The following is a 45,941-nucleotide window of genomic DNA, read 5'->3' on the forward strand; positions in this document are numbered from 1 at the left end:
CACGCCGGTCACCCTCGGCCAGGAGTTCGGCGGCTACGCCCGCCAGATCCGCCTCGGCATCGAGCGCGTGCAGTCCGCCCTCCCCCGCGTCGCCGAGGTCCCCCTGGGCGGCACAGCGGTCGGCACCGGCATCAACACCCCGCTCGGCTTCCCGCAGAAGGTCATCGCGCTGCTCGCGGCCGAGACCGAGCTGCCGATCACCGAGGCCAAGGACCACTTCGAGGCCCAGGCCAACCGCGACGGCCTCGTCGAGGCGTCGGGTGCCCTGCGCACCATCGCGGTCTCGCTGACGAAGATCAACAACGACCTGCGCTGGATGGGCTCGGGCCCGAACACGGGTCTCGGCGAGCTGCACATCCCCGACCTGCAGCCCGGCTCGTCGATCATGCCGGGCAAGGTCAACCCCGTCATCCCCGAGGCCGTGCTGATGGTGTGCGCCCGCGTGATCGGCAACGACGCGACGGTCGCCTGGGCCGGAGCCTCCGGTTCATTCGAGCTGAACGTGGCGATCCCCGTCATGGGCACCGCGCTGCTCGAGTCGATCCGCCTGCTCTCCAACGCCGTGCGCGTGCTCGCCGACAAGACCGTCGACGGCCTGCAGGCCAACGTCGAGCGCGCCGCAGCCTTCGCCGGCATGAGCCCCTCCATCGTGACGCCGCTGAACAAGCTCATCGGCTACGAGGCCGCCGCGAAGATCGCCAAGCACGCCGTCGCCAAGGGCATCACCGTCCGCGACGCCGTGATCGACCTCGGCTACGTGGAGCGCGGCGAGCTCACCCTTGAGCAGCTCGACGCCAAGCTCGACCTGCTGTCGATGACGCACGCCGGCTGATCCCGGATCCGCTGAACGCACGGATGCCGCGTCCCCTCCGGGGGCGCGGCATCCGTCGTTCGGGGGCAGGGCGGTGGGGCGGTGGCTCGGCGGTGGGGTGGTGGGGCCGGTGTGGTGCGGTGGCCTCGCGGGCGGTGGCGGTGCGGTGGCGCGGTGCGACGTCTGCACGACGTTGCGACGTCTGCACGATCCAAGCCGTGGATCCGTCGCGCATCCGTCGCAGGGTCGTGCAGGCGTTGCGAGGTGTTCGTCCTCCACAACCCCGCACCACGCCAAAGTGTGCACCGGTTGCGCGGGCGCCCCGCCGGATCCCATCCTGCACCATCAGAGTGGACCGCATGTTGGATCCGGCCACCACTCTCACCCGGCTCGGCGGCGTCGCCCGAGGAGAGCACCTCCACGCGCTCGGCCTCACCCGCAGCGCTCTCGCGCGTGCCGTCTCGTCGGGGCGGATCCGACGCGTCCGGCCCGGCGTTTTCGCCGCCCCGGGCGCATGCCCGAAGACGGTGGCCGCCGCGGCGCACGGGGGCGCCCTCACCTGCGGAGCGGCGCTGCGACTGAGCAAGGTCTGGGTACTCGAAAAGGACGCCCCACCGCACGTGTGGGTGGGACGCGACGGCCGGGTTCATGCGCACCCCGCCTGCGATTGCACGAGCCACTTCTTCGACGGCGCGACGCGGTTCGGAGTGGTCGAGGTCGAAACGGCGCTGATCCACCTGCACGGTTGCGCGGGCGCCGAGGCGTTTTTCGCCTCGTTCGAGTCCGCCTGGCGCAGGGGGCTTCTCTCCCGCGCCGCGAGAGCGCGGATCCGCGATGCTCTCCCGCAGAGCGCGCGTTGGCTGGTCGACATCGCGCGCGCAGATGCCGACAGCGGCCTCGAGTCGCTGCTGCGGTTGAGACTGCACGTCCTCGGGATCCGCCTGGACTGCCAGGTACGAATGCCGGGCGTCGGGAAGGTGGACTTCGTCGTCGCAGGCCGGCTGATCATCGAGGTCGACGGCCGGGAGAACCACGACGGGGAGTCCCTCCGCCACAAGGATCTGCGGCGGGACGCCGCGGCATCGGCGCTCGGCTACGAGACGCTGCGCTTCGACTACGCCCAGGTCCTCTACGACTGGCCGTCCGTGCAGGCGGCGATTCTGGCCGCCCTCCGCCGCATCCACGCGTGACCCTGCGGCGTCAGGGCGCCGTCAGCTCCTTGCTCGGTATCGCGACGCCCCCGGATCGTGCGACGCCTGCACGATTCTGCGACGCCTGCACGACCCGAACCGCGGATCCGTCCTGCATCCGTCGCGAGATCCTGCAGGCGTCGCAGGCCGACGCGGCAGGCGTCGCAAGCCGACGAGGCCGACGCCGACCGCACTCCGGACGCGGTCGGCGTCGGCCACAGGTCAGCTGAGCTCCCCGCCCTCCAGGAGCTCGGTCACGAGGGCGGCGATCGCGGAGCGCTCGGAGCGCTGCAGGGTCACGTGGCCGAAGAGGCTGTGGCCCTTCAGCGTCTCGATCACGCTCGCGATGCCGTCGTGGCGGCCCACCCGCAGGTTGTCGCGCTGACCCACGTCATGGGTGAGCACGACCCGGGAGTTCTGCCCCATCCGGCTCAGCACCGTGAGCAGCACGTTGCGCTCCAGGGATTGCGCCTCGTCGACGATCACGAAGGCGTCGTGCAGCGACCGTCCGCGGATGTGCGTGAGCGGCAGCACTTCGAGCATGCCGCGCTCGACGACCTCTTCGACGACGTTGCCCGAGACCACGGACCCGAGCGTGTCGAAGACCGCCTGGCCCCAGGGGCTCATCTTCTCGTCCTTGTCGCCGGGCAGGTAACCGAGCTCCTGCCCGCCGACGGCGAACAGCGGCCGGAACACGATGATCTTCTTCTGCTGCTGCCGTTCGAGCACCGCCTCCAGGCCCGCGCACAGGGCGAGGGCGGACTTGCCGGTGCCGGCGCGTCCGCCGAGCGAGACGATGCCGACGTCGGGATCGGAGAGCAGGTCGATCGCGATGCGCTGCTCGGCCGAGCGCCCGTGCAGGCCGAACACCTCGCGGTCCCCGCGGACCAGCGCGTACTCGCCGTCGGCCGTGACCCGCCCGAGCGCGGATCCCCGCTCGGAGTGGATGATGAGGCCCGTGTTCACCGGGAGCCCGATCGCCTCCTCGCTCGTGCCGACCTCGCTCTCGTACAGGTCGCTCATCTCGTCGCCGGAGAGCGAGATCGAGCTGATCCCCGTCCAGCCCGAGTCCACCGCCTGCTCGGCGAGATACTCCTCGGCGTTGATGCCGAGGGAGGCGGCCTTGACCCGCATCGGCAGATCTTTGGAGACGACGGTGACGTCCTGGCCGTCCTGGGCGAGGTGCATCGCGACGGCGAGGATGCGGCTGTCGTTGTCACCGAGGCGGATGCCGCTGGGCAGCACCGTCTGATCGGTGTTGTTCAGCTCGACCCGCAGCGTGCCGCCGTCGCCGATCGGGACCGGGAAGTCGAGCCGCCCGTGCTCGACGCGCAGCTCGTCGAGGTGGCGGAGGGCCCGCCGGGCGAAGTACCCGAGCTCCGGGTCGTGGCGCTTGCCCTCCAGCTCGCCGATGACCACGACCGGCAGGACGATGGAGTGCTCGGCGAAGCGGAAGAACGCCTGCGGATCCGACAGCAGGACGGACGTGTCGAGCACGTACGTCTTCAGATCCTGATCGGGCGTTGCACCCCCCTCGCGCGCTGCCGCTTCGGCGGCGTTCACGGCGCTGGTACGGGTGCTGCTGTTCAGTGCGGTACGTGCGGCCACGACCCTCTCCCGACCCGGGGATTCCCGGAACTAGGCGAATCGGCCAGGGCCACGAGTCGCGATCCTTGAGGCCGACTCGATCGGACGCCGTGTCCGATGCCATGAACGTACGACCCCCCACCGACATCGCGCAGGAAGGACACGCCCTCTGATCGGTTAAGAGCGGGTTATGAGCGGGTGAACTGCCGGGCGTCGTCGAGGGCGGCGTCGAACAGCCCGAGCGTCTCCGCCGTCGTGCCGGCGTGCGGCGCCACCCGCACGGTCCCCGATCGCACCGTCACCTGGCAGCCGGCCGCGGCGAGCACGTCGCCGACCCGCTGCGGATCCGCCGGAGCGAGCACCACGATCCCGGCGCGTTCCGCGGGCTCCCGTGGGGACGCCACGTCGATCCCGTGCCTGTCGGCGATGCCGAGCAGGACGTCGACGTTGCCGGACAGACGGTCCTCGACGGCGCGGACTCCGACGGCCCCGATCTCGGCGACCCCGGCCGCGAGGCGTGAGGCTGCGAGGGGATCCGGTGCGCTGACCGCATACGCCTGCGCCGACAGCGCCGGATCCGGCAGCACGTCGGCAGGAAGCCCCTCCACGGCGGTCGCGATCCGACCGCTCAGCACAGGCCGGATCCGCTCACGGGCGCGATCCGTGAACCGGGCGAACCCGGTGCCGCGCCCGGAGCGAAGCCACTTGTAGCCGTGGCCCACCACGACGTCCGCGACCGCCCAGTCCTCGTCGACGACGCCGAAGGACTGCACCGCGTCCACGATGAGCAGCCGGTCCTTTCCGAGCGCCTCACGGAGCGCCGCCAGATCGGCGCGGTACCCCGAGCGGAAGTCGACATGGCTCACGACGAGCGCCGTCACGTCCGGGTCCAGCGCGTCGATGACGGCGTCGGCGGTGACCCGGGTGCCGGCCGGGGCGATCCAGCGCGGGGCGAGCCGGCCACCCGATGCGGCCGCGGCCCGCTCGAGCGTGATCGTGACGCTCGGGAACTCAGCCGCCGAGGCGATCACGACGCCGTCGAGCCCGGTGAGCGCCTGCTGCAGGGCATGCGTGGAAGAGGGATGAACGGTGACCTCGTCCGGAGCGGAACCGAGCAGCGCCGCCACCGCCGTCTGCGCCTCGGTCGTCCGACCCGCCGTCGCGGCGATGCCCTCGGGTCGCCCCGTGGCGAGCAGTTCGGCGTCGGCGACCAGTGCGGCGCGCGCAGCCGGCGAGATCGGACCGAACGCCGCCCAGTTCAGGTATCCCAGGTCCTCGTCGAACGATGCGATGTAGTCGTCGATGGCACGCATCCGGTCAGTCTGACACGCGGTGCGTGCGCCTCCGCCGCGCGTCGCCGATCAGCGGCCGAACCGGCGGTCGCGGTCGGCGTAGTCGCGGATCGCGCGCAGGAAATCGACCTGCCGCAGATCCGGTCCGAGCGCCTCCACGAAGTAGAACTCGCTGTGCGCGCTCTGCCAGAGCAGGAAGTCGCTGAGCCGCTGCTCGCCGCTCGTGCGGATCACCAGATCCGGATCCGGCTGCCCGCCGGTGTACAGGTGCTCCCCGATCATCTCGGGCGTGAGGTGCGCGGCGAGGTCCTCCAGGGTGCCGCCCGACGCGTCGTGCTGGGCGATGATCGACCGCACCGCGTCGACGATCTCGTTGCGCCCGCCGTAGCCCACCGCGAGGTTCACATGCAGCCCGGTGTGGTCGCGGGTGCGATCCTCCGCCTCGGCGAGGACGCGCGCGAGCTCCGCCGGCAGGATGTCCGCGCGGCCGACATGCTTGACCCGCCAGTTGCCCTCGTGGGACAGGCCGTCCGCGAGTTCGCCGATGATCTCGATGAGGTCCGCGAGCTCCGCCGAGTCCCGTTTGAGCAGGTTGTCCGCTGAGAGCAGGTAGAGCGACACCACGCGGATGCCGAGCTCATCGCACCAGCCCAGGAACTCGCGCATCTTCGCGGCCCCCGCCCTGTGGCCGTGCGCGGGCGTCGCGTAACCGAGCTGGCGCGCCCAGCGGCGGTTGCCGTCGATCATCATCGCGATGTGGTGCGGCATGGTCGCCGGGTCCATCCGCCGCCTCAGACGTCGGGAGTAGAGCCGGTAGAGGGGGCCACTCCCTGGCTGATCGGACCGTGCGCTCACTCCCCTACGCTACCGCGCGGATGGATCCGGCCGTCACGTCGGCCACGGGATATGTACGGTTTGCGGAATGCGGAGACGCCTAGAGTTCAAGCATGCGCCGAGCGAGCCGATCCGCTGCCCCCGATGTGCCCGGACTGCCCCTCATGGAGGTGGCCGCCGTCGACGCGCAGCTCGAGATCAAGCCGACCTGGCGGGGCTGGATCCACGCCGGCACCTTCCCGGTGGCGATCGCGGCCGGCATCGTGCTCATCGTGCTCGCCCAGGGGACGGTCGCGAAGTGGGCGGCGGCGGTGTTCATGATCACCTCGCTCCTGCTGTTCGGCAACTCCGCGCTGTACCACCGCTTCAACTGGAAGCCGCGGACGAAGTCGATCCTGAAGCGGATCGATCACGCCAACATCCTGCTGCTCATCGCCGGAACCTACACGCCGCTCGCGACGCTCGCCCTCACACCGGAGAAGGGCACGCTGCTGCTGATCCTGGTGTGGTCGGGGGCCCTCCTCGGGATCCTGTTCCGGGTGTTCTGGATCAACGCCCCGCGCTGGCTGTACGTCGCGCTCTATCTGCTGCTCGGCTGGGCGGCCATGATGTACATCGTCGACCTCGTGCAGGCGAACGTCGCCATGATGGTGCTGGTGTGCGTGGGCGGACTGCTGTACACCGGCGGGGCCGTCGTCTACGCGCTGAAGAAGCCGAACCCGTGGCCGGGGAGATTCGGCTTCCACGAGATCTTCCACGTCTGCACCGTGCTGGCGTTCCTCTGCCACTGGACCGCGTGCCTGCTCATCTCGCTGGCGCCGCTGCACCCGTCCCTGGGCCTGCCCGGCTGAACCCGGCCCGGCTGAACGGGTGGGCTCGGTCTGCCCCGCGGCGTCAGGACCTGCGCGCGTCCGGTTCGTCCTCGCCCGTGTCGGCGCCCTGGGCCGCCTCCTCGGCGTCGAGCTCGGCGCGCACCTCCTCGCGGTAGCGCACCCGGCGGATCCGTCGCTGCATGTCCCAGATCAGCAGAGCCGCGAACACGACGATCACGGCGACGATCACGAATCCCACGGGCCCCGGCGTGACCAGGTTCGGGTCGACCGTCGGGGTCGGAGTGGGGGTCGCCGTCACGGCGGCAAGGATCGCCTCGATCATCTCTCAGCCTTTCTGGGCACGGCCCGTTCGGGCCCCAAGGCTCCCTCGGGATAACCTGGAACCACCAGCCTAACGATCGGATGCACCCCGCCGTGACGACCCCCGCCCAGCTCGAAGAGCGATACGGCCGCGGACCCCGCCGGCGTCTGCCGATGATCCTCGCGATCGCGGCCGCCGCGATCGTCGTCGGTGTCTTCGGGTGGTGGACATGGCAGGGCTCCGCAGACACCGTGGATGTGACGGGAACGGGCTTCCAGCTCGTCGACGATCACAGCGTGACGGTGTCCTTCCAGATCACCGCGCCCACAAACCGGCCCGTGCACTGCATCGTGGAGGCGCAGGATGAGGAGTTCGGAATCGTGGGCTGGCGCCTCGTCACCTACCCCGGATCCGAGAAGCACTCCCGTGCCTTCACCGAGCATGTGCCGATCGTGTCGGCCGCGACGACCGGTTTGGTGAACTCCTGCTGGGTGTCCTAGGCTCATCGTGTTGAGCGACGCCCCGGCAGGTGCCGGGGCGTCTTGGCATATCCGGGACCTGCTGATCCCGGATCCGATTCGCAAGGAGTTCACCGTGTCGAACGACGCACAGGTCCCCTTCCTCACGCAGGAGGCCTACGACCGTCTTGTCGCGGAGCTGGAGAACCTCTCCACGGTCGGCCGCGAGGAGATCGCCAAGCGCATCGAGGTCGCGCGCGAGGAGGGCGACCTCAAGGAGAACGGCGGCTACCACGCCGCCAAGGACGAGCAGGGCAAGATCGAGGCGCGCATCCGCACGCTCGAGACGCTGCTGAAGACGGCCAAGGTGAGCGAGGCCCCGGCCAGCCGGGGCATCGTCGAGCCGGGCACCGTCGTGACTGCGACCGTCGCGGGCGGCGAGGAGGTCTTCCTCCTCGGCAGCCGCGAGATCGCCGGCGGCACCGACCTCGACGTCTACAGCGAGGCGAGCCCCCTCGGATCCGCGATCCAGGGCCTCAAGGTCGGCCAGAAGACCTCGTACGAGGCCCCCAACGGCCGCTCGATCGAGGTCGAGATCCTGAAGGTCGAGACCTTCGCGGGCTGACCGCATCCGCACACGACGAACCCGCCGCGCCATCGAGGGCCGGCGGGTTCGTCGTGTGCGGCGTGCGTCTCGCACCGACTGCGTCGGTGCTCGCTCAACGCCCCGGGGGATCTAGTCCTGCACCACGATCGGCTCGAAGCCGGCCGCGCGCAGCGTGTCGAGGGTGAGCTCGGAGTGCTCCGGGCCGCGGGTCTCCACGCTGAGCTCGAGGATGACGTCGTTGATCTGCAGGCCGTGGCCGTGCCGCGTGTGCATCGCCTCGATGACGTTGGCCCCGGCGTGCGCGATGAGCTCGGACACCCGGGCGAGCTGGCCCGGGCGATCGGGCAGCGGAATACGCAGCGTGAGGTAGCGGCCCGAGGCCGCGAGGCCGTGCGAGACGACGCGCTGCAGGAGCAGCGGATCGATGTTGCCGCCGGAGAGCACGGCGAGCGTGGTGCCGCTCTCGTGCACCTTTCCCGCCAGGATCGCCGCGACCCCGACCGCGCCGGCCGGCTCCACCACGACCTTGGCCTGCTCCAGCAGCAGCAGCAGGGCACGCGCGATGTCGTCGTCGCTGACCGTGACGACCTCGTCGACGAGCTCGGCGATCATCGCGAAGGGCACGTCTCCGGGGCGCGCCACGAGGATGCCGTCGGCGATCGTCGGCTGCGTGGTGATCTCGACGGGGTGGCCGGCCGCGAGCGACGGCCCCATCGCGGCGGCGTTCTCGGCCTGCACCCCGATCACCCGCACCGTGCGTCCCTGCTCAGCCGCACGCGCCTTCACCGCGGCCGCGACACCGGCGATCAGGCCGCCGCCGCCGATGCCGACGAGGATCGTGTCGACGTCGGGCACGTCCTCGACGAGCTCGAGGCCGAGGGTGGCCTGGCCCGTGACGATGTCGCGGTGGTCGAACGGCGGGATCAGCACCGCACCGGTGCGCTCGGCGAACTCGGCTGCGAGGCGCAGCGACGTCGCGACCGTCTCTCCCTCGAGCACGACCTCCGCACCGTATCCGCGCGTGGCGAGCAGCTTCGGCACCGGCACGCCCATGGGCATGAAGATCGTCGCGGGGATGCCCAGCGCCTGTGCCGCGAGGGCCACACCCTGCGCGTGGTTGCCTGCGGAGGCCGCGACCACACCGCGGCTGCGCTCCTCGGCCGTGAGCGTGGACAGCCGGTGCACCGCACCGCGGATCTTGAACGACCCCGTGCGCTGCAGGTTCTCCATCTTGAGCAGCACCGGCGAACCCAGCACCTTCGTGAGCGCGACCGAGGGCAGCGTCGGGGTGCGCACGATCACGCCGTCCAGGCCGTCCGCCGCCTGCTGGATCTCCGCCAACGTGGGGATGGGGGCGACGGTGGGGGTCGTGTCGTTCGTCATCGCTTGCTCCTTCTCCGCGCCCGGGGCACGGTCTGCCAGATGTAGTCGCCGTCCGGGGCGGCGCCGGTGCGCCACGCACCGGAGTTGATGGTCACGGCGGCCACGTTCACGAACGCGGCGAGCGGCACCGCGAACAGCGCCCCGGGGATCCCTGCGATCAGGGCGCCGCCGGCCACGACGAGCACCACCGCGAGCGGGTGCACCTTGACCGCGGATCCCATCAGGATCGGCTGGAGGATGTGCCCCTCGATCTGCTGCACCGCGAGCACGACGACGAGCATCCACAGCGCGATCCACGGTCCGTTGTAGACCAGCGCGAGGAAGACCGCCAGGGTTCCGGTGACGACCGCTCCGACGATGGGGATGAAGGATCCGAGGAACACCAGCACGGCGACGGGGACGGCCAGCGGCACGCCCAGCAGGAAGGCGCCGAGCCCGATGCCGACCGCGTCGATGAAGGCGACCAGCATCTGCGTGCGCGCGTAGTTGATCACCGTGGCCCAGCCGTTGCGGGCCGCCGCGTCGACGGCGGTGCGCGACGCCTTCGGGAAGAGCTTCAGGGTCCATCGCCAGATGCCGCCGCCGTCGGCGAGCAGGCAGAGCAGGATGAACAGGGTGAGTACGGCGCCGGTCGCGACGTGGCCGAAGGTCGTGCCGACCGCGATCGCCCCGCTCTTGAGCAGCTCCCCCTGTTCGCCGAGGAACTTCACCGACTGGTCGAGCAGATCCTGGATCTGCTTGCTCGTCAGGTGCAGCGGGCCGTCGAGGAGGAACTGCTGGAACTGCGCCCAGGCGGCGACGGAACGCGCCTGGACCCCGTCCCATTGCTGGGTGATCTGCCAGATCGCGAGCCACAGCAGTCCGCCCACGATCGCCAGCGTGCCGACGAGAGCCACCACGATCGCGAGCCAGCGCGGCCACCGCGCCCGCAGCATGGTGCTGAAAACGGGCCAGAGCAGCGCCGTGAGCAGGATCGCGACCATGAGCGGGATGACCAGGATCTTGAACAGCATGACCAGCCAGATCACGACGCCGAGCGCGGCGGCGATCACCAGCAGCCGCCAGGCGTAGGAGGTGGCGATGCGCAGGCCGATGGGCAGCGATCGCTGCACGTCGTCGCGCACATCCACGTGGCCTGTCACCGTGCGCTGGCGGATGAGATCGCGCAGCCGGGGCGTGCTGTCCTCGCTCATCGGCCCAGTCTACGGGCGCGGCACCGGACGCCTCATCCGTGCGACGGCGACGACGGGCTCCGCCGATGTCGACGGCTGTCGATACGCTGACCGACGTGACCGACTCCCCCGCCGAGCCCCGCCGACCCTCCGGACACTCCGGACACTCCGTGGTCGACACCTTGAGCGCCGGCGAGGCCCGGCGGATCGCACTGGCCGCGCAGGGGTTCTCTCGCCGACGGCCTGCCGATCCTGGCGTGCGCCATCTGCACACGGCCATGGCGCGCATGGGCGTCCTGCAGATCGACTCGGTGAACGTGTTCGCGCGCTCGCACTACCTGCCGCTGTTCTCACGCCTGGGCGTCTACGACCCCGCCCTGCTGGAGCGTGCGTTCCTGGCCCGGCCGACCGCCGCGCGCTCCGGCCGGTACACCGAGTACCTGGCTCACGAGGCGACCTTCCTTCCCGTCGAGGACTGGCCCCTGTGGGGCTTCCGCCGCGACGCCTTCCGCGCAAAGCGAGGCGAGTTCTGGGGGCGGACCTCGTCGGCGCGGACGCTGGGCTGGGTCCGGTCCGAGCTGCGTGAGCGCGGTCCCTCACGTCCCGCCGACATCCGCGGCGATGCCCCGGGCGGCAAGGCCGGATGGTGGGAGTGGGACGACGTCAAGCACGCTCTGGAGTATCTGTGGCGGGTCGGAGAGGTGGCGATCGCCGGGCGCGACGGCTTCGAGCGCCGATACGCCCTCGCCGAAGACGTGGTGCCGGTCGATCTGCTCGGGCGCGATCTGGACCGCGCCACGGCCATCGGCGAGCTCGTGCGCCGGGCGGCCAGGGCGCACGGGGTCGCCACGGCAGCCGACATCGCCGACTACTACCGGATCAAGGACCGCACCGCCGTGCTCGGTGCGATCGACGTCCTCGTGGAGCGAGGCGAGCTGGAGCCCGTGCGGGTGCGCGGGTGGGAGCGCGGGGGGCGGGCGGTTCCGGCCTGGCGGCATGTGGACGCCGTCCTGCCGCGCCGGATCGACGCCACCGCGATCCTCACGCCGTTCGACCCGGTGGTGTGGTTCCGGGACCGGGCGCTGCGGGCGTTCGCGCTGGACTACCGGATCGAGATCTACACGCCGGCCGCCAAGCGCCGCTACGGCTACTACTCGCTGCCCGTGCTGGTCGGCGATCGGATCGCCGCCCGAGTGGATCTCAAGGCGGATCGCGCCGCGGGCACGCTGCGCGTGCAGTCGGCGTGGTGGGAGCCGCAGGCGCGCCCGGCGACCGACCTCGAGCCGATCGCCGCCGAGCTGCGCACCGCCGCTGCATGGCAGGGTCTCGAGCACGTCTCGGTGTCGGGCTGGGGCGACGCGTCAGCGGCCCTCGCCGATGTGCTGGACGGGCACCCGGAGCGGGTCCGGCGGCACGATGTGGGACGGACGGATCAGGTTCCGCCCGGGAGCTGATCGCCCCCGGGGTCTCCGACTCGGGGTTTCGGCTCGGTCGCCTTCGGCGTCCTCGCTCAACCTTGATACGCGAAGGGCTCAACGCCGCTTCGCGGCATTGAACCCGTCCGTGTCAGAACTGGACGCGCGGGGGCTCCGCGATGGCGGCGCCGTCGGCCACCTCGAAGAACTCGCGCTCGGTGAAGCCCAGGTTGCGGGCGAACAGGTTGTTCGGGAACACCTTGATCTTGGTGTTCAGCTCGCGCACGCCGCCGTTGTAGAACCGGCGCGAGGCCTGGATCTTGTCCTCGGTGTCGACGAGCGCCGCCTGCAGCTGCAGGAAGTTCTGGCTGGCCTGCAGCTGCGGATACGCCTCGGCGACGGCGAACAGGCTCTTCAGAGCCTGCTGCAGGTGTCCTTCGGCTGCTCCCGCCTCACCGGGGCTGGAGGCGGACAGCGTCTCGGCGCGGGCGCGGGTGACGTTCTCGAACACGGCCTTCTCGTGCGCGGCGTAGCCCTTCACCGTGTCGATGAGGTTGGGGATCAGGTCCGCTCGGCGCTTGAGCTGCACGGTGATGTCGCTCCACGCCTCGTCGACGCGGACCCCCAGCTGCACGAGCGAGTTGTACGTGGCCCACAGATAGATGCCGACGGCGACGATCAGGACGACGATCACACCGACGACGACGAGTACTGGAACAAGAACATCCACGGACGACGACCCCCTTGCTGACGCGGTTTCGGCCCATCCTATCCCGGCATCCTCCGTGTTCGCCGGGCTGCCAGGGAACGGTCAGGCGCCGAGAACGCGCTCCAGATAGCCGTTGCCGAATCGGCGCTCCGGATCCATCCTGTCGCGCAGCGCGAGGAAGTCGTCGAAGCGCGGATAGCGCTCCCGCAACTCGTCGGCGCCCAGCGTGTGCAGCTTGCCCCAGTGCGGCCTTCCGCCATGTGCGAGGCAGATCCGCTCCACCGCGTCGAAGTATTCACGAGGGTCGTGGCGCCAGTACCGGTGCACGGCGAGGTATGCGGAATCGCGCTCGTGCGCGGTGGACAGCCAGCGGTCGTCGGCCGCCGCGAACCGCACCTCGATCGGGAACTCGATGCGCCAGCCGCGCTTCGCGATGAGCGCCTGCACCGCGTGGAAGACGGGAACGATCTGATCCTGCGGCAGCGCGTACTCCATCTCCCGGAAGCGCACCGTCCGGCTCTGGGTGAGCACGCGATGGGAGAGATCGGTGTACTCGCGGTCGCCCGTGAGCTTCACCGCGAGCCGGCTGAACGACGGCGTGATCGTGGGCACCGCGACGCCGGCCGCGCACACGGCTCGGTACACGCCGTTCGAGAGCAGCGTCTCGTCGATCCACTTGCCGACCTTCGGCAGCGGCCGCCGCACCGCCGACTCCGGAAGCCGCTCCGTCGTCTTCGTGAGCGCCACGTCGGTGTGCGGGAACCAGTAGAACTCGTAGTGATCCGCCGCGGCCACGCGTTCGTGCACGCCCTCCAGCACCTCGTCCAGCGGGGCCGGTGCGTCGACCGCGTGCATCACGAACGCCGGCACGCACTGCAGGGTCACCTCGACGAGGATCCCGAGCGCGCCGAGCCCCAGCGCGACGGCGGGGAGCAGCTCCGCGTTGCGCTCCTCGTCGACCCGGAGGAACTCGCCCGCCGCTGTGATCAGAGTCGCGCCGACGACCTGGGCGGCGATGCCGCGGAAGGCGGCTCCGGTGCCGTGCGTGCCCGTGGAGATCGCCCCGGAGATCGACTGCCGGTCGATGTCCCCGAGGTTCTCCATCGCCAGCCCGTACGGGGCGAGCAGCGCCGGGATCCGGTGCAGCCGCGTCCCCGCCAGCAGCGTGACGCGCCCGCGGGCCTCGTCCGCCGAGACCAGGCCCTGCAGGTCGTCGAGTTCGAGCAGCACATCGGGGGCCACCGCCACACCCGTGAAGCTGTGGCCGGCACCGACCGCCTTGATGCGCAGCCCCTGGGCTGCGGCGGCGAGAACGGCGCGCTGCACGCCCTCCGGTGAGCGAGGACGCTCGACGCGGATCGGTCGGATCGAGGCCGACCGACCCCAGTTCTGCCAGGTTCCGCCCATGCGTGTCACAGGAACGCCTTTCCCTCACCGCGATAGGTGGACAGCTCATCGACGACGCGCCCGCCGTCGACGAGGTGATAGCTCAGGATCCGCTCGGCCGGCTCGCCGCTCTTGGCATGCCGCAGCCAGACGCGGTCCCCCACACGGAGCGTGCGTGCAGCCTCACCGCGCAGCGGCGTCTGCACCTCTCCCGCGGCCTCCCGCGGCGCCGTCTGCAGGCCCTGCGGCCAGACCGGCAGAGGCTGACGCGAGGCGACCGGCGGCCCGGATGCGATCCACCCGCCGCCGAGGATCGTCGCGATGTCGGCAGCGGGGCGGCGCACGACGTCGAACGCGAAGGCGCTGGCGGGCGCCGGCGCGAAACCGCGGTAGCCGTCGAACAGGTGCCCCGCGAGGAGCCCGCTTCCGGCCGTGATCTCGGTGAGCGCCGGGTCGGATCCGGTGTACTCCAGGGATCCCGTGCCTCCGCCGGTGACGAACTCGAGGGGCACGAGCGCTCGTACGGCCTCCACGATGCGTGCGCGCCGTGCGCGCAGCTCCTGGCGAGACTGGGTCTGCACGGCACGGATCAGCGTGTCGCCGCTGCCGGTGTCGTCGCCCTGGCCGGCGATCTGCGCCTCGTACATCTGCAGCCCGACGAGGCGGAAGCCATCGCGCTCGGCGGCCCGGCGTGCGAATCGAGCAACCTCCTCCGGCGTGTGCAGCGGCGAGCGGAACACGCCGATGTGGCCGAGCGCGGGGGCCCGCCAGGAGGCGTCGGCGTCGATCGCGATGCGCACACGCGGCCGCCGTGCGGGAGCCGCGACCGCGTCGATGAGATCAAGCTGGGACTCGTCGTCGACCATGAGCGTGATCCGCGCGGCGGCCCGCTCGTCTGCGAGCAGCCGCTCGAGCCCCGGACGGTCGGCGGTCGGGTAGGCCAGCACGATGTCGTCGTGATCCTCGGCGAGCCAGAGCGCCTCGGCCAGTGTGAAGGCGAGGAGGCCCTGATACCCCGGCACCCGCAGTGCGGCATCGATGACCTCGCGCACGCGCACCGACTTCGTGGCGATCCGGATCGGCAGCCCGCCAGCGCGCACCACCATGTCCATCGTGTTGTAGCGCAGCGCGTCGAGATCGATCACGGCGACCGGCGCGGGCAGGTGCGCCGTGGCCTCGGTCAGGCGCGGCCACCAGCGGGCCGGGTCCTCCCAGGCGTGCGCAGCGGGGCGGGCGGACGCGGACGCGTGGCCCTGATCGGCGATGAGCTCGAGCACTCCCCCACCCTATTGGCTCCGAGTCAACATCGCTCGCGGGGCGGCGCTCGCTAGGCTCGACCTGCAGCCCCCGTAGCCCAACGGCAGAGGCAGGCGACTTAAAATCGCTTCAGTCTGGGTTCGAATCCCAGCGGGGGCACGTCGGAGTTCGACGCATGTCGGGCACGCGTCCGGCGCCGCCTGTTCCGCTCTGCCCGACGCAGGCCGACGAACCTTCACCCCCCTCGTTTCGGCCCGTAGAGCGCGCGCTCGGCGGATGCGCGATGCCGCGGAGCGCCAAGAGCTCCGTTTCGTACAGTCAGCTTCGTACAGTCAACGTGGGCACTGTCGACGGAGGCCGCCTCCCCCGTGAGGGGGATCCTGCGCGGTTCGCTGCTGCACTTGACGAGGGCACTCGACAGACCGTCAGACGCGCGGCATACAGGTGATCAGTGCCGGAATCCCGGACCTGCCGTGCGATCGGGCAGCGGCGCGGTGAGCGCATCGAGGTACGCCACCTCCTCGCGGATCGTCGCGAGGAGCGCCTCGGCAAGGTCCATCGTCACGCCGTTTCGGACCACGATGCGCTGCACGGTGATCTGCTCCCGGTCGGCCGGCAGCGGGTACGCCGGGACCAGCCAGCCGCGCATGCGCAGCCGATCGGACAGATCGTGCAGCGTCCAGTTCTCGGTGTGGCCGTCGACAAGCCGCCAGGCGAACACCGGGATCGTGGATCCGTCGCTGATGAGCGCGAACTCGTCCATCGCTCCGATCCCGTCCGCGAGATATCGCGCGACCGCGCGCGAGGTGCCCTGCACCTCCGCATAGCCTTCGCGCCCGAGCCGCAGGAACATGTAGAACTGCAGCAGCACCTGCGCCCCGGGTCGGGAGAAGTTCAGCGCGAGCGTCGGCATGTCGCCGCCGAGATAGCTGACGCGGAAGATCATCGACTCCGGGAGCGCCTCGGCATCGCGCCACACGACCCAGCCGAGCCCCGGGTAGACCAGTCCGTACTTGTGCCCCGAAGTGTTGATGGAGGCGACCCGCGGCACCCGGAAGTCCCACTCCAGGTCGGGGTCGAGGAACGGCGCGACCATGCCGCCGGAGGCCCCGTCGACGTGGATCGGGACGTCGTGCCCCGCCGTCTCCGCGATCCGGTCGAGCGCCGTGGCGATCTCCGTGACCGGCTCGTAGGCGCCCGTGTAGGTGACGCCCATGATCGCGACGACGCCGATCGTGTTCTCGTCCACGTACTGGTCCAGCAGGGCGCCGTCCAGTGCGGGATGCTCGTCACTCACGGGCACGTAGCGGGGCTCGACCTCGAAGTAGTTGCAGAACTTCTCCCAGCACACCTGCACGGCGCTCGACATCACCAGATTGGGCCGCGCGGCATCCTGCCCGGCCGCGCGCCGGCGCTCCTGCCAGCGCCTCTTCAGGGCGATGCCGGCGAGCATGCAGGCCTCGCTCGATCCGATGGTCGAGGTGGCGGGAGCGGCCGCAGGATCGGGAGCGTGCCAGAGCTCGGCGATCATGCCCTGGCAGTACGTCTCGATCGCCGCGGTCTGCGGATACTCGTCCTTGTCGATCATGTTCTTGTCGACGGCGTCGGCGTAGAGGCGCTGCGCCTCCTCGTCCATCCAGGTCGTGACGAAGGTGGCGAGGTTCAGGCGGGCATTGCCGTCGAGCATGGTCTCGTCGCTGACGACGTGATACGCGAGAAGGGAGTCCATCCCCTGATCCGGGATCCGGTGCTTGTCGACGAGCAGCTTGGCCCCCGGCCGATGGTGCAGCGGGTTGACGTGGATGCGTTCCTGCGACATGGGCGGTGCTCCTCGGTGCGCTGTTCCTCCGGCCGTTTCGGGCGCCACCCTAGCATCGCCCGGAATGCCTGCTCCGGGAACCCGCGGGGCGAACGTCGCGCCGTCAGAGCGATGCCGCGAGGTCGTTCGCCCAGCTCTTCAGCAGAGTGGAGTAGGAGGACGCGACGTAGCGGCTGACGGCGTCGGAGGCGAAGGTCGCGAGGGCGGCCTTCGCGGCGGCCACGTTTCCCGCGGCAAGGGCGTTCTGCGCCGTCGTGAGATCGCCGAGGAGCTTCGACGACACGGACGACGAGGTGATGTACCCGCTCGACGTCCCGTACGAGACCGCGGTCCGCAGCCCCGCGATCGTCGCCCGCACCGTGATCGTGAACGTCGAGGTCGAGACATTGCCGACGGCGTCCGTCGCGGTCACGATCACCGTGTGCGGGCCGGCCGCGAGGCTCTCGCCGATGAGCGCGACCCCGTTCCCCCACGCCGTGCCATCGATGGTGACGCGCACCGACGCGACCCCGGATCCGGTGTCCGTCGCGCTGCTGGTCAGGGCGATCCGCTGCGAGACGTCGTACGCGGTGCCGTTCGACGGCGCCGTGATCGCCCAACTGCTCGTCGGCGGTGTGCGGTCGACCACGAACGAGCGCGTCACCGTGACCGCGTTGCCCGCGCGGTCCGTCACCTGGACGGAGACCGTGTGCGCGCCCTCCGTGGACAGCGCCGCGAGCGTCGCCGACGCGGCGTATCCGACCGGAGCGCTGAACGGTGCGCCGTCGACCGAGAACGCCACCTGCCAGAGCCCGGCCGGCGCCGCGGTGAACGACAGCTGGAGCGAGAGCGATCCGGCACCGACAAAGGTGGTGCCGTTGACCACGGCACCCGCGACCGTGACGGTCCCCGACGGGGGAGAGTTGTCGACGACCAGCGTCGCCGGTGCGGATGCCGTGGCCGACGTGTTTCCCGCGGCGTCGACGCTCACCGCAGTCACGGTGTACGTTCCCGTCGCGAGGGTCTGCCCGGTGTACGCGACGCCGTTCACGTACACCACGGTGGAGACGGCGTCCGCCGCCTGCACCACGACGAAGCGCGGGTTCGCCACGTTCGTCACGGAGTCCGAGTTCGACGGGCCGCTGTCATCGAGGGCGTTGAGGGTCACCTTCGGCGCGGCCGGCGGACTCACCTTCTTCAGCAGGGTCTGCGTGAAGACCGTCGGGTTGCCGGCCGGATCCGTCTCGGTGATCGTGAGCGTGATCGACCCGTCGCGCAGCGCGGAGAGCGATCCGCTCCAGAGGTTGGTCTTCCCGCTGCCGTTGAAAGTCGCCGATCCGGAGACCGAGGCCGCACCGTCGCTGAACACGTAGCGGACCAGGGCGCCGGTCTCGCCGTACACCGTCACGGAGATCCCGCCGACGTTGGAGGACGTGATCGTGGAGGCGACAGGACCGACGGCGAGCGACGGAGGCGCCGAATCGAGGACCGTCGAGGTCACGGTCGCCGTGCTCGCGCCGATGCCGTTCGTCAGGGTCGTCGTGATCGTGAGCACGCCGTCGACCAGCTGCGACACGTCGACCGGGATGACCAGGACGCCGGTCGTGTCGATGATGTCCATCCCGTTCGCGACGCGCCCCGCACTGTCCGTGATGATGACGTTCGCGATCGAACCGGCTTGGCCCCTGACCGTGACGAGGTAGACGCTCCTCGTCGCGAGGTTCGCCCAGGACGGCGAGGCGACCACCGGGGCCGTCGGCGCGACGCTGCTCTTGCCGAGCGGAGCGGTGAGCGTCACGGGAGGCTGTGCCCCCGCCGTGATCACAGCGCGCACCGTGATGATGCCGTCGGCGAAGGCCGACAGGTCGAGCACGACGGCGAAGGATCCCCCCGCTGAGATCACGCCGGACCCCGACACGACGCGGCTTCCCTGGGTGAACGAGTACGTCACGCCGGCCCCCGGAGCGCCGCTCACGACGAAGGGCACCGCAGCCGCCGTTGCCGGGGTGATGCCGGAGGGCAGATTCACGCCGGCGCCGGACGGGAGCGACAGGCGCGCACCCGCGAACGTCCCCGCCGCGTTCACGACGCCGGACGACGTGCCCATGCCGGACGAGTTGAACGGACGCACGTTCGCGGTCTTCTGCACATCGTTGGCGACGCCGCCGAGGTTCTCCGGCATCTGGTTGAACGGATCGCCGGTCTGCTGGTGCCAGGCGGCATCGTGCTGCAGCACCAGTCCCAGCTCCCCGAACGGCTCGCCGTTGCGGGACGCCACGCCCTGGTAGCGGTCGTCGTACGGGGCGTACCGGGTCATCAGCGTCTGGTCGGCGCCGTCGCTCTTCGACAGGGCGTACAGGAACTCGGGCAGGAACGGCTGCAGGGTGCGGCTGACGGCAGGCATGCCGAACTGGGAGAACGGCACGTAGTAACTGTTGTGGTTACCGACCCAGTCGATGAGGCGGTCTCCCCCGGTTCCGGCGAAGAAGATGTCCTGGCCCGCGCCGCCGTAGGCCAGAGACTCCCAGGCCGGCGTGCCCCACACGAAGCCGCCCGTCGCCCGGCTGAACGAGCCGTCGGCATTGCGGACGAGGTTCGGCACCGGACCGTCGTTGAGGCCGCCGTCGACGTGAGTGTCGGCACGGAGGTCGATGAGATCGTTGCCCCAGCCGCCGTACACCCGCACGCGGCCCATGCCGGAGACGATGTAGTCGTTGCCGAGGTCGCCGAAGATCGCCTTGTCGCCCGTGGTCGGCATCTGCGGTTCGCCGGTGCCGGGGTACCAGGTGAGGTCGAGCGGCAGGCCCGCATCGGTCGGATCGAAGGTCAGGAAGAACGGCAGGCAGGTCGGGCTCAACGCCATCGTCTTGCAGAGCAGCGGGTTCGGCGCGCCGAGGACGAAGTTGTTCGAGACCACCGAGTTCAGCCAGACCTCGCGGCGCGGATCGGTCGGATCGAAGTAGCTCGACTTGCCCGACATGCCCGCGCGGGCCGCGTTGCCGTTGCCGTCATCGCCGAGCGGGTGCCAGCCGGCCGGGTTGCCCGGGTTGAACGGGTGGTACCAGTCGGTCTCGTACGGCGTGTGGTTGATCGCGGTGCCCGACATGTCGAAGTTGTCGGCGTAGCCGAGCTCCGGCGCATCGGCGCCCGAGACCGCGGACTGTCCGGGGCCGGCGTGGATGACCCCGTTGCCCCAGCCGCCGTAGATGATGTTGTGCCCGAAGCGCGGCTGGTAGTGGTCGCAGATCGCGTTCTGCTTGCACCCCGTGGAGAAGCTCGGGCTGCCGTTCGCGGCCGGATCCCAGTTGTACGGCCACAGCACCGCGGTGTAGGTGAGGGCGCCGGCGACGTTGATCACGGCCTGCTGCACGTTTCCGGGCGTCGTGATGAGCTCGGAGAGGTTCGCGGCGGGGATCGGCGCGATCCCGTAGAGCGGCTCGCCGTAGCTCGAGCTGTTGCGGCTCGTGAAGCAGCGTCCGCCGCCGCCGATGATGCAGCTGTCGCCGCGACCGGCGGAGACCCAGTTGTCCGCGTAGCCGAGGATGATCGTGTCGTTCTGGCCGCCGCCGTAGATCACGTCGTTCGCGGGTCCGCCGTAGATGAACGCGTCGCCGGACTCGGCGTGGATCTCGCTGCCGCGCATGAGGCTCACGCCGTCGACGGTGATCGGGGTGCCGCCGATGTCGCCCCAGCCGTTGCTCGCCTTGGTTCCGGTGACCTGCGGGCCGGGCTGGTTCGCGAGGTCCGGGCCGCCGGGGGTGGCGTCGAGCAGGTTCACGGCCCGGGCGATGATGCGCTCGGTCGCGGTCAGGTACCCGTTCACGTCGTAGTTGAAGTTCAGGTAGCCGACCGACATCGCGACGCCGGCGGCTGCAGCCCCGGCGGGACCGTACGTGTGGTTGACCCCGACGAGCCGGATGATCTGGCCGTTGTTGGCGAGGATGACGTTGGCGTCGTGGGCGTGCCCGTTCGGGTTCGTGATGCAGTGGTTCGTGGCGTCTAGCGCTCCGTCGCCGCAGTCCTCACGGCCGGCGTCGAGGCCGGATCCGCCGAAGATCAGGTTGGATCCGCTCGCGCGCTCGCTGGGCAGCGTGAGGCTGAACAGGTTGCTGTTGCCGCCGATGATGTCGTTCTGCCCGCGGTTCGCGAAGATCGTGTTGTCACCGCGGCCGCCCTCGACGTAGCTCTGTCCGTCGGTCGCCGCGACCGTCGCGGTGACCGTGCACGGCAGCGACACGCACGAGGCGGGCGCCGGAGCGCCGGTGACGGTCAGGGTGCCCTGGTTGACGGCCGTCACCACGCCGACCATCGCGCCGTTCACGATGAGCGTCTGCCCGACCGCGATGCCCGCGTCGGCCCACCACAGGCCGTCGGTGCGAGCGATCGTGTGAGCGCCGAACACGAGGCTTCCGTTCAGCCGGTACTGCAGCGACGCGTCGTCGTCGACGGACGGGTTGATCAGCAGCGCGTTGTTCGCATCACGGCAGGCGCCGACGCGGTTGCCGAGGAAGGATCCGCGGAAGGCGCACGTGGCCGCCCCGCCGAAGACGCTGCCGATCGACGGCGAGCCGTTCGATGCCGTCGGGTAGCCGGTGGGCGAGTCGGGCGCCGTGATGTCGATCGAGCCGTGCGCCTGGATGATGTTGTCGTTCGACTCGCCGAAGATCATCGCGGATCCGGATCCGCCCGCGATGTAGTCGGCGCCCTTGTTCGCGGAGTCCTGCAGCTGCGTGGGCCGGTTCGTGTCGCCGAGCGGGACGGAGAGCAGGATCCCGCCGGTGCCGGAGAGGAAGTCGCCCCACCACGCGTGTCCGGTCGGGTCGTTCTGCGCGAGCCCGTCGGTGAGGCTCTGCGTGAGCGAGCCGGGCGTGGTGCTGTAGATCTGGGTCCCGGCGAGGTCCTGGAAGCGCGGGTTGCGGTAGTCGAACAGGTGCGCGGCGCGGTTCAGCGCGACGCTGCCACCGATGATGAGGTTGCGTCCCGGGCCGCCCTGGATGTCGTTCGCGCCGTCGCCGCCGACGATCACGTTGTCGCCGCCGGACGCGTAGATCCGGTTGTCGCCGTGGTTCTGCGTCGCATCGGAGTATGCGGCGAGGATGTCGTGCGTGGTCTGGATCTTCTCCACCCTGGCGTCGCCCCACGGCGTGGTGCCGCTCGCCGGGCAGTAGACGTTGAGCGCGCTCGCACCGGTCGGCCGGCAGTAGCCCTGCGGCGGGCCGACGGTGAAGGAGGCGCTCCCGACCGAGACGCTGCCGATCGCGTTGCGCGAGAGCGTCGCGGTCTTCAGGTCGGCGCTCACCGCCGTGATGATCGTGCCGGCGGACAGCAGCGTGCCCGCGGTGTCGGCGATCGCCAGACCCACGTCGGTGAGGCGGAAGCACGCGGCCGCGCAGCTCACGGTCGCGACGCCGTTGAGGGCGGTGCCGGACGGCGCGTGCGAGGTGAGCGCGCCGATGACCGTGCGGGTGCCGCCCAGCGGTCCGGCCGTGATCACGCCGACCGTCGCCTCCTGGGTGTCCTGCACGACGACGCCCATCGCGCCGAAGATGATGTTGTCGTAGTCGCCGTAGCGGTCGGTCGCGGTCGCGCCGGGCACGTCGCCGTAGATCAGGTTGTCCCCCGCGACGAGCGGATCGGCGTTCTCGTAGACGCTGTTGTTCACGGTGGGGAACGAGACGGCGCGGGTGATCACGTTGGTGTTGACGCCGTTCGCGCCCAGGATGATGTTGTCACCGCGGCCGCCGTAGATCGTGTTGTTCCCGGACCCGCCGGCGATGAAGTCGCCCGCCTGGCTGCCGTAGATCGTGTCGTCGCCGGATCCGCCGTAGATGGTGAGCCCGACCGAGGGCACCTGGCCGTTGGGCACGCCCGCGAACAGCGCGCTCGCGTCGATCACGTTGTTGCCCGCGTGGCGGAACGGGTTCGCGACCGGGAAGACGAACTGCGGCGTCCCGACGCCGACCTGGTTCGGGAACGGCTTGGATCCGAACACCCGGCTGGTCTGCGTGTGCGGGTCGCCGGAGTACCAGATGCCGTCCTGCGAGGTCGCACCGTAGACGACGAGCGGCGAAGGCGCGTAGCCCACCACGGCGACGCTGACGGTCGCGTTCGTGAACGCGGGGCCGCTGAGCGTGAGGACCGTGGCGGTGACGCCGATGATGGTCCAGGCCGGGAGCCCGCCGACCTGCAGCACCATGCCGTACATGAAGCCGTCGGCGATCCAGGATCCGCTGCCGCGGGTGAGCGTCGGCGAGGATCCGGACAGCCCTGTCGTGAACGTGCCGGTGACGCTCGGCGGGGTCGCGCCCGGGCCGGGGCCCGCGCCGCCGGTGACCGTGAAGACGTTGCCGCCGTAGCGGACCGCGTTGTCGCTCGCCGCGCCCTGGGCGACCGTGACCACGCAGGTGCTGCCGCTCGCGCAGGGCGGGACGGCCACCGCGGTGAGCACGAGGATGTCCTGGGTCGGTCCGGTGAAGCCGGCGACCGCTCCGACCACGACGCCGTTCACCGTGACGAGCTGCCCGATCGAGAAGCCCGCCTCGACCCAGCTCCGCATGTCGGTGCGGATCAGGGTGTTGCCGACGAAGTGGACGTTCGTGGTGACGCGGACGACGGGGTCGAAGACCGCCACCGTGCCGTGCACGTCCGTCCCGGTCGCCGGGCCGTGGCCGACGAAGGTGATGGCGGCGCCGTTGATCGCCGTGATGACGCCGATCGGCACGCCGTTCCACATCAGCTCCTGGCCGACCGCGAACTGGTCCGCCGCCCAGGCGGTGCCGTCGTCGCGGGTGATCGTGGTCGCCGTGATGTCGAAGGTCCCGGTGATGCTGAGCGCTGCTGCGCCGCCGCCGTGCAGGGCCGTGAGGCCGCCGTGCGCGAAGGTCGTGCCGGGAGTGCCGTCGGGGTTGGTGTACGGGCCGCCGACGAGCGTGCCGGTCACGGTGAGGGTGTCGTTGCCCTGACCCTCGAGGATGTTCAGCGACTGGATCGTGGACAGGCTCGCGTTCGTCTGGATCTGCCCGGTGACGGGGTCGACCGTGACCGAACCGAAGCTGATGCCGCTCGGGAACACCGGCGGCTCGCCGAACGTCGGCTTGGCCGGGTTGCCGGGCGCGTAGCCCTTGTGGTGCGTGAAGTCGAGCCCCGGGCCCATGCCGAAGCCGGTGAGGGTCGTCGAGCTGAGCACGCCCGTCTGGTTCTGCTGCGCGCCGTCGTCGAAGATGTTCAGGACGTTGACCTGCTGCGCCTCGGGCGGCTGGATCCCGATGCCGAACGGAAGCGCGTTGCCCTCCTGCGGCAGCATCACGGGCAGCTGCAGCGCGGCGTGGTTGCCTGCGGTGGGACCGCCCTCGACCGACAGCGGGCCGCGGATCGCGGAGAGCAGGTGCGGCGTCTTCGGGAAGCTGAGCAGCGACGCGTTGCCCGGCGGGACGTTGTACTTCGGGTCGGCGACGACGCCCATCGCGACCGTCTGGTACCAGTTCGACGGGGTGAACGTCACCTGCGCCGCCCACTGGGTGAGGGTGAGCGTCATCGTGCCGGAGGCGCCCAGCACCGCGGCGAGCGCGGCCTTGTCGGTCACGGTCAGGATGTCGACCCTGGTGGACGTGCTGCCGGTCAGCGCCTGGATCTTCAGCATCGTCGCGGAGGCGCCGATCTTGAAGATCTGGCCCTCGAGGAAGCCGTCGTCGAGCCAGCTCGAGCCGTCGGCGCGACGGAGCGTGCCGGCCGCGGAGCCGTAGACCACGGATCCGGTGAACAGCCCGGCGTTCACCACCCGGCCGATCGTGACGGTGTGCGGCCCTGCCGCCGGCGTGGCGCTCAACGTCATCGTGGTCGCGGTGACCGCGGTGATCGTCGCGGTCAGCGGCGCCCCGGCGCCGGAGAGCCGGATCTGCTGGCCCTGCGCGAATCCGTCGGCGAGGAAGCTGCCGAGCTCGGTGGCGGCGAGCGTCACGACGAGGCCGGCGATCGTGACGTTGCCGCTGAAGAACGTGACGGTCTTCTGGGCGCCGATCCCACCGTTCGTGACCCGCACGCCATCGGCGACGATGTCGGTCTGGCCGTCGGTCACGAGAGCGACCGTGACATCGGTGCTGGGCGGCGCGGCGAGACGGATGCTGATGCTCGACCCGGGCCCTGGCACGGTGCACAGCGCGTCACCGCACTTGGTGACGACCATCCCCGCGGGCGCCTGCACGATGCCGGCCGGGGTCAGGTCGTTCATGACCAGCACGTCCCACGGGGTCAGGCTGTTGTCGACGCCCGCGTACTCGGGCCCGCTGCTGGTGACAGTCGCCGTGAGGTAGGAGTTGTGCGGATCCGCGATGCTGTAGTGCGCGGTGGCGTCCTCGCGCACGATGACCGGCGTGGACCAGTCCCCCGTCGAGAAGGTGATCGTGTACACGCCTGCGGTCGTGCCGAACGCCGCGGTCACCACGTGGAACCGCGGATCGGTGCTGGACAGCGAGACGCGGGCATCGTTCGCGGCCGTGATCGTGACGGTCACCGGAGCGCTCGGCTGGGCGGCGAGCACGACGGAGGCGTATCCGGAGATCGCGTAGGTCGCGGTGCCGCTGCCACCGAGGACCAGGTTGCTCGCGTTGCGGTCCGGAATGGCGAAGACCAGGCCGGTGACGGTGGCGACAGCGGCGACCGAGAGCTGCGCCCAGGTGCCGTCCGCGGCGACCGCGACGATCGTGGCGCCCGCGGGGATCGCGCTGCCGGTGTCGGCCTCGACGATGCCGCGGCCGACGTCGCCTCCGTTGAAGCCCGCGCTCGCCGAGTACAGGATGTTCGACCCGTTCGTGGTCGCCCCGTCGCGGTACTGCTGGACGGCGGCGAGCCGGCTCGGCAGGGCGAAGTGGATGCCGCTCGCGTTCGCGACCGCGGCGGACAGGACGACCGTGTGCGCGTCGACGACGGAGAGGATCACGGTGTTCGCCGGGATCGCGGCGCTGCCGTCGATCGAGGCGATCGGCTGCCCGACGTCGCTGAGGGTGAAGTTCGCGGTGGCCGAGGTGAACGTCGTGCCGCCGTTGCCGACGCCGTCGGTGAAGCGCGAGGCGATCGAGATCCCGGTCGGGTTGGTGTTGCCGAGGTTGGTGACGAGGATCGCCGGGGTACCCGGATCGATCTTCGTGACCTCGACGTTGCGCACGGCCGCGTTCGCGTAGAACGGATCCGCACTGAGCACGCTGTGGCTGATCTCGTAGGTGCGCAGGCCATCGTCGAGGGCGTCGTTCATCGCGCCCGCCCAGACGAGCTGCGGGATCTGCCAGTTGCCGGGTGTGAAGACCAGCACCAGCGCCCGCTGCGGCAGGTCGGTCGTGAGCGCGTCCATGAGCACGTGCCGGTAGAAGTCGCTGTCGGCGGTGGTCGTGCCGGGGTTCGGGACGGATCCGAGCGGGGTCGTGGCGAGCAGGATCGAGTCGCCCTGCGGGGTGCCCTCGCGGTTGAGGCGGATGTCGGGCTCCGCGGTGACCGCGATGTAGACCGTCGAGGTCGGCGCCTGCGCGAGCCGCACGCTGTACGAGTCGATCGTGCCGATGGGCGGTCTGATGGCCTGGCCGTTCTGCGTCTCCTTGACGACCGTGCCGCCCGCGTGCTCCGTGATGATCACGGCGCCCTGCGAGCCCTGTGCGACGCTGAGTGCGACGCCGGGGATCACGACATCCTGGTATAGCTGGTCCTGCGTGATCACGGCGAGGTTGATCGTGCCGCTCGTGCCGTTGATGTCGCGCGAGTACACGTTGCCGCTGACGTCGCCCGCGACGTTGATCTGGTTGCTGCCGAGTCCGCCGATCACCCGCACCGCGACGCCCGGAGGCGTGGAGAGCACATCGATCACGTCGTCGCCCTCCAGGGCGTCGACCTCGATCACCTGGATGTTCTTGAAGGTCACCGAGACCCCGGCCCCGAAGATCCCGTGGTCGGTCACCACGATGTGGTCGGCGAACTCGGTGCCCAGGATGATCAGCTTGTTGAAGCCCGTGCCGCCGTCGACGGACACCGGGGCGTTCATGTTGTACTCGACCTGGTTGTTGCCGGCGCCGGTGCGCACATCGGTCTGCGCGGCGGTGGAGTACCCGTTGGTCGTGATCGGGATCGGGATGCACGCGGGGGCCTCGATCGTCGTGCAGCCGCCGGGCAGGATGATGTTGCCCGCCGCATCGGTCTGCGCGAGCGCGAAACCGCGGACGATGAAGAGGTTGTTGCCACCGTCGCCCTCGAGGTGCAGCACCGCGTGGTTCGAGTAGACGGTGAACGTGTTGTTGCCGGTGCCGCCCTGAGCGACGAGCGGCGCGCTCGTGCCGCGGGAGAGCCAGCCGCGCGTGGTGGCGACGGTCGCGACGTCGAAGACGTTCTCGGCGGCGAGGTTGCCCGAGGCTCCGTAGGACGGCGGGGGCGAGGCGACCGCGCCGGCGCTGCGGCGCTCGCCGTACATCTGGCCGATCTGGAACTGGTTGTCGCCCGATCCGCCGTCGAGGTAGGTGGCGGCGGCGTTGTCGTCGACGGCGAAGTAGTCGTTCCCGCCGAGCGCGTAGACGTGCAGGCCCCCGTTGATCGCGGAGTCGTAGTTGATCCGCTCGACGCCGTAGACGCCCGTGGTGCCGGTGGTCGTGGTGCCGCCGAGGTTCGCCTGCGTGGCCGCGAGGGTCGAGTGCAGCAGGGCGACGAAACCGGATCCGGCCGAGTACGGGTCTGCGGAGACCGGGTGGGCACCCGTGCCCTGGTAGAGCGCCGGCCGTGCCGCGGTCTCTCCGAGGATGCCTGCCGGGGTGCCGCGCAACAGGAAGATGTCGTTGGTGGCGTACTCGTGCTGGGTGGACGGATCGATGCCTGTCGAGTCCGGGGATCCGGCCGTGTACGTGTCGTAGCCGTAGATGTTGAGCGTGTCGGTGCCGTCGGAGGGGGCGTGCGAGCCGAGCACGTTGAGCTCGTAGTTGTTGCTGGTGAACTGGCTGCCGCTCGTGAAGATCGAGTAGACGTTGCTGCCGTTCTGGCCGTCGAGGGTCAGGGTCGCACCGCGGCTCACCTGCTGGCCGAGGGCGACCATGGACTGCAGCCGGTTGACGACGAACGTGTCGACGCACATGTCCGGGGGGCCGTTGCAGAGCGGGGCGTACAGGCCGGACTGCGTGGGTGTGCTGTCGCCGTAGGCCCGGGTCTGGCCGACCAGGATCGTGCGGTCGAAGATGAACGTGTCGGCCTCGGAGTTGCCGAACACCCGGGTCAGGCCGCCGGTGCCGTTCGCGATCTCGCCCGGCAGGCCGCCCGCCGCCGCCTGGCCGCTGCGCAGCACGATCACCGTGCCATCGCCGATCGTCGGGTCGGGCGCGGTCGTGTCGAGCGCCGGCATCGAGCACGCGCCCGAGGCGGCGTTGTGGCAGTCGCCGTAGATCTCGATGTTGCCGGTGGCGTTGCCCTGCTGGTTCGGGTCGCTCACGACGCCGGCGACCGTGCTCGCGAAGGCGAGGATCATGCTGCTCGGATCCGTGACGATGTCGTCGGCCGAGCGGAGCACGATGTTGCCGCCGTCGGTTTCGATGAGGCCCTGCAGCACGGTCTGCGGCGCGTTCTCGACGACGAGGGTCGACCCGGAGTGCAGCAGCAGGATGTCGTTGCCCTCGACGCCGGTCTCGGTCGTGGTGAGGCGCACGCTGTTCAGGCCCGCGACGTGCCCCGCGTTCTCCCCCGCGTGGGCGAGCAGCACGTTCATGGGGCCGGCGACCTCGGTGAGGAAGATGCTGCCGTCGGCCTGGGCTGCGACGTCGCAGGTGGCGGTGACGACGCGCTGCGCATCGGTGGCGTTCTGATAGTTCGCGCCCTGGTACAGCAGCGTGTCGTGGCTCGTGCAGCCGCTTCCTCTGGCGGAGTCCAGCTTGAGGTCGTTCGTGCCGTTCGCGGCGCCGATGCTGCCGTACCGGGCGAGCAGGTCGATCGTGTCGCCGATCACGTTCGCGCTGGTACCGCCGGTTCCGAGGTTGTGGCCGTCGGTGATCGAGCCCTGGAAGTTCGTCAGCGAGATGTTCGCGCACGTGGTGGCGCTCGAGCCGTAGCAGGTGGTGACGGTGTCGACGTGCAGGTCGCCCGTGGTCTGCGAGACCCGGATCACGCCCGGGGCCTGCGCGTTGAGGACGCCGAACCTGTCGACGGAGGACTGGATCTCGAGGAAGTTGCTGTCGAGGCCGATCGTGCCGTTCTGGGCGGTCAGAGTGACGTTCACGCCCACGACCTGCGGCGTCGTCGCGGCCGGCGTGTGCCCGGACGCCGGAGGGTTCGGCGACGGCTGCGGCGCGTCGTAGATGGATCCCGGCGCGGTCAGCGTGACGTCGTCGTCGGTGGACCGGATGAGGCCCGCACGCAGGTCGCCGTACTGCTCGGTGAGCGTGATGAAGCCGTTCGTGTCGGCGTTGACCGTGCCGTAGGTGGCCGCGGTCACTCCCGAGGCGGGCTGCTGGATGAGCACGAGGCCGATGATGTTGATCCGGGTCGCCGAGGGCGAGTCGTTCGCGGCGAAGACGTCGATCTGGCCGTTGTCGCCGTGGGATCCGGCGTCGAGCAGGCTGAAGTCGTAGGTGCTCGCGGTCGCGCTGCCGCCGGTGGCGAAGGCTCCCGGCTCGAGCGTCGGGTGCGGGCTCGTGCAGCCGTCCGAGTAGTAGCAGTGCGCGCTGTCGGGGTGGTAGAAGCTCACGTACTGACCGCTCGGTCCGGGCGTCGCGGTCACCTGGATTCCGGGCACGGTGCCGACCGAGGTCTGGTACTGGGTGGCCTGCAGGCGGACGAAGATGCTGTCCCCTGCCACGAGGTGATCGATCGGGATGACGTACGCGGGCGTCTGCGGGTTCGCGATCGCGGGGTCGCGCAGCAGCGTCTGCAGGTCGAGGTACTGGCTCGTGCCGGAGTTCGCCGTGAGGTCCTCGTCGTGCCCCGCCCACTGCACGAGGTCGATGTTGAGGTACGTACCGGTGGCGGCGATCGAGGTGCCGGCGGCGAGGTGCAAGATGTTCGTCCGGATCAGATCGGTGTGCGGGCCGCTGAACGCGGAGCTGGATCCGCCGCGCACCGTCGACGAGGAGATCGATCCGGTACTGGACACGTCCGTCTCGCCGATCGGATTGAGGATCGTGCCGTTGATGAGCAGATCGGGCGAAGACGTCGGGGCGTCGTTCGTGATCGTCACGAGCGTCGGGTCGACGTGGCGCACGATCGCGAACATCGCGGTGACGGTGGGAGCGGCGAGCGTCACCGTCGGCGTGCCGACGTTCAGCACGGTGATGTCGTCGATCACGAGCCGCTGGGTGGAGTGGTTGAGGATCGTCACCGCTCCCCAGTTGTCGCGGTAGTAGAACGTGCCCCAGTAGTGGCTCGACACGTTCGCGCCGCCGTTGAGGGTGTTCTGGATGGTGCCGCCGCCCGAGCTCATCAGCACGTCGCCGGTGTCGTGGTCGACGAGGTCGTTCACCTCGATCACGGGCGCGCCGCTGAAGTCCGTTCCCGGCGCGGGGTTGCTCACCCCGTTGACCGTGATGTTCACGGCGGTCACCACGTGGCCGTCCGGGCCGATGACCAGCAGCGGGCTCGGGCCCTCATGGATGATGACGTCGGCGTTCCAGTCGACATGTCGGGTGCCGGTGTTGTCGACCGGATCGCCTGGTCTCGTCTCCGCCTGCACGTACAGCGCGAGGTGCGTCTGGCCGGCGGGGTGCGCCAGGTGCCACGGCGATGGGTCGGCCGGGTCGAGGCTCTGATCGTTCATGTTCACGCCGTACTGGATCCGCGTACCCGCCTCGACCGTGACCCCTGCGTGGGCCGCCGCCGTCTCGGAGAACTCGAGGTTGTCGTAGCCGTCGCTGTACGACGGGCCGATGCACCAGCATTCGGGGTCGTCGTCGTGCGAGCGCGCGTTCCCGCTGTGGAAGGCACGCAGATCCACGCCGCCGTCGCCCTCGACCCAGGTGGGCGTGCCGGTCTGGCCGTCGATGAGCGCGGTGTCGCGGCTCTTCAGCTCGGAGACGGCCTTCGCGGTGGCGAACCCGGCGAACGCGATGAAGATCGACTTCGAGTGGCTCGTGATGTTCGACCCGGTGGTGGTGGCCAGCACGTTCACGGATCCGCCGACGACGTGCGCCCCGGCGCCGATCACGGACGCGGTGTTGTCGGTGAGGTGCACCTCGGCGTGCGAGATGGATCCGCCGGCCAGTCCCCCGCTCTCCGTGTCGCCATCGGCGTTCGCCACGAAGGTGGCGGTGGAGAACACCCGCACCATGCCGCCGGCGGTGATGCCCACTCCGCTCGCGTTCACCTGCGTCCCCGCGGCGTTCCCGGTGATGCCGTCGGGGCCGGTGCCGATGAAGGCCGAGGTGTTGCCGGTGCCGTCGACGTGCGAGGAGACGCCGGCGCCGGAGATGAGTCCGCCCGATCCGTTGCTCGTGTTCGCCGTCGCGTTCGTGTGCGTCGTGGCGCTGATGCCCACGTTGCCGCCCGCGGTGATCGACGCGGCCGCGTCGTAGGCGCGCACGGTCGGGTTGACGGTGGTCTGCGCGGTCTGCGAGGTGAAGGAACCCAGGCCCCCGCCGCCGCCGTTAGCCGAGGCGTTGGTGACCCCGGTGCCCGGAGGAGGCGAGGCCGCGCGCAGCGACGACCCGTCGGCGGTGAGCAGCTTCTGGGATCCGGTGAGCGAACCGGTGAGCCGCAGCACGAGCTGCTGCGTTCCGGTGCCCGCACTTAGCGCGGTCCCGGCCAGGAACAGCGTCTGGTCGCCGAACACGTGCGGCGTGCTGAGCGACTGCCCGGTGAGGGTGATCTGACCGGACCCGTTGCGGCTGCCGACCGTGTAGGTGCTGCCGTCGGTGAGGCCGATTCCCGCGGGGGCGAACGCCTGCGCGTCCCGCGACTCGGGCGGGGCGGAGATGTGGATCGGGGTGACGACGGAGGCGGCCGGGCAGGCGGCGTCGCCGGCGTGGCCGACCGCGTCGCAGTAGGTCGCGGCGAGCCGGATCGCGTACGCGCTCTGGCGGATCACGTAGTAGGTGGCGCCGACCGTGAGTTCGGGGATCTTGTGCGAGGCGTCGCTGATCCGGTAGATCACGGCCTGGCCGTCGTGCAGGTTGTGGTCGGAGAGGGTGACGGCATGCGTGATCGGATCCACGTTCACCGTGGGCAGATAGACGTTGTAGGCCGATCCGCTGTCGCCGGTGACGTGCCCGCTGCCGTCGACCGTCACATCGACGGCGTGGTTGCAGTACGCGCACGCGGGGTGGCCGTTGATGGCCGGGATGCCCGCCCCGTGCGTGAACGTGCTCGCCGGGGCCGAGCGATAGGTCACCTGCTGGCCGGCCGTGAACGGCGTGCCGCCGATGAGGTTGCCGCTCACGTCGCCCGTCTGGAACACGCTGGCGGCCCGCAGCGCATCCGCCTGGGAGGTGTAGAGCGCGATCGTGTAGACGTCGATCACGCGCACGTAGTAGACGCCGCCGTCGGTCAGGCCGATCGACGAGGCGTGCGCCGGGTCGTAGCGGTAGATGAGGGCGTCGCCGTTCTCGAAGTGGTGCGGCCCGCTGAAGCGCAGCAGCCCGCGGGACGTGTCGACGCCCGACGTTCCCGGCACCAGGCTCAGCGCGTCGATCGACGCCGCGGTCCAGGTGACGCCGAAGCCCAGGTGATCGGGGTCGGGATCGCCGTTCACGACCGGCACGACGACCGAGTACACGTGCCCGTTGCGCAGGCCCCCGATCGGGCTCGAGGAGCTGTACTGCACCTGGTCGCCGGTGGACAGGCCGTGCTGCGGGAACAGCACCGTGTCGTCGGGCACGGCACCGCCGTCGACGTTGAGGCCCACGATGTCGTCGGTGAGCAGGGCCCCCTGCGGGTCTGCCAGCGACTGCGCGTCGAGGGTCACGGTGCCGCCGGCGACGATCGTGGTGTTCGCGCCGAAGTGCGCATCCACCGTCGGGGACGTGGTGGCGTCCGCGCCCGGCAGACCCACGTTGGCGATGCCGCCGCCGACCACCTTGGCGGTGCCGACGGCCTGCGCGCGATGCGAGATCGCGGTCACGGTGACGCCGTTGGTCGCTCCCGTGCCGAGCACCACGTGCACGCCGGTGCCCAGGTAGGCCTTGACGGTGGGGTTCGCGGTGGCCGAGCCGACCGCCGCGCCGATCGTGAGACCGATCGAGCCGGCTCCCGCCTTGGCGCCGGCGCCTGCGACGGCCGCGTCGTCGGCGGTGACCGCGAGGGATCCGGGCCTGCCCGACACGGTGCCGACGGTCGCGCCGTCGTCGACGAAGGCCGAGACCGTGCCGCCGACGGTGGCGACCGCCTTCATGTCGGTGCCGGATCCGAGGATGCCGCCCGCGCCGCCGGTGACGTTGGTGAGCGCGATCGCCCCGCGACCGGCGTGCACCGTGATGGCCGTGCCGGGGCTGTGGATGTTCGCCGATCCGCCCAGCGCCGCCGCGTCGGTGCCGTCGATGGCGCCGGTCGCGGAGACGGCCGAGACGCCGACGGCGAGCGAGACGGAGACGATGTCGAGGGTGGTCGTGGTCGCATCCGTGGCGTCGGTCTTGACGGTGAGCTGGCTGCCGGTGACGAGCTCGCCGCCGAAGGCCGCGCTGCTGCCGCCGTGGTCGGCCGCGGTGGATCCGATGATCCCGACGCTGATCACCAGCGAGGCGTTGACGCTGCTCGTGGTGGAGACGACGGTGTTCTTCTTGACGGCGCTGATCGTGGCCGCCCCCGACAGCGTGACCGTGCTGTGCGCGCCGACGGCTGCGGTGACGAGGGCCGAGGACTGGATCGTCGCGTGCGCGTCGTTGGCGCCGCCGGCCCCGAGTCCGCCGATGCTCAGCATGTCGGTGACCGAGGACGCGTTGTTGGTGCCGTTCGCGGTGACCGAGAGCGAGGCCGCATCGACGCCGACGTCGACCGAGGCGGTGGTCGCGGCGGCGATGTCCGCGGTCGGCACGCTGACGCTGATACCGACGAGACCGCCTCCCGAGCCCATCTGCGTCTTGGTGTAGGCCGTGTTGTGGGACTCGGCGTCGAACGTCACGGGGCCCGCGCTCGTGATCGTGCGGGACGCACCGGCGTAGACGGCGACGGCCTCGACCTTCGCGGCCGCGCGGATCTCGGCGTCGGCGAGGCTCACAGAGATGCCCGCGAGGCCGCCGACGCTCACCACGAGCAGCTGCGCCTCGGCGCGGTTGGCGCCGATCGCGCTGACCGCGACGCTCGCGGAGCTCGTCACGCTGCCGGAGAGCTCTGCGTGCACGGCGCCGCCCATGAGGGCCTGGGCCGCGAACACGGCGCCCGCGCCCACGAATCCGGCGCTCAGGTTCCTGCCGATCGCGATCGCCTCATTGCGCGCGTTCGGTCCGTGGATGTCGGCGGTCACGTTGACCGTGCCACCGGAGGTGATCGAGGCGTCCGAGCTCACGGTGGCCGCGATGTCGGCACCGTCCGCGATGGTCGCCTTCGCGACGCCGACGTTGAGCGACAGACCGGCGATGCCGAGGATGTCGACCTCCGCGTTCGCGTGGTTCTCGCCGCTCGCGTGAACCGTGACGCTCGCGGATCCGCCCACCCGGCCGGTGAGCTTCGCCGTGGTGTGCCCCGAGATCGTGGCGATCGGGATCATGGCGGTGATCGCCGCGGCGCCGATCGCGACGCCCGGCGTCGTGGCGCTCACGACGTTGCTCGCGTTCGTCTCGACGTCCACACCGCCGCTGGTGGTGACGTCGCCACCCAGTTCGGACTCGGTGTGGCGACCGCTCGACGCGATGAGCAGAGTGAAGCCCACCGCGGCGGCGCCGGTCGAGATGTTCACCGCGACCGGCGTCATGTCGGTGCGCGTTCCCATGGCGCTCACCGTGACGCCGGCGCCGCCGATCGTGACGGATCCGTGCGCCGCGGCGGCGGCCCGGGTGGTGCCCGTGTAGTTGAGGATCGCGACGATGCCGCTGATGCCGGCGAGGATGCCGCCCTGCGCGGAGACCGCGAGGATCTTCGGGGTCACGTGATCCGTGGCGGTGACGGTGATGCCGCCGATGGCGCCACCGGATCCGATCCCGACGTTCCCGATCGTCGCCGTGGTGTCGCCCGAGAGGTTCAGCACCACGACCGCGACGCCCACCGCGCCGGCGGCGAGCGTGATGCCCACCGCGTAGGCGGTGATGGTGCGGGTCGCGAGGGTCGTGACGTCGATGGTCGTGCCGGCCTGCGGGATGCTCGCGCCGCCGTCGATGTGCGCGGCCTGCGCGCTGGTGTCGTTCAGCACGACGATCTGGCCCGTCACCGAGATGCCGGCGACAGATCCGGTGACGGCGATATCGGTGACGTTCTCGGTGAGGTTCGCGTGCACGCCCACGGTGCCTGCGGCGGAGAGGCTCGCGGTGTTCGCGACGCCGGCGTCGGTGTGCAGGCCGATCGTGAGCACCGAGATGCCGGCGCCGAGGGCGCCGAGTCCCACGCTGGCGGCACCCGCGAGCACGACGACGTCGAGGCGGTCATCGGCCGTGATCTGCACGTCGGACTGCAGGGAGTGGACGGTGCCGTAGATCGTGGCGGAGGTGCCGGCGGGAGGCGCCGGGTGCCCGACGGTCGGGTGGAACGTGTCGGCCGTGACGGATCCGCCCGGCGATGCCGCGACGAGGCCCTGGTTGGCGCGGTCGCCGCCCGAGTAGACGTAGCTCGCGTAGGGGGCGTTGATCGGGGTCCACTTCGCGCCGTCGGCGGCGATCGACGCGCCGGAGGTGAAGGCGATGTTCGCCTGGTAGTAGTGGCCGGACCCGTCGGTGACGATCACGCCGTTCTTGTACGCGTGGCCCGCCTGGTAGAGCGCGACCTTCTGCGCGGCCGTGCCGCTGAGCGCGCTGCCCCATCCGTCCCCCGAGCCGGAGGCCGTGCCATCGGCCTGATCCTGCGCGGACATCGCCCCGCTGTCGCCCGTGGCGGCGCTCTTCGGGTCGGACAGCTCCCAGTAGGCGCTGTCGCCGGTGTTGTGCGCGTTCGTGGGGTCGCTGTTCTTGCGGGCGACGTAGGTGTGCCCGGAGGCGGTGACCACGTCGCCGGTCGTGTAGCTGTTCGCCGCGGAGTACGCGCCGCGCTGCGGCCCGCTGGCGTCGGAGTTGTACTGGTCCGTGGGGGTCGTGCCGATAGACCAGACCGACACCGCGCCGGCGAGGCCGACGAAGCCGCCGCCGACGCTCACCGCATAGCTGGCGACGTGCTTGATGGCGAGCGCGTTCACGGCCACCGCGCCGTTGGCCCAGACGTCTGCGGTGCCGATGTAGCTGGTCACGCTGACGTTCGCGACACCGATGTCGATGCCGCCCGCGGCGCCCACGAACCCGCCGGCCACTCCGCCCGCGAAGGTGAGCGAGTCGAGCCGGTCGGTCGCGTTGACCGTCACCGACTGGTTCGCCGCGACGCCGCCGAGGATCGTGCCGGATCCCTTGTTCACGGTCGTGCCGTCGTCGATCCAGGCGCCCGTGGCGACCGTGAGGATGCTCACCCCGACGTTGCCGCTGACGCCGACGAATCCGGCCGCCAGTCCCGCGACGATGCCGAAGAGCTTCTCGGTGGATCCGGCCTGCACGGCGAGTCCGTGCACCGTCTGCGACCCGAACGAGTCGTTCGCGATCGTGCCGTCATCGATGCAGGCCTCGCCGGTGCTCGGGCAGCCGTACCCGGCGCCCGTGCCCTTGACGACGACCGTGTTGTCCGTGCCGAGGTGCGCCTGGGTGCTCTTCGTGGCCACGACCACGTCGACGCCCACGCCGACCCCGACCCAGCCGACGGCGAGGGACGCGGTGACGAGGATCAGCGACGTGTCGTCGGAGGCGAGGACCGCGATGTTTCCGTCCGAGCGCAGCGTGACCGCGTCTCCGGTGTACGCGTTCGTGAAGGTCTTCAGGACGGTGACGCCCACGGTGCCGGCGACGCCGACCGTGGCGCCGGCGGCGGCGAGGATGACGGAGACGACGGCGTCGCTCGTGTGCGAGACGACCTCGATGTCGTGGCGGGCGTTGACGATCGCGTCGTGGTCGATGTAGGCGTCGGCGTGCAGCTCGACGACCCGCACGGCCGCGGAGAGACCGACGGCTGCGGTGCCGCTCACCGCGACGGAGGCGGCGAGGCCGAGCGTGCGGTAGTTGTTGCCGGCGGCGACCCGCACGGACTGCCCGGATCCGGCGGCGGGATCGTCGGCCGCGCAGGCCGCGGTCGCGCAGTTGATCTCGGCGTGGTCGCCGATCGATGCGGTCGTATGCACGGTCAGCACGGAGACGGATCCGGAGAGGTTGACGGCGACCGTCCCTGCCACGCCCGCGGAGACGCCGAGCGAGGCGATGTAGTCGCTGTTGGTCGCGGTGACCGCGACGCCGGAGAACCCGGACGAGGTGCCGGTCGTGATGGTCTGCGGGCCAGTCTGCCGACCGTCGGCGCCGGGGAGCTGTCCGGAGCGGACGAAGCTGTGCGAGCGGCCGGCGCCGGTGGAGCTGAAGGCGATCGGCACGGTCGCGCCCGGCACGGCCATGCCGTCGTGCGCGCAGTCGTCGGCGTTCAGCGTGGCCTCGCACTTGGTGCGGGCGATCTGGAAGTGGCTCGGGGTGTGGTCGACGACGTAGTAGGTCGCGCCGTCCACGAGTCCGCCGATGGGGGTGCCGCCGCCGGCGCTGTACACGACCGGGTCGCCGTTCGCGGCGTTCGGGTCGTACGGGAGGACGATGTAGTTCGAGCCGACGTCGACGCCGGGGTTGAAGCGCGGCGCGTCGTCGCCCGCGGCGCCCGGGGTGTTGGTCGGGATGAAGCGCTGCGATTCGCTCATCATCCCGGAGGGCAGGGTCATGCCGGTGATGATCGGGGAATCCGGGTTCGGCCCGCGGATCTGGATGCACGTGCCGCACCCGTTCACCAGGTGGACGAAGTACGTCGCGCCGTCGGAGAGCCCCGTGATGGGCTTGCCGCCGCCCGCGTCGTAGACGACCTGCTGGCCTTCGACGAAGTTGTGGGTGTAGCCGAGGTTGATGGTGGTGCCGTCGAACATGAGGCCCTGGGGGGCCGGCGAGTTCGGCAGCGGGCCGCCGGGGTAGCCGCCCTGGTACCCGCGCGGGTCGAAGCGCGTGTCCGTGCCCGAGGTGATGTAGCCGCCGGTGTTCACGGTGCCGTGCGTGGTGGCGCCGCCGAGCGCGGTGACGATCGCGGAGGAGCCGATCGTGGCGTTCGTGGTCTTCGTGACGACGGGCACGGCGACGCCGGCGCCGATCGCGGCCGTGCCGCCGACGCTGATGTTGCCCGCGATGACGAAGAGGCTCAGGGCCTCGTCGGCGGAGACGATGACGTTGCCGCCGGCGCGGACGTTCGCGCTGGATCCGATTCCGGCCGTCGTCGTCACGCTGATCACGGGGACCGCCGCATTGACGGTGACCGCGGCCGTGCCTCCGGCGGAGACACCCGCGGAGATGGACTTGATGTCCTCGCTCGAGGTCGAGGTCACGACGACGTCGCCGTTGGCGTGCACCGTGGACGACGAGCCGATCGTCGCCGAGGTGGTCTTGTGCAGGTCCTCGACGTCCAGCCCGACCCCGACGCCCGCCGTCCCGCCGACCGCCACCGCACCCGCGAGCGCGAGGATCGTCGTCGTGTCGGACGCGGTGACGGCGACCGATTGCGAGGTGTGCGCACTCGAGTTCGTGCAGCCCACGCCGACGCAGTTCACCGTGGTGCTGGCGCCGATCCCGGCGGTGGTCACGTCGGTGAGCACGTCGATCGAGACGGATCCGGCGACGCCCGCGTTGTTGCCACCGGCGCCGGCGACCGCGACGAGGAGGACGTCGCCGACCTGCGTCGCGGAGACCGTGAGCCCGGTGGCGCCGTCGGCCTCGATGTCCGCGTGGTCGCCGATCGTCGCGACCACGTCGCCGTTGCGGACCAGGAGGGCGAGCGAGGCGCCGACACCGGCGCTGCTCGTGGAGATCGCGACGTTGCCGGAGGCGATGCTGAGCTTGTCCGCGTGGTCGGAGGCCGTCACGGCGATGTCGCCGCCGGCGTGCACGACCGCGTTGTCGCCGATGGTCGCCGAGGTGGCGTGGTCGCCCGGGTTGATCACGATGACGGCGAAGGTGCCGGCGACCGCCGCACTCGAGTCGGAGGCGCTGCCGCCGACGACGATCTCGAGGAGGTTCTCGGTCGAGACCGCGGTGACCGCGACCCCGCCGCCCGCGGCGACCTTCGCGCCGGCGCCGATCCGCGCCTTCACGTCCTTCGTCATGACGAGGACGATGATGGATCCGGCGACCGACGCGGATCCTCCGCTGAGGGCGAGCCCGCCGGAGACGTCCACGATGTTCGTGTCGTCCTGGGCGGAGACGGTCACGGACTGGCCGGAGTCGCCCGTCGTGGTCTGGTTGACCTTCGCGCTGTCGCCGATGTACGCCTCGGTGTCGAACAGGAGCACGTCCACCACGACGGTCGCGCTCACGGCGAGTCCGTCGCCGCCGACCGCGCCGCCGAGGGCGAAGGACGAGATCGCGGGAAGGTGCTCGTCGATCGTGCTGTTACCGGTCGTCGGTGCCAGTGGCGCGTAGGTCTGGTGCGCGGTGACCCCGATCGCGCCGGAGGCCTGCAGGGTCGTCACGGCGGAGGAGCCGGTGCAGTCGGGATCCGTCGTCGGATCCGTCCCCGAGCACACCGAGGCGACGGTCGACACGGCGGGCAGGATGTTCACGGCGAACGCGCCGCCGATGCCCTTGCCGCTCGTCGACAGCGCACCGGAGAGCGCGAGGTTCAGCAGGCGCATGTCCGTGACGGCGTTGACGTCGATGCCTGCGGTCGAGGTGACGGTGGCGCCCTGGCCGATCCGTGCCGCCGTGTACAGGTTGAGGACGTTGATGCCCGCCGACGCGGCGAAGCTCGTGCCGGACTTGCCGCCGGCGGCGGCGAACGCCCAGATGATGAAGTCGTCGTGCTTGCCGGCGGGGGTGATCGCCTCGACGGTGACGCCGGCTCCGGTCACGGTGGCGCCCTGCAGCACGTGCGCCTTGTTGGTGAGGTTGAGGTAGTTGAAGCCGACCGCGGCGCCGATCTCGGTGCTGCCCGAGGTGAGGTCGAACGCGGTGCTGATGGCCTTCGCGGTGTTGCCGGTCAGATCGGACGCGCTGACCTTCACCGCGCCGCCCGTGGCGGTCACCGTGATGCCGCCGCCGATGCGCGCCTCGTTGGTCGCCTCGATCCAGTTCCAGGCGATGGAGGCCGCGATGCCGGTGCCGCCGCCGCTCTGGCCGGTCTTGCCGCTCGAGCTGCTGTTCGCCGACGTGGTCTGGTCGTTCGACTTCGGGGTGGTCTTCCCGTCCGTGGTTCCCGCGGTGTTCGGGTTGTCCTTGATCTGCTGGTCGGACTTCTTGTCCGAGTCGTTGTCGCCATCGCTGCTGCCGCGCGCGCTCGCGGTGGCGTTGGCGGCATCGGCCAGCTCCGAGGTCGCCTCGATCGTGACGGACGTGCCGCTGATCGTGCGGTCGATCGCCGCGAGGGTGTTCCAGTCGAGGACGACGTTGAGGGCGACGATGGCGCCGACGGCGACGTCCTTGCTCGCGGCCTCCGCCTTGCCCGAGGTGTCGATCTCGTTCGTGTGCTCGGCGCTGACCGTGACGGTGCCGGTGGCGGTCAGGGTCGAACCGGTGCCGAGGCGGGCGATCACGGTCTCGTGGTTGCTCACGACGAGCGCGACGGCGGGAGTGATCGCGGGGTTGTCGCCGCTGGTCTTCGTGCCCGCCTCGACCTCGGTGGAGATCTGCCGCCACCCCTTCGCCTCGATCTCGATGTTGCGGCCGCCCGAGATGGTCGCGCCGTTCGCGACCTCGGAGCGCACCCGGTTGGACGGCAGCAGAGTGACCGGATCCTGGCCCGCGAGGATGTTCATCGCGACCGAGGCTCCCACGCCCACCGAGTCGCCCGTCTCCGCCTTGCTCGTCGCCTTCGCCGCGTCGCGCTCCGTGCTCCGGCTCTTCAGAGTCAGGTCGTCCGTGCTGAGGGTGATCGAACCGCCGGTGGGCACGACCGCCTCGGTGCGGTTCTTGACGATGTTGATCGCGACGGATCCGGCGACGCCGATCGTCGTCGAGTCCCCCGCTCCGGACTCGGCCTGAGCCTCGAACTCGTGCTCGTCGAGACGGAAGATCTGGTCGGTCGTGGGCGACGACGGCAGGTCGATGCCGTGGCTGAAGGTGCTGCCCTGCGAGGTCCAGGCGTGGGCGCCGGACCCGAACCGGTAGAGGCCGGCGCTGTGGCCGAGCCCGTCATCGGCGGTGAGCTGGTAGTAGTCCTTGTCCTTCGGGCCATCGGTGGGCAGCTTCTCGCCCGATTGGTCGCCGGCGTACTGCCATGCCGAGCCGTCCCAGCGGTACAGGCTGCCCTGCGCGTGGCCGGCGTTCGGCACGGTCAGGACGCAGAAGGCCGGGCTCGAGGCGTGCGCGCAGTCGCTGAGCTTGTCCTGCTCCGGGACGACGCCGGTGAGCACCGCGCTGCCCCAGCTGCCGCCGGAGGAGTACTGGTAGACGCCCTTGCCGTTCGAGCCATCGTCGGCGGTGAGCCGGAAGTACTGGCCCGCGTAGGGTCCGGGCAGGTCCTTGCCGCGATCGATGATGTCCCACGACGTGCCGTTCCAGTGCCGCAGCACGTCGTGGTTGTCCGGGTCCGCGATGTCGGTCATCCGCGCCTCGGCGTCGAGGCCCGTGGCGACCACGGTCGAGTCGCCGGTGCTGGCACGGTTGGTGACGTCGACGGAGTTCACGCCGACGCCCGCGCCGACGCCGACGGCCGCCTTCGCCGTGGTGTCGCCCTTGCCGTGCGCGGACGAGTCGGTGTGGGCCGAGCTCAGGAGCGTCAGCACGCCGCCCGCCGTGATCGTCAGGAAGTCGGCGACGGTCGCGGTGCTGACGGTGGTGACGATGTTGATCGCGAGGGCCGCGGCCACCGACAGGGACGGGGAGCTCGACCCGCCGCTGTTGTCCTGGCCGTCGGCGGTGCCGGTCTTCGGAGTCGAGGTCTTGCCCGAGTCCTTGCCTGCGGCGTTGTTGTCCTTCTGCGTCTTGTTCGCATTGCCGAGGTTGTCGTCGGCCTTGCTGTTCGTGTCCTGGCCGTCGTCCGAGGCGCCGCTCGCGGAGGCCTCCGCCTCGCTCGTGGTCTGCGAGCTGCCGGTCGCGGAGAACGAGATCGCGCCGCCGGCGCTCAGGCTGCGGTCGGTGTGCGCGTCGACGGTGTGGTTCACCACGGCGAGGGCCAGCGACAGGCCGATCCCGGCGGTGGAGCCGACCGTGGTGTCGCCCTTGGCGGTGGTGTCGACAGCGCCCGTGAACGCGGCGGTCACGGAGATCGCTCCGGTCGTCTGCACGACCGGGCCGGCACCGAGAGCGGCCACAGACGATTCGTTCGCGATCGATACCGCGACGGAGGGGGTGACGGTCACCTTGCCGCCCTTGCCTCCCGCATCGGTCTCGTTCGTCAGCGCATCGGCGTTGGTCGAGTTCAGCGTGATGTTGCGCGCTCCGGTGACCGGCGGACCGTTGGCCGCCGAGCTGTTCAGGTCGAAGCCGGTGAAGACGTCGTTGTTGACGAGGTTGAGGGCGACGGACGCGCCGATGCCGACGGTCGCGCCTCCGGACTGTGCGGCCGCCGCCTTCGTCGTGCTGCTGCTGGAGGATCCGCCCGTCATCGTCACATCGCCGACGCCGGTGATCACCACTCCCCCGCCACCGACCGGCGATGCGAACACCACTGCGGTGGTCTTCTCGTTGAGCAGGTTCATCGCGAAGGCGCCCGCGAGACCCAGCGTGCCGTCGGAGCTGGACGCGCCGGCCGTCGCCTCGGCATCGATCGTGTGCGTCCCGTCGGGGACGGTGTTCATCAGCGCGGTGAGCGTCAGTCCGTGCAGTGCGGTGACCGTGCTGCCGACGCCGATCGACGCCTGGTTGATGATGTTCACGAGGTTGACGGCGACCGCCGCGCCGATCGTGAGCGACGACCCGGTGCTCGCCGTGCCGGTCGCGATCGCCTTGGCGTGCGTCGTGTTCGTGGTCGCCAGGGTCACCTGTCCGCCCGAAGCGGTGACGGACTGGCCGTCCGCGAGCTCTGCCGTCGACGTGGAGTCGACGATGTTGAACGCGATCGCGGCCGCGACGCTGATCGATGTGCCGCCGCTGCCGCCGGCGCCGTCGCCGGACTTCGCCGCCGGGGTCGTGGAGCGGCTGCCCTTGCCGCCGTTGGCGGTGGAGCGCCCGTTGGCGAAGCCTGCCTGGCTGTCTCCCTTGCCGTTCACCGTGGTGGTGTCTCCGCTCGGGTCGCTCGCGGACTTCTCGCCCTTCGCGCCGGCGACGCTCGCGGTGGCCTCCGTGTCGGTGTCGCTCGCGTCATCGGCCTTGAAGCTGACATCGCCGCCGCCGGAGACGGCATTGCGGGCGAGGGAGGAGTCGGCGCGGTGCTTGGCCAGGGTCATGGCGAAGGACGCGCCGATCGCCAGGTCGCCGCCGTCCGTGGCGCCGGTGGCCGTCGTCACGGCCTTCGCGGTCTGGCTCGCGTGCGCGGCGATCGCGCCCGTCGTGTGCAGGTCGGCGCCGTCGGCGATCCCGGCCGACGTGGACACGTTGTCGACGTTGAGGGCGACCACCGCGGTGAACGTCAGGCTGCCGCCGCCCTTCGCTCCGCTCTTCGCCGTCGTGCCGCTGTCGCTCGCACCCGTGGCGTTCAGCGTCAGGGCATGCGCACCGGCGAGCGTCGCGCCGCTCACGACACCGGCGTTCGTGGTGTTGTCGACGATGTCGATCGAGATCGAGGCTCCTACGCCGATGGACTTTCCGGTGCCGTCCTTCTTCGAGGTCGCGTCCGTGCGATCCTGCACGTTCGAGCCGCCGGTCAGCGTGAGATCCGCGTTGACGGTCGGGGTGCCGCGCACCTCCGCGAGGGTCTTCAGAACCGCGACGTTGATCGCGAGCGAGCCGGCGACCCCGACCGAGCCGCTCCCCGCCGCGCCGGACTGGGCGCTCGCGCCGTATTGCGACTGTCCGGGGGCGAGCGCCTCCACCGTGACACCCGAGGCGTTCAGAGTCGCGCCGCCGCCGAGGTACGCCTCGGTCGTGAACGTCGCGACGTCGACGGCGATGCCGATGCCGATGCCGCCGGATCCGTCGGCGCTCCCGCCGGACGCCGATGCGGCGTCCACGTTCCTCGCCGCGGCGTGCACGGTCTGCGTGCCGCCGGTCGTCGTGATGACGAGAGCACCGGCCGTCGGGGCGATGAAGGCGTGCGTGCCGCCCGTGAGCGCCACGACGCCGAGCGCGCCCGCGATGCCCGTGCTGCTGCCGCTCGTGCCGCCCGCGGGGCCGTCGGCGGACTGCGCCTGGCCGTTCGCACGGCTCGGGTCGTTGACGCCCTTGTCGTTGCCGGTCGAGCCCTTCGGGCTGGTCTGCGCGGTCGCGGTCGCGGTGTTGTCGCTGTCCGCGGCGACGGTCAGCGCGCCCGCGGTGATCGCCGTGCTCGACGTGGAGTCGATCGAGGCGGTCGTGTTCTGCGAGACGATGATCACCGCGATGCCGGCGCCGCTGGTCGCCGGGGTGGCGTCGCCCGTCGCGACGACGTTCACGTGGTTGTTCGCGTGCAGCGCTGCCGCACCGGTGGCGGACAGGCTCGCCGTGCCGGTCAGGGTGGTCGACGCATTGCTGAAGACGGTCACCGTCGCGACGGCGGCGTCCTGCTGAGCCGTGCTGCCGTCGCCGCCCGCACTGCCCTGGCTCTTGCCGCTGTCGACCTGCGGGTTCGCCGTGCCGTGCACGTCGGAGGTCGTGGTGAACGTGGCGGTCGAGCCGCTGCTGAGCTGAGCGGATCCGCCCACCGAGACCGTCGCTCCCGCATCGAGGAGGAGGTTGTCGGTGTACTTCTCGTCGGCCGTGAAGGTCGGCACGGTCGCCGTGGCCGACAGGGACAGCGCTCCGGTGGTGTGGATCGAGCCGCCCTGCACGGTGACGGCCGCATGGTCGCTCACGATGATCCCGTAGAACGAATCGGGAGTGACGGTGGAACTGGCCGTCGCGGTGAGGCTGTTCGCCGTGACCGCCGCATTCGCGAAGCCGATCGACGTGTCGGCGCAGTGCGTCGCGAGCGTGCCGTTCACGAGGCAGGAGAGGGCGTTCGAGAGTCCGCCGGTGACGGTCTGCGTCGCGGTCAGCGACACGTCGCCTGCGGTGAGGGACATGCCGCTGTCGAACAGGATCTGGCGGAACACGACCGTGAGGTTGGCGGCGGCCAGGTTCAGGGCGCCCTGCAGATGCAGGATGTCGTTGCCGGTGCCGGTGATCGTCAGCGAGTTCGTCGGGATGACGAAGTCCGTCACCTCGGCGGCCCCGGGGCAGTTCATGTTCATGCTGCCGGCCGTCGCCGACGGCGACAGCGTGCAGGTCGCATCCGCGCCGCCCAGGTCGAACGCCACATCGGTCGAGGTGTTCATGCTCATCGGCGCGATGCGCGAGTAGTCCACGGTGGTGCGGTCGAGGACGACCGTGCCGGAATGCGCGTCGACGGGCCGGGAGACCGTGCTCGCCGCCGTGCCTGCGAAGTTCAGGGTGTTGTAGCCGTCTCCGCCGTCGAACCGGACGGTGAGCGCCGGGTCGACCGCACCGCGGTCGATGACGAGCGTGTCATCGCGCCCGCCCTGCACGTCGATCTCGGTCAGACCGGCGTAGCTCGTCGAGATCGTACCCGCCGCCGTGGTGAAGGTGACGGTCCCGTCGGCGTGGAACGCGAGTGTGCCGGTGCCGGTGGGCAGCTGGACGCTCCAGAGGGTCGGGGTCGGGGTCGGGGTCGGGGTCGCGGCCGGGGCCGGGACGGCGGCGGTCGTCGGGGCCGCCGCAAGGGTCGCGC

Annotated in this window: 17 protein-coding genes and 1 tRNA gene (1 of these 18 running past the window's edge); 7 read left to right on the forward strand and 11 right to left on the reverse strand. The window is 70.7% G+C overall.

All coding sequences use genetic code 11. The features are described 5' to 3' along the window. Window positions 1–832, forward strand: the 3' portion of a protein-coding gene (locus LXM50_RS14235; protein WP_233312075.1) for an aspartate ammonia-lyase. The gene continues 563 nt to the left of window position 1, outside the view; 832 of the gene's 1,395 nt are visible here — the last part of the coding sequence; the start codon falls outside the window, past its left edge; the stop codon is at window positions 830–832. Window positions 833–1,170: 338 nt separating this feature from the next. Continuing rightward, window positions 1,171–2,001 carry a type IV toxin-antitoxin system AbiEi family antitoxin domain-containing protein gene (locus LXM50_RS14240; RefSeq protein ID WP_233312076.1) on the forward strand — a complete coding sequence of 277 codons (831 nt, stop codon included), beginning with the start codon at window positions 1,171–1,173 and terminating at the stop codon, window positions 1,999–2,001. Window positions 2,002–2,223: 222 nt separating this feature from the next. Here the strand turns inward: LXM50_RS14240 and LXM50_RS14245 are convergent, their stop codons facing one another. The 3 genes from LXM50_RS14245 to LXM50_RS14255 form a co-directional block, all read right to left on the reverse strand. Then, on the reverse strand, window positions 2,224–3,564 hold the full coding sequence (locus tag LXM50_RS14245) for a PhoH family protein (RefSeq protein WP_233312107.1): 1,341 nt from the start codon (window positions 3,562–3,564) through the stop codon (window positions 2,224–2,226). Between the two features lie 212 nt (window positions 3,565–3,776). Further along, the gene (locus LXM50_RS14250; RefSeq protein WP_233312077.1) at window positions 3,777–4,901 is read right to left on the reverse strand and encodes an aminotransferase class V-fold PLP-dependent enzyme; all 1,125 of its coding nucleotides are present in this window, start codon (window positions 4,899–4,901) and stop codon (window positions 3,777–3,779) included. Between the two features lie 48 nt (window positions 4,902–4,949). Further along, window positions 4,950–5,735: an isoprenyl transferase gene (locus tag LXM50_RS14255; RefSeq protein ID WP_233312079.1), complete on the reverse strand. Its 786-nt coding sequence runs from the start codon at window positions 5,733–5,735 to the stop codon at window positions 4,950–4,952. Between the two features lie 92 nt (window positions 5,736–5,827). On the opposite strand from LXM50_RS14255, the gene LXM50_RS14260 reads away from it, so the two are divergent. After that, entirely contained in the window at window positions 5,828–6,565 is a 738-nt protein-coding gene (locus LXM50_RS14260) for a hemolysin III family protein (protein WP_233312080.1), read from the forward strand. Between the two features lie 43 nt (window positions 6,566–6,608). Here LXM50_RS14260 and LXM50_RS14265 read toward each other — a convergent pair whose 3' ends face one another. Beyond that, entirely contained in the window at window positions 6,609–6,869 is a 261-nt protein-coding gene (locus LXM50_RS14265) for a hypothetical protein (protein ID WP_233312081.1), read from the reverse strand. Between the two features lie 92 nt (window positions 6,870–6,961). Here LXM50_RS14265 and LXM50_RS14270 point away from each other — a divergent pair, with 92 nt between their 5' ends. Further along, window positions 6,962–7,348 (forward strand): DUF4307 domain-containing protein, encoded by a 387-nt coding sequence (locus LXM50_RS14270; protein WP_233312083.1) that lies wholly within the window; start codon window positions 6,962–6,964, stop codon window positions 7,346–7,348. Window positions 7,349–7,442: 94 nt separating this feature from the next. Beyond that, window positions 7,443–7,931 carry a transcription elongation factor GreA gene (gene greA, locus LXM50_RS14275; protein ID WP_233312084.1) on the forward strand — a complete coding sequence of 163 codons (489 nt, stop codon included), beginning with the start codon at window positions 7,443–7,445 and terminating at the stop codon, window positions 7,929–7,931. Window positions 7,932–8,042: 111 nt separating this feature from the next. On the opposite strand, the gene ilvA is transcribed toward greA, so the two are convergent. Both ilvA and LXM50_RS14285 read right to left on the reverse strand, forming a co-directional pair. Then, on the reverse strand, window positions 8,043–9,296 hold the full coding sequence (gene ilvA, locus LXM50_RS14280; RefSeq protein ID WP_233312086.1) for a threonine ammonia-lyase: 1,254 nt from the start codon (window positions 9,294–9,296) through the stop codon (window positions 8,043–8,045). Further along, window positions 9,293–10,489, reverse strand: a complete 1,197-nt coding sequence (locus LXM50_RS14285) for an AI-2E family transporter (RefSeq protein WP_233312088.1) — start codon at window positions 10,487–10,489, stop codon at window positions 9,293–9,295. The genes ilvA and LXM50_RS14285 overlap by 4 nt, the downstream gene beginning before the upstream one ends. A gap of 95 nt (window positions 10,490–10,584) precedes the next feature. On the opposite strand from LXM50_RS14285, the gene LXM50_RS14290 reads away from it, so the two are divergent. After that, window positions 10,585–11,922: a DNA glycosylase AlkZ-like family protein gene (locus tag LXM50_RS14290; protein WP_308192531.1), complete on the forward strand. Its 1,338-nt coding sequence runs from the start codon at window positions 10,585–10,587 to the stop codon at window positions 11,920–11,922. Window positions 11,923–12,034: 112 nt separating this feature from the next. On the opposite strand, the gene LXM50_RS14295 is transcribed toward LXM50_RS14290, so the two are convergent. From LXM50_RS14295 to LXM50_RS14305, 3 genes are all read right to left on the reverse strand, one after another. Continuing rightward, window positions 12,035–12,613: a LemA family protein gene (locus LXM50_RS14295; protein ID WP_233312090.1), complete on the reverse strand. Its 579-nt coding sequence runs from the start codon at window positions 12,611–12,613 to the stop codon at window positions 12,035–12,037. An 81-nt stretch (window positions 12,614–12,694) separates the two neighbouring features. Next, a complete protein-coding gene (locus tag LXM50_RS14300) occupies window positions 12,695–14,008 on the reverse strand; it encodes a D-arabinono-1,4-lactone oxidase (protein WP_233312091.1) in 1,314 nt (437 codons plus the stop codon). Further along, window positions 14,005–15,255, reverse strand: coding sequence for an alanine racemase (locus LXM50_RS14305; RefSeq protein ID WP_233312092.1), 1,251 nt, complete (start codon window positions 15,253–15,255; stop codon window positions 14,005–14,007). Before LXM50_RS14305 ends, LXM50_RS14300 begins: the two co-directional genes overlap by 4 nt. A gap of 66 nt (window positions 15,256–15,321) precedes the next feature. Between LXM50_RS14305 and LXM50_RS14310 the strand changes: the two genes are divergently transcribed. Next, window positions 15,322–15,394, forward strand: a tRNA-Leu gene (locus LXM50_RS14310). Window positions 15,395–15,683: 289 nt separating this feature from the next. Here the strand turns inward: LXM50_RS14310 and LXM50_RS14315 are convergent. Together LXM50_RS14315 and LXM50_RS14320 are read right to left on the reverse strand one after the other, a co-directional pair. After that, entirely contained in the window at window positions 15,684–17,054 is a 1,371-nt protein-coding gene (locus LXM50_RS14315) for a glutamate decarboxylase (RefSeq protein WP_233312093.1), read from the reverse strand. A 103-nt stretch (window positions 17,055–17,157) separates the two neighbouring features. Next, on the reverse strand, window positions 17,158–45,738 hold the full coding sequence (locus LXM50_RS14320; RefSeq protein ID WP_233312095.1) for an Ig-like domain-containing protein: 28,581 nt from the start codon (window positions 45,736–45,738) through the stop codon (window positions 17,158–17,160). Between the last annotated feature and the right edge of the window lie 203 nt (window positions 45,739–45,941).

The sequence above is a fragment of the Microbacterium sp. Au-Mic1 genome (assembly GCF_021341785.1).
Lineage (GTDB): Bacteria > Actinomycetota > Actinomycetes > Actinomycetales > Microbacteriaceae > Microbacterium.

Coding starts and splice junctions, on each gene's coding strand:
- LXM50_RS14260 (WP_233312080.1), top strand. CDS start 5,828: ATGCGCCGAGCGAGCCGATCCGCTGCCCCCGATGTGCCCGGACTGCCC.
- LXM50_RS14240 (WP_233312076.1), top strand. CDS start 1,171: ATGTTGGATCCGGCCACCACTCTCACCCGGCTCGGCGGCGTCGCCCGA.
- ilvA (WP_233312086.1), bottom strand. CDS start 9,296: ATGACGAACGACACGACCCCCACCGTCGCCCCCATCCCCACGTTGGCG.
- LXM50_RS14250 (WP_233312077.1), bottom strand. CDS start 4,901: ATGCGTGCCATCGACGACTACATCGCATCGTTCGACGAGGACCTGGGA.
- LXM50_RS14265 (WP_233312081.1), bottom strand. CDS start 6,869: ATGATCGAGGCGATCCTTGCCGCCGTGACGGCGACCCCCACTCCGACC.
- LXM50_RS14315 (WP_233312093.1), bottom strand. CDS start 17,054: ATGTCGCAGGAACGCATCCACGTCAACCCGCTGCACCATCGGCCGGGG.
- LXM50_RS14285 (WP_233312088.1), bottom strand. CDS start 10,489: ATGAGCGAGGACAGCACGCCCCGGCTGCGCGATCTCATCCGCCAGCGC.